Annotated in this window: 60 protein-coding genes and 1 tRNA gene (1 of these 61 running past the window's edge); 17 read left to right on the top strand and 44 right to left on the bottom strand. The window is 37.8% G+C overall.

The window, feature by feature from the left end:
* The 5 genes from HRT55_RS15940 to yejK all read right to left on the bottom strand — a co-directional run.
* Positions 1 to 2,824 carry the 5' portion of an ATP-binding protein gene (locus HRT55_RS15940; RefSeq protein WP_291622856.1) on the bottom strand. 956 nt of this gene lie to the left of the window's left edge, so the window shows 2,824 of its 3,780 coding nt (coding positions 1–2,824); it begins with the start codon at positions 2,822 to 2,824; its stop codon lies beyond the left edge, outside the window.
* 38 nt (positions 2,825 to 2,862) lie between these two features.
* Complete coding sequence (locus HRT55_RS15935; RefSeq protein ID WP_291622854.1) at positions 2,863 to 3,702, bottom strand: M23 family metallopeptidase; 840 nt, start codon at positions 3,700 to 3,702, stop codon at positions 2,863 to 2,865.
* Complete coding sequence (locus tag HRT55_RS15930) at positions 3,695 to 4,585, bottom strand: 6-carboxytetrahydropterin synthase (protein WP_291622852.1); 891 nt, start codon at positions 4,583 to 4,585, stop codon at positions 3,695 to 3,697. Before HRT55_RS15930 ends, HRT55_RS15935 begins: the two co-directional genes overlap by 8 nt.
* 104 nt (positions 4,586 to 4,689) lie before the next feature.
* Positions 4,690 to 5,721, bottom strand: a complete 1,032-nt coding sequence (gene pyrC / locus HRT55_RS15925; RefSeq protein WP_291623084.1) for a dihydroorotase — start codon at positions 5,719 to 5,721, stop codon at positions 4,690 to 4,692.
* 196 nt (positions 5,722 to 5,917) lie between these two features.
* Entirely contained in the window at positions 5,918 to 6,988 is a 1,071-nt protein-coding gene (yejK, locus tag HRT55_RS15920) for a nucleoid-associated protein YejK (protein WP_291622851.1), read from the bottom strand.
* A gap of 114 nt (positions 6,989 to 7,102) precedes the next feature.
* Here yejK and HRT55_RS15915 point away from each other — a divergent pair, with 114 nt between their 5' ends.
* From HRT55_RS15915 to HRT55_RS15905, 3 genes are all read left to right on the top strand, one after another.
* On the top strand, positions 7,103 to 7,309 hold the full coding sequence (locus tag HRT55_RS15915; RefSeq protein WP_291622850.1) for a DUF1414 domain-containing protein: 207 nt from the start codon (positions 7,103 to 7,105) through the stop codon (positions 7,307 to 7,309).
* A 62-nt stretch (positions 7,310 to 7,371) separates the two neighbouring features.
* Complete coding sequence (locus HRT55_RS15910; RefSeq protein WP_291622849.1) at positions 7,372 to 9,138, top strand: DUF3413 domain-containing protein; 1,767 nt, start codon at positions 7,372 to 7,374, stop codon at positions 9,136 to 9,138.
* A gap of 162 nt (positions 9,139 to 9,300) precedes the next feature.
* A tRNA-Pro gene (locus HRT55_RS15905) sits at positions 9,301 to 9,377 on the top strand.
* Between the two features lie 479 nt (positions 9,378 to 9,856).
* On the opposite strand, the gene HRT55_RS15900 is transcribed toward HRT55_RS15905, so the two are convergent.
* On the bottom strand, positions 9,857 to 11,932 hold the full coding sequence (locus HRT55_RS15900) for a PAS domain-containing sensor histidine kinase (RefSeq protein WP_291622848.1): 2,076 nt from the start codon (positions 11,930 to 11,932) through the stop codon (positions 9,857 to 9,859).
* Between the two features lie 21 nt (positions 11,933 to 11,953).
* Positions 11,954 to 12,607, bottom strand: coding sequence for a histidine phosphatase family protein (locus tag HRT55_RS15895; protein ID WP_291622846.1), 654 nt, complete (start codon positions 12,605 to 12,607; stop codon positions 11,954 to 11,956).
* Between the two features lie 334 nt (positions 12,608 to 12,941).
* Here HRT55_RS15895 and HRT55_RS15890 point away from each other — a divergent pair, with 334 nt between their 5' ends.
* Positions 12,942 to 13,265 carry a hypothetical protein gene (locus HRT55_RS15890; protein WP_291622844.1) on the top strand — a complete coding sequence of 108 codons (324 nt, stop codon included), beginning with the start codon at positions 12,942 to 12,944 and terminating at the stop codon, positions 13,263 to 13,265.
* Between the two features lie 132 nt (positions 13,266 to 13,397).
* Here HRT55_RS15890 and HRT55_RS15885 read toward each other — a convergent pair whose 3' ends face one another.
* Complete coding sequence (locus tag HRT55_RS15885) at positions 13,398 to 14,192, bottom strand: LysR family transcriptional regulator (protein WP_291622843.1); 795 nt, start codon at positions 14,190 to 14,192, stop codon at positions 13,398 to 13,400.
* Between the two features lie 314 nt (positions 14,193 to 14,506).
* Here HRT55_RS15885 and HRT55_RS15880 point away from each other — a divergent pair, with 314 nt between their 5' ends.
* The 3 genes from HRT55_RS15880 to HRT55_RS15870 all read left to right on the top strand — a co-directional run bounded on the left by HRT55_RS15880 (position 14,507) and on the right by HRT55_RS15870 (position 18,809).
* Positions 14,507 to 15,586: a hypothetical protein gene (locus HRT55_RS15880; RefSeq protein WP_291622841.1), complete on the top strand. Its 1,080-nt coding sequence runs from the start codon at positions 14,507 to 14,509 to the stop codon at positions 15,584 to 15,586.
* An 11-nt stretch (positions 15,587 to 15,597) separates the two neighbouring features.
* The gene (gene traF, locus HRT55_RS15875; protein ID WP_291622839.1) at positions 15,598 to 16,773 is read left to right on the top strand and encodes a conjugal transfer protein TraF; all 1,176 of its coding nucleotides are present in this window, start codon (positions 15,598 to 15,600) and stop codon (positions 16,771 to 16,773) included.
* Positions 16,774 to 17,177: 404 nt separating this feature from the next.
* A complete protein-coding gene (locus HRT55_RS15870; protein WP_291622837.1) occupies positions 17,178 to 18,809 on the top strand; it encodes an ATP-binding protein in 1,632 nt (543 codons plus the stop codon).
* Positions 18,810 to 18,880: 71 nt separating this feature from the next.
* On the opposite strand, the gene arsH is transcribed toward HRT55_RS15870, so the two are convergent.
* On the bottom strand, positions 18,881 to 19,555 hold the full coding sequence (arsH, locus tag HRT55_RS15865) for an arsenical resistance protein ArsH (protein ID WP_291622835.1): 675 nt from the start codon (positions 19,553 to 19,555) through the stop codon (positions 18,881 to 18,883).
* Between the two features lie 248 nt (positions 19,556 to 19,803).
* On the opposite strand from arsH, the gene sigZ reads away from it, so the two are divergent.
* A complete protein-coding gene (gene sigZ, locus HRT55_RS15860) occupies positions 19,804 to 20,349 on the top strand; it encodes an RNA polymerase sigma factor SigZ (RefSeq protein ID WP_291622833.1) in 546 nt (181 codons plus the stop codon).
* A 75-nt stretch (positions 20,350 to 20,424) separates the two neighbouring features.
* Here the strand turns inward: sigZ and HRT55_RS15855 are convergent, their stop codons facing one another.
* Positions 20,425 to 21,288 (bottom strand): RluA family pseudouridine synthase, encoded by an 864-nt coding sequence (locus HRT55_RS15855; protein ID WP_291622831.1) that lies wholly within the window; start codon positions 21,286 to 21,288, stop codon positions 20,425 to 20,427.
* Between the two features lie 250 nt (positions 21,289 to 21,538).
* On the opposite strand from HRT55_RS15855, the gene HRT55_RS15850 reads away from it, so the two are divergent.
* Complete coding sequence (locus HRT55_RS15850; protein ID WP_291622829.1) at positions 21,539 to 22,174, top strand: hypothetical protein; 636 nt, start codon at positions 21,539 to 21,541, stop codon at positions 22,172 to 22,174.
* A 324-nt stretch (positions 22,175 to 22,498) separates the two neighbouring features.
* Here HRT55_RS15850 and HRT55_RS15845 read toward each other — a convergent pair whose 3' ends face one another.
* From HRT55_RS15845 to HRT55_RS15830, 4 genes are all read right to left on the bottom strand, one after another.
* Positions 22,499 to 22,672 (bottom strand): hypothetical protein, encoded by a 174-nt coding sequence (locus tag HRT55_RS15845; RefSeq protein ID WP_291614256.1) that lies wholly within the window; start codon positions 22,670 to 22,672, stop codon positions 22,499 to 22,501.
* Between the two features lie 179 nt (positions 22,673 to 22,851).
* Positions 22,852 to 23,103: a hypothetical protein gene (locus tag HRT55_RS15840; RefSeq protein ID WP_291622827.1), complete on the bottom strand. Its 252-nt coding sequence runs from the start codon at positions 23,101 to 23,103 to the stop codon at positions 22,852 to 22,854.
* Positions 23,104 to 23,182: 79 nt separating this feature from the next.
* Positions 23,183 to 23,707, bottom strand: a complete 525-nt coding sequence (locus HRT55_RS15835; protein ID WP_291623082.1) for a redoxin domain-containing protein — start codon at positions 23,705 to 23,707, stop codon at positions 23,183 to 23,185.
* Between the two features lie 87 nt (positions 23,708 to 23,794).
* Positions 23,795 to 24,529: an EAL domain-containing protein gene (locus tag HRT55_RS15830; protein WP_291622825.1), complete on the bottom strand. Its 735-nt coding sequence runs from the start codon at positions 24,527 to 24,529 to the stop codon at positions 23,795 to 23,797.
* 735 nt (positions 24,530 to 25,264) lie between these two features.
* Here HRT55_RS15830 and HRT55_RS15825 point away from each other — a divergent pair.
* A complete protein-coding gene (locus HRT55_RS15825) occupies positions 25,265 to 25,687 on the top strand; it encodes a type II toxin-antitoxin system HicB family antitoxin (RefSeq protein WP_291622823.1) in 423 nt (140 codons plus the stop codon).
* A gap of 32 nt (positions 25,688 to 25,719) precedes the next feature.
* On the opposite strand, the gene bioD is transcribed toward HRT55_RS15825, so the two are convergent.
* From bioD to bioB, 4 genes are all read right to left on the bottom strand, one after another.
* Positions 25,720 to 26,628: an ATP-dependent dethiobiotin synthetase BioD gene (gene bioD, locus HRT55_RS15820; RefSeq protein WP_291622821.1), complete on the bottom strand. Its 909-nt coding sequence runs from the start codon at positions 26,626 to 26,628 to the stop codon at positions 25,720 to 25,722.
* 270 nt (positions 26,629 to 26,898) lie between these two features.
* A complete protein-coding gene (gene bioC / locus HRT55_RS15815) occupies positions 26,899 to 27,696 on the bottom strand; it encodes a malonyl-ACP O-methyltransferase BioC (protein WP_291622819.1) in 798 nt (265 codons plus the stop codon).
* Positions 27,696 to 28,856 carry an 8-amino-7-oxononanoate synthase gene (locus HRT55_RS15810; RefSeq protein WP_291622818.1) on the bottom strand — a complete coding sequence of 387 codons (1,161 nt, stop codon included), beginning with the start codon at positions 28,854 to 28,856 and terminating at the stop codon, positions 27,696 to 27,698. Before HRT55_RS15810 ends, bioC begins: the two co-directional genes overlap by 1 nt.
* 131 nt (positions 28,857 to 28,987) lie before the next feature.
* On the bottom strand, positions 28,988 to 30,100 hold the full coding sequence (gene bioB / locus HRT55_RS15805; RefSeq protein ID WP_291622817.1) for a biotin synthase BioB: 1,113 nt from the start codon (positions 30,098 to 30,100) through the stop codon (positions 28,988 to 28,990).
* A 91-nt stretch (positions 30,101 to 30,191) separates the two neighbouring features.
* Here bioB and bioA point away from each other — a divergent pair, with 91 nt between their 5' ends.
* Entirely contained in the window at positions 30,192 to 31,529 is a 1,338-nt protein-coding gene (bioA, locus tag HRT55_RS15800) for an adenosylmethionine--8-amino-7-oxononanoate transaminase (protein WP_291622816.1), read from the top strand.
* A gap of 83 nt (positions 31,530 to 31,612) precedes the next feature.
* On the opposite strand, the gene HRT55_RS15795 is transcribed toward bioA, so the two are convergent.
* Positions 31,613 to 32,020, bottom strand: coding sequence for a hypothetical protein (locus HRT55_RS15795; protein WP_291622815.1), 408 nt, complete (start codon positions 32,018 to 32,020; stop codon positions 31,613 to 31,615).
* Positions 32,021 to 32,234: 214 nt separating this feature from the next.
* Between HRT55_RS15795 and asnS the strand changes: the two genes are divergently transcribed.
* Entirely contained in the window at positions 32,235 to 33,635 is a 1,401-nt protein-coding gene (gene asnS / locus HRT55_RS15790; protein WP_291622814.1) for an asparagine--tRNA ligase, read from the top strand.
* A 119-nt stretch (positions 33,636 to 33,754) separates the two neighbouring features.
* Here the strand turns inward: asnS and HRT55_RS15785 are convergent, their stop codons facing one another.
* A complete protein-coding gene (locus HRT55_RS15785; RefSeq protein ID WP_291622813.1) occupies positions 33,755 to 34,351 on the bottom strand; it encodes a nitroreductase family protein in 597 nt (198 codons plus the stop codon).
* A gap of 601 nt (positions 34,352 to 34,952) precedes the next feature.
* Here HRT55_RS15785 and HRT55_RS15780 point away from each other — a divergent pair.
* Complete coding sequence (locus tag HRT55_RS15780) at positions 34,953 to 35,849, top strand: DMT family transporter (RefSeq protein ID WP_291622812.1); 897 nt, start codon at positions 34,953 to 34,955, stop codon at positions 35,847 to 35,849.
* A 110-nt stretch (positions 35,850 to 35,959) separates the two neighbouring features.
* On the opposite strand, the gene HRT55_RS15775 is transcribed toward HRT55_RS15780, so the two are convergent.
* Positions 35,960 to 36,658, bottom strand: a complete 699-nt coding sequence (locus tag HRT55_RS15775) for a DoxX family protein (RefSeq protein ID WP_291622811.1) — start codon at positions 36,656 to 36,658, stop codon at positions 35,960 to 35,962.
* A gap of 217 nt (positions 36,659 to 36,875) precedes the next feature.
* On the opposite strand from HRT55_RS15775, the gene sppA reads away from it, so the two are divergent.
* Together sppA and ansA are read left to right on the top strand one after the other, a co-directional pair.
* The gene (sppA, locus tag HRT55_RS15770; protein ID WP_291622810.1) at positions 36,876 to 38,786 is read left to right on the top strand and encodes a signal peptide peptidase SppA; all 1,911 of its coding nucleotides are present in this window, start codon (positions 36,876 to 36,878) and stop codon (positions 38,784 to 38,786) included.
* 228 nt (positions 38,787 to 39,014) lie between these two features.
* Positions 39,015 to 40,028 (top strand): asparaginase, encoded by a 1,014-nt coding sequence (gene ansA / locus HRT55_RS15765; protein ID WP_291622809.1) that lies wholly within the window; start codon positions 39,015 to 39,017, stop codon positions 40,026 to 40,028.
* Positions 40,029 to 40,123: 95 nt separating this feature from the next.
* Here ansA and minE read toward each other — a convergent pair whose 3' ends face one another.
* From minE to HRT55_RS15735, 6 genes are all read right to left on the bottom strand, one after another.
* Positions 40,124 to 40,402 carry a cell division topological specificity factor MinE gene (minE, locus tag HRT55_RS15760; RefSeq protein WP_291622808.1) on the bottom strand — a complete coding sequence of 93 codons (279 nt, stop codon included), beginning with the start codon at positions 40,400 to 40,402 and terminating at the stop codon, positions 40,124 to 40,126.
* Position 40,403: 1 nt separating this feature from the next.
* On the bottom strand, positions 40,404 to 41,213 hold the full coding sequence (minD, locus tag HRT55_RS15755; protein ID WP_291622807.1) for a septum site-determining protein MinD: 810 nt from the start codon (positions 41,211 to 41,213) through the stop codon (positions 40,404 to 40,406).
* Between the two features lie 28 nt (positions 41,214 to 41,241).
* Entirely contained in the window at positions 41,242 to 41,961 is a 720-nt protein-coding gene (gene minC / locus HRT55_RS15750; protein WP_291622806.1) for a septum site-determining protein MinC, read from the bottom strand.
* Positions 41,962 to 42,091: 130 nt separating this feature from the next.
* Complete coding sequence (locus tag HRT55_RS15745) at positions 42,092 to 42,373, bottom strand: cell division protein ZapA (protein WP_291622805.1); 282 nt, start codon at positions 42,371 to 42,373, stop codon at positions 42,092 to 42,094.
* 12 nt (positions 42,374 to 42,385) lie between these two features.
* Positions 42,386 to 42,604, bottom strand: a complete 219-nt coding sequence (locus tag HRT55_RS15740; RefSeq protein WP_291614295.1) for a DUF904 domain-containing protein — start codon at positions 42,602 to 42,604, stop codon at positions 42,386 to 42,388.
* A gap of 428 nt (positions 42,605 to 43,032) precedes the next feature.
* A complete protein-coding gene (locus HRT55_RS15735) occupies positions 43,033 to 43,365 on the bottom strand; it encodes a PBPRA1643 family SWIM/SEC-C metal-binding motif protein (protein WP_291622804.1) in 333 nt (110 codons plus the stop codon).
* A 281-nt stretch (positions 43,366 to 43,646) separates the two neighbouring features.
* On the opposite strand from HRT55_RS15735, the gene HRT55_RS15730 reads away from it, so the two are divergent.
* Positions 43,647 to 44,048 carry a YkgJ family cysteine cluster protein gene (locus tag HRT55_RS15730; RefSeq protein WP_291614299.1) on the top strand — a complete coding sequence of 134 codons (402 nt, stop codon included), beginning with the start codon at positions 43,647 to 43,649 and terminating at the stop codon, positions 44,046 to 44,048.
* 94 nt (positions 44,049 to 44,142) lie between these two features.
* On the opposite strand, the gene HRT55_RS15725 is transcribed toward HRT55_RS15730, so the two are convergent.
* From HRT55_RS15725 to HRT55_RS15690, 8 genes are all read right to left on the bottom strand, one after another.
* Positions 44,143 to 44,424 (bottom strand): hypothetical protein, encoded by a 282-nt coding sequence (locus HRT55_RS15725; protein WP_291622803.1) that lies wholly within the window; start codon positions 44,422 to 44,424, stop codon positions 44,143 to 44,145.
* 507 nt (positions 44,425 to 44,931) lie between these two features.
* On the bottom strand, positions 44,932 to 45,477 hold the full coding sequence (locus HRT55_RS15720) for a histidine phosphatase family protein (protein WP_291622802.1): 546 nt from the start codon (positions 45,475 to 45,477) through the stop codon (positions 44,932 to 44,934).
* Between the two features lie 39 nt (positions 45,478 to 45,516).
* Entirely contained in the window at positions 45,517 to 45,915 is a 399-nt protein-coding gene (locus HRT55_RS15715; RefSeq protein WP_291622801.1) for a hypothetical protein, read from the bottom strand.
* A gap of 171 nt (positions 45,916 to 46,086) precedes the next feature.
* On the bottom strand, positions 46,087 to 46,737 hold the full coding sequence (bluB, locus tag HRT55_RS15710; RefSeq protein WP_291622800.1) for a 5,6-dimethylbenzimidazole synthase: 651 nt from the start codon (positions 46,735 to 46,737) through the stop codon (positions 46,087 to 46,089).
* A gap of 121 nt (positions 46,738 to 46,858) precedes the next feature.
* Entirely contained in the window at positions 46,859 to 47,398 is a 540-nt protein-coding gene (locus HRT55_RS15705) for an isochorismatase family protein (protein WP_291622799.1), read from the bottom strand.
* Between the two features lie 10 nt (positions 47,399 to 47,408).
* Positions 47,409 to 47,810, bottom strand: coding sequence for a DUF4267 domain-containing protein (locus tag HRT55_RS15700; RefSeq protein ID WP_291622798.1), 402 nt, complete (start codon positions 47,808 to 47,810; stop codon positions 47,409 to 47,411).
* Between the two features lie 303 nt (positions 47,811 to 48,113).
* Positions 48,114 to 48,815 (bottom strand): DUF3313 domain-containing protein, encoded by a 702-nt coding sequence (locus HRT55_RS15695; protein WP_291622797.1) that lies wholly within the window; start codon positions 48,813 to 48,815, stop codon positions 48,114 to 48,116.
* Positions 48,816 to 48,901: 86 nt separating this feature from the next.
* A complete protein-coding gene (locus HRT55_RS15690) occupies positions 48,902 to 49,981 on the bottom strand; it encodes an AraC family transcriptional regulator (RefSeq protein ID WP_291622796.1) in 1,080 nt (359 codons plus the stop codon).
* A gap of 128 nt (positions 49,982 to 50,109) precedes the next feature.
* Here HRT55_RS15690 and HRT55_RS15685 point away from each other — a divergent pair, with 128 nt between their 5' ends.
* Complete coding sequence (locus HRT55_RS15685; protein ID WP_291622795.1) at positions 50,110 to 52,461, top strand: TonB-dependent receptor; 2,352 nt, start codon at positions 50,110 to 50,112, stop codon at positions 52,459 to 52,461.
* Between the two features lie 190 nt (positions 52,462 to 52,651).
* On the opposite strand, the gene HRT55_RS15680 is transcribed toward HRT55_RS15685, so the two are convergent.
* From HRT55_RS15680 to HRT55_RS15640, 9 genes are all read right to left on the bottom strand, one after another.
* A complete protein-coding gene (locus HRT55_RS15680) occupies positions 52,652 to 53,068 on the bottom strand; it encodes a VOC family protein (RefSeq protein WP_291622793.1) in 417 nt (138 codons plus the stop codon).
* 103 nt (positions 53,069 to 53,171) lie between these two features.
* Positions 53,172 to 53,522, bottom strand: a complete 351-nt coding sequence (locus HRT55_RS15675) for a DUF4144 family protein (RefSeq protein WP_291622791.1) — start codon at positions 53,520 to 53,522, stop codon at positions 53,172 to 53,174.
* A gap of 89 nt (positions 53,523 to 53,611) precedes the next feature.
* Positions 53,612 to 53,926, bottom strand: coding sequence for a DUF6693 family protein (locus tag HRT55_RS15670; RefSeq protein WP_291610413.1), 315 nt, complete (start codon positions 53,924 to 53,926; stop codon positions 53,612 to 53,614).
* Positions 53,927 to 53,975: 49 nt separating this feature from the next.
* Positions 53,976 to 54,392 (bottom strand): hypothetical protein, encoded by a 417-nt coding sequence (locus tag HRT55_RS15665; RefSeq protein ID WP_291622789.1) that lies wholly within the window; start codon positions 54,390 to 54,392, stop codon positions 53,976 to 53,978.
* A gap of 225 nt (positions 54,393 to 54,617) precedes the next feature.
* Positions 54,618 to 55,316, bottom strand: a complete 699-nt coding sequence (locus HRT55_RS15660) for a hypothetical protein (RefSeq protein WP_291622787.1) — start codon at positions 55,314 to 55,316, stop codon at positions 54,618 to 54,620.
* Positions 55,317 to 55,721: 405 nt separating this feature from the next.
* On the bottom strand, positions 55,722 to 56,231 hold the full coding sequence (locus tag HRT55_RS15655; RefSeq protein WP_291622784.1) for a hypothetical protein: 510 nt from the start codon (positions 56,229 to 56,231) through the stop codon (positions 55,722 to 55,724).
* A 106-nt stretch (positions 56,232 to 56,337) separates the two neighbouring features.
* Complete coding sequence (locus tag HRT55_RS15650) at positions 56,338 to 56,670, bottom strand: YggL family protein (protein ID WP_291610405.1); 333 nt, start codon at positions 56,668 to 56,670, stop codon at positions 56,338 to 56,340.
* Between the two features lie 100 nt (positions 56,671 to 56,770).
* A complete protein-coding gene (locus HRT55_RS15645) occupies positions 56,771 to 57,130 on the bottom strand; it encodes a VOC family protein (RefSeq protein WP_291622783.1) in 360 nt (119 codons plus the stop codon).
* A gap of 48 nt (positions 57,131 to 57,178) precedes the next feature.
* The coding region (locus HRT55_RS15640) for an IS3 family transposase (RefSeq protein ID WP_291622781.1) at positions 57,179 to 57,671 on the bottom strand (493 nt) is incomplete at its 5' end.

The raw sequence follows: 57,671 nt of genomic DNA, 5'->3' as shown, positions 1-57,671 counted from the left end.
CACTGCCAGAGTGGTCTTTTCTAAATCGTTCACTGAAGGTATTTAACTGACTAGCCAAACGTTTTTCAATGGCTTTGAATTGTTGGTAAAAATCATGACAAAAGCTAACGGTTAAGTCGGCTTGGTTTGTCGGCTCTTGCTCTGAAAGTTCGCACTCTATGGCAGACATTTCACACAAACGTTTATTATCATTAAGCTGTACTAATAAATCATCGGTGGCTTGTTTTTCTAGATTATTTTTCTTAATTAACAGTTTTAATTCATTAATTTCAGATGATAGCGCTATGCTAGTGTCTTCATTATTTGACTCTAGGTTACGCTTAGTAATTTTTCTGTTTTGGTTTTCTTCAGCCAAGGCATCACGATGACAATAACGTTCATTGATAAAACTGTGATAGTCGCGCGCCTTTTGGGCAAACACCGAACATTGTTGTAAGTCTTGCTCTAGTGTAATGCGCTTCGCAATGCGTTTGTCTACTTCACCTTCCGGATCGAGGTGTTCAATATCGCTGGCTTGTTGTTTTTTAAGATCTGCAGTACGTTGCTTGGCATTAATCTTTAAAGCGCTAAGTTGCTCAGCTAATTCCGTCAACTGAATGTCTCTATCACTTTCAACAATCATAGACTTTTCTAACTTGTCATTAGTCAGTTCATGCAATTGCTCGCTTTTATCTTCTTCAAAGCTAAGCTGCTTTTTTTGAAGGGCTTTAATTTGCTGATTGAAACTTTGTACTTGTGTCTCGACTGTTTGGCGGTGTGCTTTAATAGCCAGTTGTTTTTTAATCACTAGGCTTTCTTGCTGTGTTTGCAATTGACCCAAGGTTAACTTTTTCTGGCTTAAGTTTTGTGTCTGTTCGCTGACATTAATTTTAAGCTGATTAAGCTCTTTGATGATTAATTTTAAATGCTCATCAAGCTGGCTAATTTTATCTGTTTGCGCTTGTAACTTAGTCTCGATAACTTGGCGTTTTTCGCGCAGCTGAGCTTCGTCTAAAAATAATGAATCGTCACAAGGCAGTTGCTGTAAATCCAGTGATAAACCATAAAGGCTTGTGGATGAACTTTGATTTTCTTGCCACTGTGGATTTAAATCAGTACGCGATAATTGTTCGGTAGTCAGTAAACGGCCAATATCATTTTGCCAATTACCGGCTCGCGGCTCGTTAATTAGGTAATGGTGTAAAGAGCCAGCTTCTGGCAGCAGTTGTAATTCAACTTGTTGATAATCTTGGCGCAATTGTTCTAGGTAACGACTCGCGTCACTGCGCTGAACTAATTGTTTATCTTGTTGTTTTTCTAATTTATATTGTTGTTTTTGTAACTCTGACTCTTGCTGAAGTAGTTGATTATAACTTTGCTGAGCCTGAGTTAACGCTTGCATGTTATCGTCAATATTAGTAATTAATTCTGGCGATATTACTGGCTGGGCAAGTTGTTGTTTGGCACTATCTAATTGATAGTGTATTTGCTGCTGATCTTTTTGCAGCTTAAGCTCTTCTCTATGTAATTGAGCATTAAGAGCGTGTTCTTGTTGATGAAATACTTCATTAATATGAGATAGCTGTTCATTTGACGTGCGCGTAATAAGTGCAGATTTTTCGTTATTACTACTGATGGCTTTAAGCTTTTCTACTTCTATTTTTTGAATTAGCTTATCAAATTTTTGCCCTATTTTAGTGATGTTACCTTCAAAGGCATCAATAACGGCAATCACTTCATTCAGCTCAGCTTGAATTTGTGGTGCTTGCTCGGCCTTTATTTGATAACTACTGGCATCATCGTCTTCATAGTTAAGTTTGTCTTCATCAAGTAAGTCTATTTTACTTAAGTCGGCATCAATCTTAGCGTTTAAATCAAATAAAGCTTTTTGATATTGCTCTGTGGCATTGGCTAACTCGGTATCGAGTTTGTTACGTGTTTGAATACTACTTTTCTTCAGCTCTTCTCTGTCTTGCTGTTTTATTTCTAGACGCTGTTGATGCGCGATTACTTCCGCGTGCAGATGTTGTAACTTGTTTAATAAACTGGTGAAGGCACTAAAGTCATTTTGCCAAACAGATATTTTATCGGCTACTTTTTTAATAGCGCGACTGGCCTGGATATCCGCAAGCCAATTGGTAATATCGGCTTTATTTAAACTGAGTTGTTCTTTTTCATCACTGGTATCTCTGGCAAGATGATCACTGGCAATAGCCACTAACATGCGTTTGACGGCTTCAAAATCTAGGTTTTTTTCTATCGTGCCGTTAATCACTTTATCAATGTGTGGGCAGGCTTGCTCACTAAAAGAAAAACGATTTTGCAGTAATCTAATTTCTTTGTGTTTACGGCCACTGCGTAGATTTTGAATCACTTGGCGGTATTTATCTATACCGAGAAACTTTGAACATTCTGCATTAATACTACGGTAGTTTTTTTCTATTTCGTTGATGGTAAAAGACTTCGCCTTGCCACCTTGTTTATTGGCGATATAGTGCTTTGGTTCGTAAGCAGCATCAATAAATTTAAAGTGCACTCCTCGACCATCACTGGTGGCTAACACCTGGCACTTTTGTCCAAAGGGTCTTTGGTATTCGTACACTAAAATACTGGACTCACGTGGTAGGTAGAAATCGGCAAAGTTTTTTGCTTGATCTACCTTGCTAACAATATCACTCGGTCGCATGCCATAAAAAAGTGGCAACAGTCGCATTAATGAGGTTTTGCCTGCACCGTTGGTGCCTTCAAGTTGAGTGTGGCCGGTTAGATCAAGTTCGTTTACTTGACCCTGCCAAAAACTGTCGATAATAATAATGCGTAGCAGCGAATAGCCGTGTTCAGGCATAGTGTGACCTTAGGGGAATTAAATGATTTTAAGTAAAGTTAATCGAGGGGTTGCAGTTTTAATACTAACGCTGGGTCAATTTTTACACCGAACCAGTTAATGCGCCAGTCTAAATGAGGTCCGGTTGCTCTGCCGCTTTTACCCACTGCCGCTACTACCTGCCCTTGTTTAACTTGGTCGCCTTGTTTTACATAAGAATTACTTAAATGTAAAAAGGTTGAGCTGACGCCCTGGCCATGATCAATTATCATGGTACCACCAGAATAAAACATATCGGGAACCCAAAGTAATACCGTACCTGATGCCGGAGCTTTCACCGGATCGCCAGTTTTACCGGCGTAATCTAAACCAAAATGAGGGTTTTTAGGCACGCCATTATATACTCGCTGACTGCCATAAACACCGGTAATGGTACCTTTGATTGGCGCAATAAATCCTTGAGCAAAATAACCCAGTTCACTTGAAATTTTTCGAGCCGCTTTTACCTGTTTGCTGTCTTGTTGCGCTCTAGCAACAGACTTAGGGTTTGGCTGCATAATGCTTTTTTTAATGCCTTCAATACGCTGGATATTATACTCGCGTATTGAAGGTATTAAGGTTTTTGTTACCCGATCACCATTAACCGCAGTAATCACTAATTGGTATCTTTGTTTATCATCACGAGAAAACCCAAAGGTGTAATCACCGTTTCTAGAAACGGTAATTACCTTGCCATTTAAGGTGACGGTATTGTTCGGTAATGTCTTACCAACAATTAATCCGCCTTGTTTAATTTCACCGCTTAACTCGAACTTTTGGCTAGTGTTATGAAAAGCACTCGCAGAAAAGCTCGCAGCAAATGCCAAAGCAACTAAGGACTTGTTTAGAGAGCTACCCATTTACAATTGCGCCTTTAGCAACGCCTTCATAAGCAACAACTTGCACGGTATTGTTTACGAGTTCAGGATGACCAGCTTTTATTTGTCTTAAAATAAAGTCGGCCAGTAGTTCCACGGTTGAATCACAATCAACAACTTCTAATATTTTTTTATCAACGGCGATATCAAATCGACCTTGTGGCGCATGGTAACTAAAATATTGGTGATCGGGAGTCAAATTGTTCATTGCATGAGCAGATAACTCAATATCATCAACAGATATTCTATCGGCCTCGCTGGCAATATAGATATCTTTCCAACGTTGACACCACTGCGCTTCTAACTGAGCATCCCTTTTATCATCAACATAAATCTTAATTTTTGATCTATGACCATGAGCAATACGTTGGCAATTACCATCGTGTAACTTCAAGCCATGAGTATAATGATAATAATCGCTCGGAATGACTTCCGGACGTAGTACCAATGTTAATCCTTGCACATTATCCGGCAGTTGCGCCAAGATAATAGCGGTTAAGTGTTTAGTCACCGCAGCTACTGTGATGGTTAAACAGTCTATAGAAGCAAAAGCGCACGCTGGAGATTGCAAATAGTAATTTGCCACATCGCTATTGAAGTCAATGGTTTGATGACCTTCGTTATGTGGTGAATCGGCCAACGTTAATGCTGGCTCTTGTATCGCCAATACCAATTTATGATCAACGGCATCATCAATAATGGCTTTAATTTGCTTTTTAACTACGGCAAAATCCAGCACCATGCTTTGGTCGTTTAACGATCCATCGAGTAATACGTCAACAATCCAGCTCTCACCTACAATTCCGCGCTGTTTACACAGGTATGAAAAATCAATAACGGTAAGATCATCTACAAATAATTGCATTTTTTTCCTTTTTTAACTTTTGGCTCTCAACTTAAATTGGTTTAACTCTTTTGTGAGTATTATCTACTTTAAACCTTAAGATAATACTCACTTAACTTAATGAGTTAGTCTGCTACAGTCCACAAAACATCTTCACCTGCGCGAACAGGTACTACAACATCATCACCAAAAGTCATGGTTGCTGGTACTTGCCAAGTTTTTTTAACTAGGGTTATTTTATCTGTATTTACTGGTAATTGATAAAAATTTGCGCCATTAATGCTAGCAAATGCTTCTAACTTGTCTAAAGCATTTTCTTGTTCAAATACTTCCGCATACAATTCGATTGCCGCAAAAGATGAATAAACACCGGCACAACCACAAGCTGACTCTTTAGCATATTGTGCGTGTGGCGCAGAATCAGTACCTAAGAAGAATTTTTTACTACCACTTGTTGCCGCAGCTCTTAATGCTTGTTGGTGAATATTGCGTTTTAAAATAGGTAAACAGTAATAATGTGGTTTGATACCACCAACTAACATGTGGTTACGGTTATACAGCAAATGATGCGCGGTAATAGTAGCGGCAACATTATCACCAGCGGCTGTAACAAAGTCCACCGCATTTTTAGTGGTGATATGCTCTAACACTATTTTAAGATTCGGGTAGTTAGCAACTAACGGCTGTAAAATGGTATCAATGAAAACCTGCTCTCTATCGAAAATATCGATTTCAGCATCGGTCACTTCACCATGAACCAATAACGGCATTTCAACTGATTGCATGGCAGCGAAAACTTCCATTAGGTTGGCAACATCCGTGACACCTGATGAAGAGTTAGTCGTTGCACCAGCGGGATATAATTTTGCCGCATAAACTAAACCTGACTCTTTCGCTTCAATAATTTCTGCTGCTGTAGTTTTATCTGTTAAATATAACGTCATTAGTGGTTTGAAATGTGCATTTGGCACTTCTGCCATAATGCGCTCATGATAACTTTGTGCTATCGCGGCATTCGTTACTGGCGGTACTAAATTTGGCATTACAATCGCTCGGCCGATATAACGACTAATGTCTGCTACGGTATTTTTTAATACTACGCCGTCACGTAAATGCACATGCCAATCATCAGGACGGGCGATGGTTAATGTGCTAATTGCAGCATCCGTTGAGGCACTGTTTGAGCTATTGCTTTGATTTGTCATCTTCGTTTTCCAAATTTTTATGATTTTAATCAGTCACTGTATATATAAAGTAAGTAACTGTTTTATAATTGTATATTTTGTATGGTAGCGCTTAAAGCTAGGGTAACGCGTTACTTTATAGTTATGCGTTACCATGAATTATCTGTATTTACTCTTCTGGGGTTTGTTCGCCCTCAACTTTTTCACCTTCAAGCAGTGCCATTAATTGCTCTTTCAAATTAGGCGGCACTTTGAATATGGTTAACGAGTCATTATGTGGATTATACACTACGTCTTCGCCAAAATGACTACGCTCGAAACTTAAGCTTATGCCATTACCATAGCCTGAATATTTGGTGATTTTGTTAACCACTGCTTGCTCGTGTGGAAACGACTCTTCAATAGGATACGACTGTGTTTGGCAGAACTGGTAAAAGTCTTGCTCTGCACCTGCACTTTCAATAACTTTACCAATTTCTTGCAGTGATACATCTTGAGAACTGGCTTTTTGCTCTTTACAGTAGCTCAGTAAATCTTTGCGTGTTTTTTGCTTTTCTGCTGGGTCGAGTTGATTTACCGCAACATAATCTTCAACCGCTTGTACCAATGTTTGGGTTTGTTCTTTGGCGTTTAAACCTTCTTCACAGCCTAAAAAATCTAAGAAGAAGTCTGATACCTTGCGACCTGCTCTGCCCTTAATAAACGAGATATAACGATTACCTTGGTCATTTTCTTTGTAATCGAATAAATCAATACGGGCTGCCAGTTGTATTTTATTGGTATCTAGATGCTGCGCCGCTGAAATATTTAACTCACCATCAACACTGTAATGCTCAGACACCGGGATAACTGCTACTAATAAGTAACGGCCACCCATGTATTCATAATGACAGATAACAAAATAGCCGGTCTCTTCTATGTCATATTTTTCAATTTCATTTTTTAGTACATTGGCTGCTTGCGTACTAAAATCATAAAAACTTTGCTGTTCGGTTAAGTAGCTTTCCATTAAATCAACAAAGCGCGCGGCATCACCTTCACTCGGCATTGCTGAAAAACTGCCGTAAGCTTTATTACCTTTGGCATTATAAATGGTGTGTAAACCATCAACAAAGTTAGTCGTTTTGGCACTTTCTTGGGTGAAATCAGCAATCTCTGGCCCTAGGCGTAAGACAACTTCACCAGTATCTTCTTTCTTAGACAAAAAATGTAGTGCAATGTTTTGAATTATTATGCTCATATGATTTTTATGTTCTGCTTTAAATGTTGATGTTTTATATCTGCTATATATTAAATGGTGCAGGCATTTGATAAACTAGATAAATTAAATTTATCATTAACGAAAACTATTATTATGCCTATTGTATCTAAATATTCGAACGAACGTGTAGAAAAAATTATCCAAGATTTACTTGAGGTACTTATTAAAGAAGAAGCAACACCTGATTTAGGTCTAATGTGTTTAGGTAATGCGGTAACTCACGTGCTTAGCCAAGTACCTGAAAGCAAACGTAGTGCTGTTGTCGACAACTTTACCCGCGCATTAAAAAAATCTGTTTAAGCCCTTATTCAGTTTAAATACTTACTAGTTCAATTTCTCTGCAAAAAGAAGAATAATAATCAATGGTTTCTTTTGATACAAAAAGCTATAGCAAAAAACTATTACACTTGATCAGTTGGAGCCATTGGTTCACATTTTTCAATATTTTAGCAGCAATCGCACTATCCTCTTACTATTTATTTAGTGATCCCGCACCGACAACACTCTTTGGCCAAGTTTACTTAATAACAACTTGGGTGAGTCATATTGCCTTTTTGACCTTTATAAGTTTTGTTTTGGTGTTGTTTCCTTTAACGCTCGTTTTCCCTAATACAAAGTTCATTAGAACCAGTGGCTCTATCATTTTTGCCCTGGGTTTATTATTACTGATGCTCGATGCCTTTATCTATAGTCGCTTGGGTTATCACTTAAACGCCTCTTCAAGTTCACAAATCATTAGCTTGCTACAAGAAATTGCCAAAGAAAACAGCCTGTTTTTCACTATAGGTGGCGCACTGGCTATCGTTATTTTAGGTTTTGAGTTTATTGTTAGTAATTATGCTTGGAAGCACTTAAGGCAATTACAAAAAACGGTCTTTGCTCGCTTTGTTATTTTTGCTTTAGTTTTATCATTCTTCTTTAGTCATTTAAGCCATATTTGGGCTGATGCGAATCTTGATTATGATATTTTACGCCAAGACACAGTATTACCTTTATCTTATCCGGCCACCGCTAAAACGCTGTTAACTAAATATGGCTTATTTAATATTGACGATTATATCGAGCGTAAAAATAGCCCTTTATCGTTTAGTCACGCTATTCCTAGTTACCCGACTATTACTGCAGAGCTTTGCCCGAGTGAAGTAGCCAATACAACGCCGGCTAACTCGGTATTTTTAATTCTAACAGAGCAACAAGTCTCTATTAGTCAGCTAAATCAATTTAGCCATAGAGCCAATGCTATTAGCTTACATTTAACCAACAATATTGATACCGGTTTAAATGACGATGCTTGGTTTAACTTACTTTATTCTTTACCTAGTATTTATCAACAAGATATTTTAAAGCAAGGTGTTAAACCACTATTGTTTCAGCGTATTGACCAACAAGCCTTAGCAACAAGTTTAACGGTTATTTCTGATGAATTTACCGCTAATTCTGCGCTAGAAGATACAGAAGCTAGTTCCGATGAAAACACCCCCATCAACGAACCTCGTTGGTTTGAAGCGCTGTTTAGTAAAAAAACTGAACTGATCAATGTTTCAAGTTTACTCTTTGCTGAGAAGTTAAATAATAAAGCCCCTGGTTTGCATATTATCTACTTTAAAAATAGCCATATAACTAAGGCCAATAAAGCAGTAAAAAACAATAACCAATATCAATTTGAGCTATTTGTTGATGCTTTACTATTGGCACAGAAACAAAAAGCACAAAAAGATATCATTTGGATTAGCTCTATCGGCAATCAAAGTAATGAAACGCGTTTAAACACTAAACCCGCATTATTTATATATCCGCAAGAAACTAGCGTAAGCCATAAAGATGTGAGCTTTAATACCAGTAATATGGACTTACAGCCAACCTTAATGACCCAATGGTTAGGTTGTAAAATTAACTACAGTAATGGCAGTGACTTACCGTCATTGAATAAAGACAGAGTGATTGCCAATACCACCGATAAAGGCATTATTATCTTTAATAAAGATAAATCAGTGTTTGTTGACCAAAATGGCAATTTTCAAAGTTACTCAAGACAATTTGAATCACCAATAACGGTAAGCTCAGATTTCCCGTTAATGATTGATGGGGTACATTTTATTAAGAAGTTTACTCAGCAAGAACAACAGTAAACGTCATTTAGCTAAACAAAGTTGAGAGAAATCGCCCAATATCGAGTAATAGTTAGCCGGTTAAACAGTTAGGGCTAACTATTCAGTAATTTATCATTGCAATAGCTCGATAAATCATTAATATACAGGCGGTAAACTCGTTATCCCTAGAGTTTACATTGTCGGGGTATAGCGCAGCTTGGTAGCGCGCGCGTCTGGGGGACGTGAGGTCGCAAGTTCGAATCTTGCTACTCCGACCATATTACTACTATCAAGGCCCTGTTATGCAGGGCTTTTTTGTATCTACAGTTTAGCGAAAAGAGTAAAAAACAATTCACTACTTACTATGTCTAACACATGTCTAACAGTGAGCTAATTACTTTTCACTGATTAATTTATACACAGGTTAACCAATTTGTTGTTTGACCTGTTAGCTAACTTAATTAATGACACTACTTTTCTCCTAACCACTCCCTTTTCAAGTAAAGTAATCAACATTAATCACATAAAATACATAACGTTTGTTATGAAAAAAATAGTAATTAATTTAGGTTTATTGCTCAGTGATAATTGTTTTGTGGTGAAATTGAGCAAGTTAGGCATACGAAAATAGTTAGGATTTAAAAACTGCGTTTACTATGCAGCTTAAAACTCTAACTCTTGGTAGCGCATTAGGCGAAGATGATTGTGATTAAATACGCTATATCAAATTAATACTTCCAAGTGCTTAATCTAGATATCACCCGTCTGTTAGTTTTACCGGAAATTCAATGATGAATTCGGTTCCTTTTCCCACTTCACTACGGCAGGATATTTTACCTTTGAGATTGCATGTTATTAAATTGTACACTAAATACATGCCTAAACCGCTTCCGCCACACCCGCGCTTAGTTGTATAAAAAGGTTCAAAAATCATCGAGATATTAGCGATAGGGATACCCACGCCATTATCGCTATAATGTATTGTGGCTGTACTTGCTTCACTTTTAATTTCTATTCTGATTTCTCCCTGTTTATCACTATCAAATGCATGAATTATAGAGTTCATCACCAGGTTAGTGATGACTTGATAAATCGGACCTGGAAAAGCTTCAACAGTTAACGATCTATCACCTATCACATTTATTTTATGTGAATATTGCTTCGTTTCAGGTCTAAGACTAGTAATCACTTCACTTATATAGTCATGCAAGTTAAATTTTCGAGGCATTTCACTAGAGACATCAACAGCAACTAATTTAAAACTACTAATAAGATCTGAAGCTCGCATTAAGTTTACCAATAACATTCGAGTTGTTTCAGACGCTGTATCAACGAAATTTACAAAGTCCTTTTTACGGATGTTTTGACTTTCATAGGCAGTATTCAATACAGTAATTTTTTCATCTAAATAACTAGCAGCGGTAACACATATGCCTATAGGCGTGTTCAGTTCATGGGCAATACCTGCAACGAGTCGCCCAAGTAAGGCCATTTTTTCTGACTCTACCAATAAACCTTGTGCGCTTTGTAAATCTTCGATTGAAGACTGCAACTCAAATGTTCTTTTTTTAACCTTATCTTCAAGCTCTTCTTGATACTTTAATAAAACAGCTTCTGCTTCTACACGAAATGAAATGTCACTTATCGAAATTGTCTTTATCGTTTCTGTAGCAAGCTCTAATCTGGAAATTTTAGCTTCTATAGGAAACTCTTCACCGCTTTTTTTGAGCGCGGTTAATGACTCTGTATTCAGAGATAAATTACTCTCTCTTGTGCCTTCCTCGAAATAATCCACTATAATTGCATGTTGTTTTCGATAAGCTTGCGGAATTAATAGTGAAACATTTTCCCCCATTACATTTTTAGTATCAAAACCAAACATTTGTTCGGCTGCTTTATTAAATAATACTATTTTTTGTGAACTATCAATGGCAATAATAGCGGTTGCGGTTACATCTAATAAAGCAGCAATGCGTTTCTCGCTATCGGTCAAAAGAGCAACTTTATGTTTTAACTCCGCTGCCTGTCGCTTATTTTCATCTAACGCACTGGCGAAATGGCTTACTGCATTGTTTAATTCCTGCATATATTCGTCATTCTGTTCTGGTAAGCTGTTTATGTCATTTCCTTTCGAAAGACTAAGTAGCGCTTGGTTAATATTTCCTAACGAGTTTGCTAGGTTTCGGGAAAAATATAATGCAGAAATCAGCATCAGCGATATCAAGAAGATCGCCACCACGTTCAGTGCATTGTTTTGCCCTAGTGATATTTCAATTAAAGTGGAAGCGGAAGTCATTGCTTCAATGTGAGTACTTGATAAAGTTAATAACAGTCTGTTTAAATCTTGTAACACTTTGCCTGCTAATAATAATTCTTGCTCGGCGCGATTAACGTCAACACTGGATAACTCAATCGCACCAATAACTGCCGTTTTGTATAATATAAAAGCTGCTTTTATTTTCCGTAAATGCTCTATTTGATGCAATCCACCTCCAGAACTTCCGTTCCCTATACCAACTAAAAACTTTTGTTCGATTTCATGCAGGTTATTTAATATTTTCCGGCCTTCAAGGTAAACCTGCTCTTCGTCTTGATGTTTTTGCGCTGATAATAATAATAGGGTTAGTTGAGTATATTCGTCACCTAAAAGCAAAGAGCTTTGACTAACTCTTGTTATCAGTGGTAGGTTACTTTCGCTTAGGCGCTGCAGGACCGCACTATGTTCACGAATAATGGCATCGCTCGTTATATATAAGAGTATTGCTAATATTATGCCTATGATAGGTGCTATCAAAAACCGGCTGCGCAGTGAGAGGTAAGAAAATAACTTCATAAGTTAACCACTATTATTGTATTAATTAGGCCATTCATTTGGTTTGATCATGCCTAAAAATAGTAATTTACCCTGTTGTTTTTTAAAAACAACAATCACACCTTCTGGTTTAGGCCAAATGCCTAAACCGTCACGTAAATTTGATGTATGACCTACAAAAACTGCATTAGAATTTTCTGTAGAAGCTTGATACATCATTTGTTTAAGTTGTTCACCCAAGCGTTGCGATTCTTCAAGATTCTTACTAATAGAGAATTGTAACTTGGACTCAACGGTGAATTTTCCAAAGGTTATATCGGCAGTATGTTTCGCCCGACAATAAGGGCTAGATAAAACATCACCTATTGGTATTTTTAATTCACGAATAGCATTAGCAATTAGTTCCAATTGCTCACGTCCTGAATTGGATAGGTTTCTCTGCCGCGTACAGTCGCTAAAGTCCTGAGTATTATCTTTTTGTTCATGGTTGGTCATTCCATGGCGCATATAAATAATATAGCCGCCCGTTTGCAAACCATTGATAAGATCTACCGTAGATAAATTGAATTGAGTTTCTGTTGTCTTGGCTTGCTGAGCAGAGTTTAATTGTTCTGCCTGAGTAGTTGAATTAGTTAAATATGCATGAGTAATAATAACTGCGATGCTTAATATTAATGAAGATAAATTGAATCTCATACCAAGCCTCAATAAAAGCTATTGTATTCATGGTAATTATTATAGTTAAAACGATCGAAATGACAAAATTATCTTCAATGTGGATAGGGGGTTGAGCCTTTAAAATAGACCGTTTATGTATCGACTTTCTTATTATAAAAAACCAGATTAACAATCTATATCACTCAAACGGGAATTCATAAGAGTAACAGGCATATGGAATAAACGTTATTCCATATGATTTTTTCATTTAAGGCATGATGTACCTATTAACCGCGCTGGCGAAGAATGAGCAATCGCTGGCCCAAGAATTAAACCCTGATCCCGCCATCAAAATAGCAGCTTAATCAAAATAATGAAAAAATTAATAACAGCAGTATTACTAACAACAGCACTTTCTTTCAATGTATTAGCAAGTGAACAGTGTAGCGATGAAGATAAAAAAATAGTAGCCATGCAAGAGAAAAGCCTATATCACGGAGGGGGCAGAACAAGTTCAATAATGGCTTACGCTAGGATAACCATAGGCTCTACAGGTATGATTTATGGTGTTATTAATTCAGCGACAGGTATAGGTTTACTTAGTTTCGTGGTGTTTTTGGGAGGCGCTCTAGATATTTATATTAATAGTGAAAACGATGAAATAATCGAAAAATTAACTAAAAGCCTTTGTGCTTGATGTTTTTGTTGCTAAGTAAAAGGATAGTTCAACGTTTTATGTATACGTTTGATGTGATTTCAAACTCCCTTATAACATTACAGAAAGATTAGTTAGCTTAGCAATAAACGCCTACATACTTAGGTTTAACTATTACCACTGCGCTTGCTTCACTATTGGCGCACACAGCGCCATAAGCCATTGCACCTTTGCGGAGCTTCTTCTGGTGGCTTTACAAATCATAGCCACATCCGTTGGCGTATTTTTCTTTTGTGGATCATTTGCAAGGCCATAGGTGAAGTGATCATCCATTAACTGCCTCGACAGATATTGGTTATCTATGATGATACCCGGCTTTATCTCGGCATCCATCAATTGATAGATCCCGCTATATGCGTTGAAATCATCGATAATAGTTTTGACAAACTCCCCTTGGCGATTGCCAATAAATTGACCACTTACCGACATAAGCTTCGTTTGGTATAAACTCTGCGGTCTGTCTTTGAGTACGTGTACAGCTAAATCTACCTGCTCTTCGAGTAACAAGGCTTCACTGTGTAAGTTCCACTCTCGCAGTTCGATAACCGCCGGCGTTTGTTGTCTAATATTTGCTATCAATGTCTTACCAATGGGGATAATAAGTGGTGCAGCCAGGTGAATGGTTATTTTATCAAGTGTTAATGGATCAAAAGACTCCGGCTCAAGGGCACTATGCATCAACGCTAACGCCTCTTTCACCTTTGGCGCAATATTGTTTGCGTAGCTTGTTGGCTCTAATCCCGCAGACGTACGTACGAATAATGGCTCGCCAAGGTCTTCTGTTAATTTTGCTAGTACCTTAGAGACATAAGATTGTGAGCGGTTAAGTTTTAAAGCGGCTTTTTGAGTCGACCCCGCATGATAAAGCGTAATAAACACAGATAAAGAATTAAGGTCGAGTTGCTTCATAAATAAACAGGCATTCCAATAGCTAGAAAAGTGGTGGTTGGCGCCCTTTTATACCCTGTTTTTATGGGAAATTAAATAGCCCAATCAAGAAAACACACCGTGTATACAAAAGTTGCGCCAGCTCTCTTATATAACTTAACAGCCCACTTTGATTTATTAAAACTTTCATTTACTCTGATAAGACTCATTCAATCACTTTATTAATTAAGTATTTAATCAGGCTTCTTTAAAAAGAAGCCTATACTTTCAAGAGTTAATAAATACCAACAGCTTAAATTAAAAAGTATATTTTTGAATAGCATAAGGAAATTGCCATGAAAACAGCTTATCTACTCGCTATAATTCCCGTGAGTTTATTAATTACCGGTTGTGATGATACCGAAAGTGAACTGTGTCGTTATTACGTTCAAAACGATTTAGACAAAGGTAAGTTTGAGTCAGCTATTGCCCGTCTTGCTGATGAAAGTTGCCAACAAACCTATCCTACAAACGAGTATTTGGTGGATGTAAGTAGTGCTTATTTAGGCAAGTCAGGTTTGACGCTACCCGTTATTTTGCGGGCCATGATTGAAGATGAAACCGCTACCGAAGCACTTACTTTTGAAAGTTTTGTTGCTGAAATTACCGAATCAGCGACACCAACTGCACTATCAGACTTAGATATTTCGCGTACTTCACTCGATGAATATCTTGAAACTAATAGTTGTAAATCAATTGAATTCCCTACGTCGGCACAAAAAACTGTATGTTTGATCACCGGTTTTATTGATGTGTTAAAAACCACTATGGCCATTGATGCACTTACCGGTGGCAATGTTGCTGCATGGGCTGCTAATGAAAGTGGCGATAACCCTTCGATGCTTCGCTCAAGTTGCGCACTTAAATATAGCTATGAGCATAAAACTGATAACAACTTCTCAACGCCATATAACAATTGTGAAACGGGTGTAACCGTTGATAACAGCGAAGCAGTGACTTTTATTGCAAGTAACGGTAGTGAAAAAACATATAACTATTTAACCATCAGTTATCAAGGTGAACCGGAGTATTTTCTAGAGTCAACTATTCTTGGTAGTACCATATTTACTAAAAACTACTGTGAAGTTGACTATGCCATTTGTACTGATACTGACCTAAATACCTGTTATTCCTGCCCTCTAAGTCAAAGCGAAAAAGACCTTAATGTTAAAGATTATTTATTAGATGCATTAAACAGTGGCTTTGACAATATTGAAGCAGTAATTAAAAACTCTGGTCAAGATAGTGAAATAGATATTCAACAGTCCATTGATGATTTTAAATTAGAAATAAAAAGTGAAGGCTGTTCAGCAGTACCAGAGGGTGAAGATTGTTTCACTATGGATGACATTATTAATTATTTAAATAAAAAGTAAGGAATTTCATAATGAAAAAATGGATCGTGCCAGTACTAGCTGGACTTACATTAGCGCCTTTATCAAATGCAGCTGATCTCGCTTATCTATACAAGGATATGCGCATTATGGGAATGGGTGGTGCAAACATAGCATCAGGTGGTTACAGCAGTTCGGTATTTTCTAATCCGGCAGGTATTGCCAATTTACCAACCGATCATGGCTTTATTGTCGAGCTTCTTGGTATCAATGTCGCCGCCAGCTCTGATGCTAGCGATATTGTAAGCGACTTAGGTGATGCTATAGACAGTGATAATGAAGATGAAATCATTGATGTTTTGGAAAAATATTCAGGTCAACGTACCCACCTTGATGTCGCTAACTATAGTTCAGTAAGCAAAAACCATGGTAACTATGCTTGGACTGTTGGTTTATTAGCCGCTACGGATGTTAACTTAACCCCACATGCCAACAATATAGATAGCATTCTAGAAGTACAAAGCCGTGGCTATGGTGGAATAACAGCTGCATATTCATATACTTTTAAGAAAGTAGGTAATGGAAATATACACGTTGGCTTAGGTGCAAAATACCTTTTCCAGAAATCTTTTGAAGGTAAACTAACCCCTGGTGATCTATTAAATGGTGATGATATAGGTGATGAACTTCGCGATAGAATGGAAAGTGATAGCGATGGTTACTCGATTGACTTAGGAGTGATTTATCAGTTTATTTATATGAAAGATCTCAACCCTGCTATTGGTTTAAGTATTATGAATATAGGTAACCTAGAATTTGACGATAGCTATGGAGGACAACCGACAACGGTCAATATTGGAGCCTCAATTGAGCCAACTATCCCTTTCATCAAAAAAACACGTATTGCGCTAGATTATGTTGATTTGTTTAATGCTAATAAATACCGTATCTATAATTTAGATAAAAGCGGTAAAGTAAGTTATAGCGATTACAAAGATAGTGATTTTATTAAACGTCTACGTTTTGGTATCTCAGGCTTAATCTATGAGAACAGTTGGTCGTCTTTAGAAGTTGCCACAGGTGTTTATCAAGGAGGCTTAACCGCAGGTATCGACTTTACTGCTTCAGTGTTCCGACTCGGTTTCGCTACCTATGAAGAAGAAACGGGCCCTGAGTATGGTGATGAATCAGACAGACGTTATTCGATAAACCTTAGTATCGCATGGTAAAAAATTTCTACGCCTTTTACCTCTATCTAACCGCCTGACTAATAGGACCCTAGTTAAAATAAGAAAGCTCTTGATGAACAGGAGCTTTTTTATGGTTGCCATTTAACAAATGTTGTTGAAGTTTTTTTCTGTTACTGAGCAGATAATTATCCTCAATGTATTTGGTCTATACTTCCAAAGAGTTAGCGTTACCTATTTGGCCTATGTATGCATGAATTAATATCTGATAAATTACTTTATCAAGACAATAAATATGCCGCAGGCAAACGGCAGGAAAAATATTACCCTCAGTTACCCCTGGAATCAGAGATTAAAAGCCAAAGAGTTTTGCCCAAGGAGATCTACCCAGACAAAGATGTGATGGCTATCTTTAATGCGATACTTAATCTCGATCACCCCATTAGATGAAGTCCTTTAAAGAACGCGGTTTTCAATTTATATACAACAATACCTGGCTGTTGTTAATTTTACTTTTTATCAGCAGCAGCAGTATCATTGTCTGGTACATGGCAAAACAACAAAGTGCCTTAGTTGAATCCATAAGTATTAAAAATGCCGAATTATATCTTGGCGCAATTACCGAATTTCGTACCATCTATACCTCTGAAGTAGTTAATCGACTTAAAACCAGTAACATTTCCATTGTGCACGATTATCACGGACGCGCTGACGCTATTCCATTACCGGCAACGTTAAGCATGTTGCTGGCAAAACGAATTGGCCAACGCAATGTTGGTACTAAAGTCAGACTATACAGTCCGTTTCCTTTTCCTTGGCGTAAAGCCGACAGTGGCTTACAAGATGATTTTGGTCAATCGGCATGGGAATTCTTTCAAAAGTACCCTGACTCACCCTATTTCTCCTTTGATGTCATCGGAGAAAGTCGAGTACTACGTTATGCGGTTGCCGATCAAATGCGACCAGATTGTGTTGAATGTCATAACAGTCATCCAGATACACCAAAGTCAGACTGGAAAATTGGCGATGTACGCGGCATTTTGGACGTTACTCTGCCTATAGGTGAATTTGAGCAACAAGCACAAGCTAACCTCATGGGTTTTACTTGGCTGATATTAGGTGCTTCCCTAGTTGGTTTATTTACCCTGTTGCTGTTAATTGGTCGGCTCAAATTTAACTACCAGCAATCTCAAGAGAAATTAAATATTGAGATAGGACAAGGTAAACTGGCTCAAATTAAGATGTTAGAGTTTAACGAAGAGTTACAGCACACACTGTTAGAGCTTAAACATACGCAAGACTCATTAGTCGAGCAAGAAACTATGGCAGCACTCGGTAGCATGGTTGCTGGCGTAGCTCATGAAATTAATACCCCAATTGGTATTTGTGTCACTGCCGCTTCTATATTTGAAGAAGAAACTCAAGACATTATCTTGCAAGCTGAAAAAGGAAAGTTAAGTAAACTAGTGTTTGAATCTTATACTAAGAAGTCGTTAGACAGTGTTCAAATAATGGCTTATAACCTGCAAAGAGCCTGTGATTTAATTGATAACTTTAAGCAAGTTGCCGTGGACCAAACCAGTCATGAACGTCGTATATTTAATGTTAATACTTACCTTAAAGCGATTGTAAACTCCCTTACACCTCAAACCCAAGGTCAGGTTAAGCATGTATTGATTGATTGCTCTGAGGTATTAGAGCTAGATAGTTTTCCTGGTGCCTTATCGCAAGTGATCACTAATTTAATCACCAATTCAGTCAAATATGGTTTTGATGGCATTACCAATGGTGTTATCTCTATTAAAGTTGAGGTGAGCGCGGATTATATGACTATTCGTTATCAGGATGATGGCAAAGGCATTCCAGAGAAGTTGCACAAAAAAATATTTGAACCCTTCTATACCACAGGTCGAGATAGCGGTGGCAGTGGTTTGGGTCTGCACATTATTTACAATATAATTGTTCAGCTGTTTAAAGGAACAATTATTTGTCATGATTGTCAGGGTAACGGCGTGGTATTTGAAATAATGTTGCCATTCAATGAGTCATTAAAACTTACTGCGGCAAATAGTAATTAATAGCTTTTGTACTCTATCGCGATAGAATGCGCCAGTAATCTAGCCCTGGCGCAAAGTTATTTGCATGCAACTTACATAGCGATCAATTTTGGTTGACCGGCACGTCTCTCGCTATATCTGTCTAGTAAAAATTCACTTTGATCTCTGGTTAAATAAGTGAAACGCATTAACTCTTCCATCACATCAACAATACGTTCTCTATAAGAGGACGCTTTCATTATGCCCTCTTCAGTAAACTCGTTATAAGCTTTTGCTACCGATGATTGGTTCGGAATTGTTAACATTCTCATCCAACGGCCTAATATTCTCATATTGTTGATTGCATTAAAGCTTTGTGATCCCCCGGTGATTTGCATAACGGCTAAGACTTTGCCTTGCGTTGGCCTAACTGCACCCATTGACAAAGGTATCCAGTCTACTTGGGTCTTCATTACGCCGGACATATTGCCGTGTATCTCCGGTGACGACCAAACTTGTGCTTCAGACCATTGCACTAATTCTCTCAGCTCTATTACCTTAGGATGATCTGCAGAGTCATTGTTATCAAATAATGGCAGCCCTCTAGGATTAAAAAACTTAACTTCAGCGCCCATTGTTGTCAAAATACGCCCAGCTTCTTCAGCGGTTAATCGACTAAAAGAAGTTTCTCGCAAAGAGCCATATAACATTAATATTCTTGGTTTATGCATACTGACATTATTAGCGGTAGGCTTTAGGTTAAATTGTTCGTTTTGTAAGAAGTTCATAACATTCTCTAATTAGTTCATTTACCCATAAGACGGTTCACATAACTAAAAGACGAAAAACAAATGATAAAACATTAACAATAAGTATTTAACTCGGTTTCTTCGCCTTTTCAGTTTATCGTTAGACTAAGATATACTCGTTCCCCTAAGGTGCAATTGAACGAGTATCGAAGTAGAGTTACAGAAATACCTCACTGAGGTATTTAAACAATTAAAGCCTTGGGTGAGAGCCGGAGATTATCAGTAAAATGAACATAGAAGATATATGGAAAGAATACAGTACTGCTTTAAAACGGTTTTTACATGCGAAGATTTCTAATGAAGCCGATGTAGACGATTTATTACAAGATATTTTGATAAAAACCTATAACAATTTAGCTGCAGTAAAAACACAAAAGAGTGTGAAGTCTTGGTTATTTCAGATAGCTAATAACACCATTATTGACTATTACCGCAAGAAAGGTCGTGTTCAAGATGCCAATGTTGAGAGAAACTGGGCAGAGGACGATGTTCAGGAGATCACCATTGACTTATCAAACTGTATCTCACCCTTTATTAATGCACTACCAGAAGAAAATGCGAACTTACTAACCGCTATTGATGTTAATAATCAATCACAAAAAGAATATGCTGAGCAGTTAGGGATAAGCTACTCAACGCTAAAATCGCGGGTGCAAAAGAGTCGCGGTTTACTTAAAAAGGTATTTGATGATTGTTGCCATTTTAAAATTGATAAAATCGGTAATGTATATGATTATGAAGTTAAAACAAAGAAATATGATAGTTGCGACTAACTGTTCTGTACTTTTTTTTTGACGGTGTCATATAAAGCTACACCGCCAAAAAACCATCTCAATAAACAGCTGAGCCTATCTCAACAACGTGACTAAATCATTGGGCATAGGTGCTTCAATGGTTAGTCGATCACCTTTTGGCCGAGTAATTGATAGACGCTGTGCATGTAGCCCCATACGAGGACCATCAGTACCATAACGTGGGTCACCGACAACGGGATAACCTAACCAAGATAAATGGGCTCGTATCTGATGTTGACGGCCGGTATCGAGTCTAACTTCGAGTAAAGAGCGTTTATTAACGCTGCGCAAAGTACTGAAATGGGTAATGGCAGTTTTAGCGTCATCATGGGTACCAACATGCATCTTGTATTGCTTGTCATCTAACCTAAGCGGTTGATTGATAGTGCCACTGTTAGGCTGTGGAATGCCTTCAACCACAGCCAGATAAACCTTATCGGCCTCTGCCCACTTGGCGTTAATCGCCTCACGCATTTCTCGTGAAGTCGCAAACATTAAAACCCCTGAGGTATCTCGGTCGAGTCGGTGTACTGGCCACAACTTAACTCCCTTATTGGCCTTTGACAGCTGATTACGTAACATCGCCAGCGCAGTCAGTTTATTCTCTTTGGCCGTGGCTACAGACAACAAGCCCGCTGGTTTATTAATGACAATTAGGTCGCGGTCACTAAACAATATTTCCAATTTTGCACTAGCCGGCTTACCTTTACTGGCGTCAAAACGTTTCCCCTGTGCCATTACCTCAACATCATCACCAGCATGTAGTGGATGATCATGTTTAACAACAGACTCACCGTTTACTATTACGTAACCAAGTTGTAGTCGCTGTTTAATCTTCTTTTTAGACCAGCCTTGTAACTTGGCATTTAGAAAAATTAACAGGCTACCGGCCTCTTTCACTCGTAATTTGTCTGACATTATTGGTATTTCCTCATAACAATGGTGTTATTAACCGCTAATAAGCGTGGCGGCTAGCACTATTTTAGATATTGCCACGCAGTTTACCTATGAATAGACTGACTAGCTAGATTAGCAGCCGCTTTAGCGTTTTTTATTTATCTTATTACTGTTAATATGTCGCTTTGATAAAAGTTCGCCCAAGCACTGCCTCTCTCGCAAGTCTGCATATTCAGTGTTTCGGTCTACATCAGCATTTAAGGGTTAAATAGTGGACGCTTTTACAGCCAAGCAAACCGAACATACCGAAGGACGATCTCACCCTTGGACTTCGATGATTACGGACGAAAGCAGTATTTATATGGACTTCAAGAAAAATCCAAAATTGATACGTACTGCACTAGAAGACTTTCAGCCCTTTAATAAATGGCCCTTTGCCGATACTTTTTATTCTCTGGTCGAATGGCTGAACAGCCCGGCGTCATTACTTGAAAGCAATGACTGTACTTTTAATGCCTTAGAAGATAACCCTGATGAGCAATATCCCTATGCTAAGAAGTGTAGTGCCCGCTTAATGATATTGTTCCGTGATATTGAAGAGAATTGTCAGCAGCGCAGTATCGACTGGCTAATGCAAAATATACTGCAAAACGTTGCCAGTACCAAACTAGGTTTTCGAGCGGGCGCTATTTGTTTATCTCAATCGGCTACTTGTTACCTCGCACTAGGTGATAAAGAAGATACCGGCGGCATGGGTCAGCAAGTAGTACTAACATTCTTTGCTTACGGAAAAAATGAGCGTCGTTGTTATGAACACATGCAACAAGTTATAAGCCATGCACACCAGTGTTTAAAAGCCGTCAATAAAAAGCTTAAAAATGGTGAGCTGGAGGCAATATATAGTTAAGGAACAAAGGCCGCATTAAAGTGAATGGTAAGACAAAATGATTGCTATCATTAGGTGTGCTTGTTTAGCGCTTTAGCAATATAAACAGTGAATACCAATGAATAAATAGTTACGCGTTACACTGTGACTTATTAACACTTTACTGTTACTTAAAGTAAAGTGTTAATAAATGTATTTTTGGAGCCTGAAATCGCTTGTTTTAGCTGTTGGTAACAAACCCTTAGTTGCTAAAGACACTTAACGACAAAACAATGCCAATAAAAAAGCCCATAGTAATTAACTACGGGCTTTTTTATTCGCACTCATTAATAAAAATGTTTGCGACTAATCTTCATTAACTAAAGTGATTTTACTCGCATACATCTGTAAAAAATAATGAATACGGTTAGATCGCCTTTTCGATAACATCACTCTAATATTGCCAGCAAGCAATGCCTCACTGCGCTTTATCTTAATTAATGGCACAAAAGGTTTGTTATCAATGCTGATGGTAGTCATATGATTGCATACAGCTTTTATTCTTGCTTGTTCAATATCCAATGATCAAATCCTGGTAGGAGTTATTTAGGCATATGATAGCGGGCAAAAAAATCAGAACTGCTATAAGTTGTTCTATAAATGTGTTTAATTGTTTTTAGTTACTAAATAAAGCGCAATAGCAACAATGGGTTAACGCTCTATTTACACCAGATTTTGCCACCAATGATTTTAAATGCGGGTGTGCCTCGAATTAAGCAGTCTCGGGCAAAAACTTTGTCACATTTAGGGCAAGTGCAAGGCGTTTCAGTATAATCTTGACTGATCCGCTCTTTAAAACATTTCAGTAAAGCGCCCTTACCTCCTTTTCGATATTTGAACAGCAAGAAGTTACAGCCCTTGCAATAGATATCAACAGTTTTGCTCGGGCCTTTTTTATTGGGTTTTGCCATAAAGTGCTCTTATCAGCTTATGCCTTGACTGATAAACCATGCTTGCGTTAAGGAATATTTTATCAGTCGTATTGATTCACTATTTTTTAGCAATACCTAGAGCGCCTAAAGTCTTCGCCATATCTTCAGCGGCTGTTTTAGGACTAATATCGTCATCTATTTTCAATATTTTACCTTCTTTAGATATATAAAAAGTCACGCGACTAGCAACTCTAAACATATTTAGTACTTGATACGCCTTTGCTGCTGCTTTAGTCGGATCACTTAACATAGGGAAATCGGCACCGGTTTTCTCAGCAAAGGCGCGATTATCATCAATTGGGTCAACACTTGCCATGACATAGCTAACATCATACTCGCGAATAAGGTGGCCTTGCTCGGTTAACGATTTACATTCAATAGTACAGCCACGTGTGTTAGCCATAGGATACCAAGCTAAGACTACCGCTTGTTTACCTTGGTAGTCGCTTAGCTGATAAATGTCGCCTGTGGTTGCCTGTAAGCTAAAATTTGGCGCGGTATCACCGACCTTTAGCTCAGTAGCAAAAGCAGAAAAACCAACGACGCTGACTAGACTACAAAGAATTCGAAGAGATTTTTTCATATTAATTTTCATGTTAGTACTCTTTATTGAATGGGGAAAATAAGAATTAATGACAGTGTATTGTGTTCATAACTTGATTAACAGTAATTAGCTGACGTTCTTAAAAAGATGACGATAATGGAAGCCTTGGACAAAATCACATTTAAGCTGCTGCGCAAGGCGCAAGTCATCCGCAGTTTCAACCCCTTCAAGTATTATTTTTTTATTGGTACTGTGCGCGTAATCGATAATAGATTTAACCAGTAACATGAAATTGCGATTGTGTTTATTTTTTATGACAAACTTATCAAGCTTAATGTAGTTAACAAGTTGGATAACAGAGGTCGATATCATGGATTGTGGATTACACACATCATCTATAGCGGTAGGGATATTGTTTTTAGCTAGGTTATCAATCATAGCCAAACTCATGATGGCATCATTAATTTCTGAGTTTTCTATTAACTCAACCACCACATTCGATTTTTGAAATTCTTTAAACAATTTTAAAAAGGGATTGCTTTGACCAATAACTCCACAGGAGAAATAAGAGTCCTGATCTAAATTAACAAAAATATCATGACCATTAACGGCATAAGATAATTGTAATTTTTTTTGTTGGTATTCAATTTGGAACAAACTTAATGGGCTGGTATGTAGAGACTCATAAACGAGGTCGGGCCGAATAGACTTGTTATCAGCGGTATAGAATCTTGCCAGAGATTCATAAGCAAAAACTTCTTGGCTTTTGCAACTTATTATTGGCTGGTATTCAACACCAAAACGTTTATTTTCGAGCAGATCAATTAAACACTCAGCGTTGAGTAATTTCTTATCTTTCATTAATTACAGCTGATAATTACTTAGTCAGCTATTCCTACAACATATATGGAAAGTACATTGTAAATAAGAATCATTATCACGTAAAGGAGTGTTTAACGAATTACGTTTGTTTGCCATTTATTTGCGCGTTATCACCTAAATATGAGTAACATTTGACCTTAAATAATAAAGATTCAAGCTTTCTCTATCTATGCTGACTGTCTTACTGCAATCTTTATTGTTGAAGGTGATGATGCTTGTGGCAATGCTTGCCAGTTAACTTCAATGATTTTCCTTTGCTCAAGAATGAATATTCACCTATGAATGATTTACCATGAAAAATCACGGTGAATATTCAGCCACTATTGTTCATGCAATGCTAGCTGTATATCAGCAGTTTTCTATTAATATATCATTTTTGGCTGTAAAATTTATAACCCTAGCCACATACAATTAATCGTTATTCAAGTCCTCAGTAGTTAACCACTAGTGCAGGAAAATTATTGTTAAAAATATCAACAAAACTTTCATTTAATATTTAATATTTCTCATTATCAAATCGCTGTAATCATAGTAAACATTTACCTACAGAAAGACTCTAGGGTTATCAGAGTTATCATTAACGGAGTTGATTAGAGTTACCAGGGTTATAGTTAGCTATAGCAAAGAGTTATAGGGGTTATCACACTGTTGCTATTTTGGGTTATCAGAGTTATGGTTATTAATTGAGCTTTTTAGTGGTGTAGGGAGTTAACAATGAAGTATGCGGTGGTGTTTACCCAGGTCGATAAAAGTACAGCTTATCAAGTGTCTGTACCTGATCTTCCGGGCTGTCAAATTACTGAAAAAACAATTGATTTAGGCATGGACGAAGTGACTAAAGCAATACAGTCACATCTTGCTATTTTGGCGGAATACGGTGAAAAGGTTCCGAATGCTCAAGGTTTAGAGCACCATAGAAAAATCTATATATTGGAAAACCCACATACCTTTGCACAAGCTTTTTGGGCAATAGTCAGTATTGATATTATCCCCTACCTTGGTAAGAGCCATAAAATAAACGTTACCCTGCCGGAATTATTGATTGCACAAATTGATAACAAGGTAAGTAAGTCTTCGGAATATAAAACCCGTTCAGGATTTATTGCCAGTGCTTGCGTGGCAGAATTAGAAAAATAGTTAAATTAATAGTTAGATAAACTGAGCTCAGCTTATTTAAGTAACGGTGCTAAATTTATTTTCCGGGCAGCAAGATTAATTTTTTCATCGAAGCTTATCTCATTACCCTGGCTATCGACATCATTAAAATAATCGAACTGGGCAATTTTCGGCATAGGTAAAAGCTGCTCTAACTCAGTGACATTTTCTGCCAAATTATCCATTGGCTCACTTGCTGCACAATTGGCAATCCATGCAATACAATGTAGACCATCAGCTTTAATCGTTTCATAGGTTAACAAAGCATGATTCAAACAACCCAACTTCATATTAACAATGAGAATAACTTCTAGCTCAGCTGCTTTAACAAAGTCCGATAAAAATTGGTAAGCTGGTTTTTGACCATCAGCAGTAAGTGTATTGTTAGGACTATTACTTTTATTATTACTAGTACTAATAGCAGTATTAATATTTAACGACATTGATTCAGCTGACAAAGGAGCAAGCGATGATGGACCAAGCGGCAAGCGCCAACCACCAGCGCCCTCCACCAAAGTGACATCAGCATTCAATGATTTTACTGCTAGGTAATGATGATTAATATCAGCAACATTGATTTTTTGATTTTGTTTTTTAGCTGCTATGTGCGGCGCGATCGGCTCGGCAAAGGCAATCGGATTAATATCAATAATGCTTTGTCCGCAGTTTGCAAATTCACTGAGTAACTTAGCATCTTCATTAATAAGTTGACCCTCGACTAATTCACAACCGGCGGCAACGGGTTTGAAGGCCGCGACTTTGCTTGGCTTATTCACACAAACATTAGTATCGCCAGCCACAAACTGAGTTGAAACTTGACAGTTAGTTTTTGTAGGAGCTTGAGTTAACGCCTTAATTAATGCGCAGCTGACAAAAGTTTTACCGGCATCGGTATCTGTCGCGGTGATAAAAAATTGTTTCATACTGTTTTTGTTATACCTTAACTCACTATTTAATCGCACTGTGCATTAAATTGGTAAGTTGTTTTTTAAAATTGAGGAGTTGCTTGGTCTGTCTTTTAACAATAACGTTTAGCAATTTGTTTAGTCATGATTTAGCAATAATTTTTAACAATGAGTTTAAGTACCGACTTAGGCGATGACCTTATAAAACTAACGCCTTAGTGTTAGTTTTATAAGAACTAAGGCGAGTAAACATAGAATACACTTGCTAACTTTTTAGCTGTTTATCATTTAGTTATTTAACTTAACAACCAAGCCGGAAAATAAACGATAAGTTGCTGGGTATATACCACTTGGCTCAAGAAAGTCTTGGTAATGCTCGGTCATTTTAAACCACTTATCTTTACCCGACAGGCCTCTGTTTTTTTTCTGAGCCAGATGATTAGCCCCTAAGCCTTTTAACTCTCGCGCTAAATGAATAACGTTTTGATATTCCAAAATGATGTCTTGGCATTTTTGTTCGACTAATTTACCGTTTTCATTATTAAATAAAGTATTTAGCTCAGTGACGGTTTTAAAATCAATAACATGTTGATCATCATCAACCTGTTTCCACGAAGATTTCAACTCATGTAATGTGCCATCAACTAAAGTGGTAAAAATAAGTAAACCACCCGGTTTCAATACCCTTAACATTTCAGTAATCGCTTCATCGAGTGGCTCAAACCATTGGATGACTAAATTTGAGTAAATAAAGTCAATACTGTTATCTTGTAGCGGAATATTATGAGCATCGGCTTCGAGCCAGAGGATTTTTTCATTACGATGTTCTTTGGCAAATTTAAGCATCTCAGTTGAGATATCTAAACCGATAACTTGCTCATAAGTACCAGCTAATAAATCAGTAAAAAAACCTGTTCCTGAGCCAAGATCTAATACCGTTAGATCATTGCGATTAGGTAACCAAGGCATTAAATGTTTACCAGAAAATCGTTGTAATCTTGCTGATACATCATAGGATTTACTGGCAGAGCCAAAACTTTTAGCGATTTTAACTCTGTTTTCGTTATCTTGTTCTGTTTGAACCATTAAGCTATAGCCTTATTAATACATTCCGCTAAATACTTGATATCTTGGCTGTTATGGTACGCACAAATGGTAACGCGTAACCTCGAGCTATTAACTGCCACTGTCGGTGGTCTTATTGCTGTTAACCAAACACCATCTTTTTTAAGTTGTTCACTTATCTTAAGAGCTTTTTTCTCATCGCCAATTATTATTGCATGAATTGAAGATTGTGTACTGACTAAATCAACTTCTGGCGCCAACAAATCACTAAACAGTTTGCTTAATTCTACTATTTTTTCACGGCGCCAATGCTCGCTTTGAATAAGCTCTATGCTTTTTCTGGTTGCCCAAGCCATAGCGGGTGAAATTGCGGTAGAGTAAATATAGTGCCGAGAAAAGTTAACTAAATACTCATGTAAGTCTTCATCACAAGCTAAAAATGCGCCACTGGTTGCTATCGCCTTACCAAAAGTTGCCATGGTAATATCAATATTAGCAATACTGTTACTACCCTGACCTTTATTACCAATAACACCAATACTGTGAGCGTCATCTAAATAAAGCCAAGCATCTTGTGATTTTGCTAGCTGAGCAAGTTGCAACACTTTTGCTTGGCAACCATCCATACTAAACACACCTTCCGAGGCAATCAATTTATTGTTAGCGGTGTCTGCACTTTGCTCGGTACTGCTGAGTAATTTAGTTAGTTGCTCAATATTATTATGGTTAAAGCGTTTTACTTTTGCTTTGCTTTGATAAGCACCATCTATCATTGACGCATGACTTAGCTTATCAAGATAAAAGTGACTTTGCTCATTTTTTCCTAACGCGTGAAATAATGCTAAGTTAGCAGTAAAACCACTGGAAAAAAGCATACATTTGGGTTTGTTTAACCACTGGCAAATATCATCTTCTAGAGCTTGATGGGCATAATGATAACCCGTAACTAAACTAGAACTGCTAGAACAAGTACCAAACTTATCTACACCATCTTGTAGTGCTTTATTGATTTGAGAATGATTATTTAGACCTAAATAATCATTCGAGGAAAAATTTAAGTATGACTTACCCTTAATAACAATTTCATTGCCTTGGCTTGCCGTACTAGTACAAACCAATTGTCGGTAGCGAGACTTAGCTTTTTGCTCATCAATGTCAGTGCGAATAAAATCAAAGCTCATCTAATTATTTCTACCTAGACAGTGAATTTTTACTATTGAGATCACATAGTGGGAGTAATATTATATCGCTAGCAAGATTAATGCCTAGCGATATCAATATTTTTTTTACCGATTTGTTTAAAGCGGTTTGTTTAAACCGATGCGTTATAGAATAAGTCGCTATTTTGCTGATCAACAATCGCGGTGTTAAGAATTTTATCTGACGCAGCACTATCGTCAACAATAGTTTCGGTATTGATACCTAACTTTTCAAACAAAGCAATATCTTGATTTGTTTCAGGGTTTTCTGCGGTCAGTAACTTACAACCATAAAATATTGAGTTAGCGCCAGCAAGGAAACACATGGCTTGCATCTGTTCATTCATAGCAGTACGGCCGGCTGATAATCTTACATGGCTTTTAGGCATCATAATTCTAGCCACGGCAATACAACGGATAAAATCAAAACTGTCTAAATCATCAACATTTTCTAACGGTGTACCTTCAACTTTTACTAACATATTAATAGGCACACTTTCTGGTTGTGGGCTTAAGTTAGCAAGTTGTATTAATAAAGAGGCACGGTCGTTAGCTTTTTCACCTAATCCAACAATGCCACCACTACAAACTTTCATACCAGCACTGCGGACATTGCCTAAAGTATCGAGTCTATCTTGAAAAGTACGGGTAGTGATTATCTGATTATAATGCTCAGGTGAAGTATCTAGATTATGGTTATAGTAATCTAAACCGGCATCATTTAGTCGGTCGGCTTGCTCGACAGATAACATACCTAAAGTCATGCAAGTTTCCATACCAAGTGCTTTAACACTTTTAACCATTTCAAGCACATAAGGCATGTCACGTTCTTTCGGATTACGCCATGCAGCGCCCATACAAAAACGGGTTGAGCCCATTTCTTTAGCTTTTTGTGCCGCTTCTAATACCTTTTCAACGGCTAATAAGCTTTCTTTTTCTAAGTCGGTTTTATTACGTGCGCTTTGTGAGCAGTATTTACAATCTTCTGGACAAGCACCGGTTTTAATCGATAATAAAGTACTTACTTGTACTTCATTAGGATTAAAGTTTTCTCTGTGTATTGTTTGTGCTTTAAACATTAAGTCACTAAAAGGCATAGCAAATAATGCATTTACTTCTTTTAAATTCCAATTATGTCGAACAATAGAATTTAGTGACTGTGTTTGTGGTGATAACTGTGGTGTTACTTGCGGTGCTACCTTCAGTGTGGATACTGCTTCGGACATATTTAAAACTCAATTGCATCTAGTTAACTTAACGGGTAGTCTAGCCAGCCTAAGCCTGATGTCAACGATTAAGAAGATCTTTAGTTAACAAATGAACAATAAATCAACACCTCTGACTCCGTCCGAACAAAAATCACTCCTTCGCCTTGATAAAGAAAACGTTTGGCATCCATACACTTCAATGTCTGAGCCACTACCAAGCTATTTAGTTGATAGTGCTGAAGGGGTAAGCATCAATTTAGCTAGCGGTGAACATCTCATTGATGGCATGTCTTCATGGTGGTCTGTTTTACATGGTTATAATCACCCTAAGTTAAATGCCGCATTGCAGCAGCAGGCAGCAAAAATGTCTCATGTGATGTTTGGCGGTTTAACTCATATAAGTGCCATTACCTTATGTGAAAAGTTGATTCATTTAACGCCCGAAGGATTAGACAAGGTGTTTTTGTCTGATTCTGGCTCGGTAAGTGTTGAAGTCGCCATGAAAATGGCGTTGCAATATCAACATGCCAAAGCTGAAAAAGGCCAACACAATTTAACTAAGACTAAGCTATTAACAGTTAGAAATGGTTATCACGGTGATACCTTCGCCGCGATGTCTGTGTGCGACCCTATTACGGGTATGCATCAGATATTTGAGCAGGTATTAATGCAGCATTACTTTGCGCCAGCGCCAAAAGTTAAATTTGGTGAGGCATGGGACAGCAATGATGTCATTGAACTCTCCGCTTTATTTGCCAAGCATCATAATGAGTTAGCCGCCTTTATTATTGAACCCATAGTTCAAGGTACAGGAGGCATGCGTTTTTATCATCCTGAGTATTTAAAAGCCTGTCGTGACTTATGTGATCAGTATGATGTTTTACTGATTGTTGATGAAATAGCGACTGGTTTTGGCCGTACCGGTAAGTTATTTGCCTGTGAATGGGCTGGTATTAGTCCGGATATCATGTGTTTAGGCAAAACCTTAACCGGTGGTTATATCACCTTAGCAGCAACCCTATGTACCACACATATTGCCCAGACCATTAGCGAAGGCGCTGCTGGTTGTTTTATGCATGGTCCGACGTTTATGGGTAATGCCCTCGCCTGCGCCGTTGCCAATGCGAGTATTGATTTATTATTAGAAAATGATTGGCAAGCACAAGTACAAGGGATTGAAAACACTCTCGTTAACCAGCTTAAACCTTTGAATAATCACTCAAGGGTGAAAGATGTGCGAGTGCTGGGCAGTATTGGCGCCATTGAATGTCGGCAAAGTGTTAATGTCGCGCAGATTCAAAAACGCTTTGTTGAATTAGGAGTATGGATCAGACCATTTGGCACCTTAATCTATATCATTCCTCCTCTTATCATTACTACTGAGCAGTTAACAACATTAGTGCATGCCATAACAACTGTGTTAGATGAAGACGAATGCTTTAGTTAGGTTTTACTTAGCTTTTTGTTAAGCTTGAATTAGGGAACTCTAGTTCAAGCTTAACTGAAATAGCTTAAGTCTTAACCGCATATTCAATGTGTCTTAACTAATATATACACTAACCAAGTTAAGTTAACGGTTAGTAAGAAAATCAAGCTGTAGTTGGTGTTGTCACTTCGGCGTCGTCGCCGATATTTATCTGTCATAAGCGCTAAATAACTGCCCAGAGCACTTAGCCATAACAACATATATAGATAACCCGTTAAAGGCGTTAACCAAAACTGGCGGATTTCAACACCGTAGTAACGTAACACGCCGTAATCATGATCAGGCGCAGCATAATAAGACAGTATTAACGCGATTAAAAAAAGTAACCAACTTATCAGCGCCAAAGCAATTTGTGTATAACGCCATAAATCCGGAGATTTTCTCCTGTCAATACGAGGCTCACTGTTACTTTTACCATCACCTGCTGTTGTCATAATTTGATTTTCGTCCATTTAAGTGCTTTTTATTGTTAATTAGCATTATTTGTTATTATTCTGTGCAATTAAGCATTGCATTTATACCTTGTCACGGTAACATATCACCCCATTTTCAGCATAATACCAATTAGTTAAAATTTTCCCCTCACTAAGCGTGAATGGTTAATAACTCAAGCAACTTGGTATAAAGCAATTATCAATCAATTTCATAAGAATAAGAGGTCATTAAATGTCGGTTATAGCAATTACTGATGTATTAGCAGGGAAATTCCCTGTTAATGAAAGCATTACCGTCCACGGCTGGATTCGAACACGTCGTGATTCGAAAGCTGGTATTTCATTTTTAGCCATACATGACGGTTCATGTTTTGATGCTATTCAAGCCATTGTGCCTAGTGAACTCGACAATTATGACAGCGAAGTGCTTAAACTTACCACTGGCTGCTCAGTTAAAGTAACCGGTATTTTGGTTGAATCTCCTGGTAAAGGACAAGCTTTTGAAATTCAAGCAACATCGGTAGAAGTATTGGGCTTTGTTGAAGACCCTGATACCTACCCAATGGCTGCTAAGCGTCACAGTATTGAGTTTTTACGTGAACAAGCACATTTACGTCCCCGCACTAACATTGGCGGCGCGGTAACTCGTGTCCGTAACTGTTTAGCTCAAGCTATCCATAGATTCTTGCACAGCAAAGGTTATTTCTGGATCAGCACACCACTTATCACCGGTAGTGATTGTGAAGGCGCTGGCGAGATGTTCCGTGTAAGTACTTTAGACATGGAAAACTTACCACGTAACGATGAAGGCAAAGTAGATTACAACCAAGACTTCTTTGGTAAAGAGACCTTTTTAACGGTATCTGGCCAGTTAAACGTAGAGACTTATTGTAACGCGTTATCTAAGGTATATACTTTTGGCCCGACGTTTAGAGCAGAAAACTCTAATACTACCCGTCACTTAGCTGAATTTTGGATGATTGAGCCTGAAATCGCTTTTGCAGATTTATCAGACGCAGCTGATTTAGCTGAAGAAATGCTTAAGTATGTCTTTAAAGCGGTACTTGAAGAACGCGCTGATGATATGGCCTTCTTCCAACAACGTGTAGATAAGACAGTACTTGATCGTTTAAATTCTGTCATCAAGACTGACTTTGTTCGTTTAGATTACACTGACGCTATCACTATTTTAGAGAACTGCGGTAAGAAATTTGAAAACCCTGTTGCCTGGGGCGTAGATTTAAACTCTGAACATGAACGTTATTTAGCTGAAGAGCACTTTAACGGTCCAGTCATTTTACAAAACTACCCGAAAGATATTAAGTCTTTCTACATGCGTTTAAATGATGATGGCAAAACTGTTGCTGCAATGGATATTCTTGCACCAGGTATTGGTGAAATCATTGGTGGCAGCCAACGTGAAGAACGTCTTGACGTATTAGATAGCCGTTTAGAAGAAATGGGCTTAGATATATCTGATTACGGTTGGTATAGAGACTTACGTCGTTACGGCACTGTACCTCACGCTGGTTTTGGTTTAGGTTTTGAGCGTTTAGTTGCGTATGCTACCGGTATGCAAAACGTACGTGACGTAATTCCATTCCCAAGAACACCAAATAACGCTGCGTTCTAACGTTACTTTTCGTATTGAACTATAGAAAAAGGCGACTTAATGTCGCCTTTTTTATTGCTTGGTTTTAAGTGTATCAGTCTAATATTAATCAGGCACTTTACCCATTATACGTTAACTTTTTAAGTCCAATAGGTTACGTTGTTTTGGAAGTCTTTAGCTGGTTTACTATGTGGCACTTTAGTTGGTGTGCCTATATATAAGAAGCCTGCTATATCATTGCCCTCAGCAATTCCCAATCCTGCTTTCACTGTTTCATTGTAAGCTAAGTCACCAGTACGCCACATAGCGCCATAGCCTAATGAAAATGCAGCCATTTGTATTGCTTGTGCACAACAACCTGCGGCAACTAGCTGCTCTTGTTGAGGCACTTTATTATGCTCTACATATTGCGTAGAGATAACAATCATCATTGGTGCTCTAAAAGGCATTTTCGCTACTTTCGCTATTTTTTCATTGAAGGCATGTTCATCTATACGAGTACCTTCAATTAACCCAGCCATACTAGATAAGTCTTCGGTTGTTGCTTCAACATAAAGATCACTCAAGCGCTGTAAGCCTTGGCCTGTAATAACATGAAAATGCCAAGGTTTTAAACCCGCATGATCGGGTACTCGCATGCCGGCAGATAGTAATGTCGTCAAGTCAGCTTCACTAGGAGCGGGATCTGTTAACAACGGTGTTGATTGTCGTTGTAATAATAATTCAATAGCGTCCATAAAATCCTTTAACCATATTAATAACAAGAGGTATCATCGAAGTTTATCTACAACTTTGCTCTTATGCACGCTTATCTTTGATTAAATGGCGGAAATAGCATTCATTAAACCGAATTAAGTATAAATACCGCTAAGCCATTATTTATGCTTGACTTAATTTAACTCTGCCGCCACTATAAAAAGTAACTTAACTGTACATTAATAACGTACGTTAACACGCTAGATTAGCAACAAGATAACTTCAGTTTTCTTAATAACTTACTATAAAGAAAAGCAATGCCAAGCAACTTACTCGCCATGATCAGTATTCGAAACCCTAAAACAATAGCAATTAGCTATCTGTTTATGGTCAATCGACTGTGGCTCGTTAAGCGCCAGTTAAATTGGCCAGTCCCTGCGGAGCATTGAAAAGATTATTAAGAAAATAATTAATTAGTTCACTTTTAAAGCCGCAGAAATCATCTCTTGCGGCTTTTTTGTTTCTACACCCCTACCGACAAAAAACCGCAATTTTCTGCCTAAGCTTTAGCCCTACTTCATTTAAAAGAAGCATTAACCAAAATATTTAAAAAAGCATTTATAACAAGCAAAGGAGAGAGAAATGTCAGTGTCAATTGCCTACTTGGCGGTACTATTAATATGGTCTACCACCCCATTGGGTATAGTGTGGAGTTCAGAGAGCATTAATCCTAGTCTAGCGGTATTACTTAGAATGCTTATTGCCCTAGTACTTGGCGCCTTAGTAATTAAAGTTCGTAAAATAAATCTCCCTTGGCATAAACAGGCATTAACTTTATACAGCTATTCGGCGTTAGGAATTTTTGGCGGCATGCTTTGCACGTACCTAGCAGCGCCCTACCTATCGTCAGGCATTATTTCTTTGGTCTTTGGCTTGTCTCCCGTTATTTCTGCGTTATTAGCGAAGAAAATTTTAGCCGAGCCTAATATCAGTGGTGTACGTAAATTTTCTATGATTATTTCATTGTGTGGTTTAGCCGTAGTTTGCTCTGATAATTTCACTTTGGCTGACGATGGTATTTATGGCGTAGTGTTTATTTTATTGGCGGTGTTTTTCTTTAGTTTAAGTGGTGTATTGGTTAAAAGTGTTTCAATAGCTATTCACCCACTAGCTACCACAGTAGGCGCGCTAACGGTTGCCACACCTATGTTTTTAGTGAGCTGGTTGTTACTCGATGGCACAGTCCCTGTTGAAACATGGCAAGTGAAGTCTATATGGGCAACGCTATATTTAGGTGTATTTGGTTCATTGATTGGTTTCTATGCGTACTTTACTGTATTACAAAAATTATCGGCCAGTAGTGTTACCTTGATAACCCTAGTTACACCGGTAATTGCCTTGAGTCTGGGCGCAGTGTTAAACGGTGAGGTAATTAATGATAAATTGATATTAGGTGCTTTTATGGTGTTATTTGGCTTAGCTATTTATCATTTTGGTCATTTAGTTCCTAGCATCAAAAAGAAGAGTGTCAGTCGTTAACTATCAAGCACTGTACTAAAATACAGTACCCCGAAGGAATATAAAGCTGAACAGTGTTTTATACTGTTCAGCTTTTTTGTTTTGAGTAAAGTTCTAAGGCATAAATACAGTTATCTAAAGCGCTGTTCCTCAATTAAAAATCGTTGCGCTATATAGTGATCTACACTGGTATAACGCCCTGCACCAATAAAAAATAGCGCTAGCAACATAATAAAGTAGGTTGTTGAAAACTCGATACCATTATTTAGCACAACAATATTACCCTTCTCAAAAAGCCAATCAGTATTGCCATTTTCGGCCAACAGCTCGCGCATTTTTTCAAGTCGCGTTGCTGTTTGTTCACTATTCTCCAAACTCGCTTGTGCACTTTCAACACCAAGCCAAGTGAGAACTTTCGCTGGGCTAATATCACTATTAGTTGGTGTGATAGCAAACCAACCATTATCGGCATGAACTGACGTAGCCGCGATTATCATGGTAAACATTAGCGGAATACTAATTAAGCGTGTTAACGCGCCAATTAATAACAACCAACCACCAAAAAACTCAACCAGAATCACTAAATTGGCTAGCAAAGCTGGGAACGGCAATCCTAAACCCCAATCACTGTTTCCAAACCAAGCAATAATATTGGGATCCGCCAAAAAGGCACTGAAACCGGTTACCTCTTCATTGAGTAATTGTGTTTTGCTAAAACCCGCCATGATAAAGACTGGCGCAAGGTAGAGCCTTATTAATAATGCAGGAATGCCATCAAAATGTTTAAGTCCGCTTAAAAAGCTTTGGTAGTAATGTTGTAATAGTTGCATGCTGGCTGTCTTATATAAAGAAATAATACGATTAATAATAAGAACGCTTTAATCACTAAAGACTTTCATCTTTACCATTATTTAGCAATAAACAGCCGCACTCACCTGAGATGCCATAAATAGTTACAATCTAGCGAAGGCCATATGTTAAGTTTTGGTAAACATTAAGGTAGTATAGAGTTGAGAACTTTTAATTTAATCAATTTAAGATATATATATGAATAATAATCCAAGCATTATAAAACGGATCTTTTCTTCGCTATGGCGTGTGTTAACCCTTACGCGCTCAGTGGTGGTAAACCTAGTATTCTTTATACTGTTATTCGGCTTCATTGCCGTTATATCAAGTGGCGATGAACAAATACAAGTACCAGAGAAAACAGCTTTAGTGCTTAACCTAGTAGGTGACGTAGTCGAGCAAAAGCGTGAAGTTGATCCTATGGAAGCTTTCTTATCGGAAGCCATGGAGCAAAAAGATGATAACCCAGAAGTTTTACTGAGCGATATCCTTGACGTTATCGGTAAAGCGAAAAACGATGATCGGGTAGAAATATTAGTTTTACAACTACAAGGCTTAAACCGCACTGGTTTAACTAAGTTGCAAGATATTGCTTATGCGCTAGAAGATTTTAAAAGCACAGGCAAACAAATTATTGCTTTTGGCGATCAATTCTCGCAAGACCAATATTACCTAGCAAGTACCGCCAACAATATTTGGTTAAACCCACAAGGCTTTATGTTACTTGAGGGTTACGGTCGCTATAAAATGTACTTTAAGTCGGCATTAGAAAAACTTGCCATTAACCAACACATTTTCCGTGTCGGTACCTTTAAATCTGCAGTTGAACCCTTTATCCGTGATGACATGTCTGATGCGGCCAAAGAAGCTAATAAACTTTGGTTGACTGATTTATGGCAGCAATATAAAGAAGATGTTGCTAAGCGACGTGATTTTGGCGTAGAAAACTTTGATGAAAATATCGACACGCTAGTGGCTAAGTTTAGCGCAGCTGACAGTAGTTTTGCCCAATATGCTCTTAAAAATAACTGGGTTGACCAACTTAAAACACGCCAGGAAATGCGCGCTGAGCTTATTGATTTAGTGGGTAAAAATAAAAAAGGTAATAGCTACAGCCATATCGGTTACCAAGATTATATCGCAGCAACCAGTTCTTCGTTAGATGAAAGCGTAGAGCTTGCTGACAGCGCTAATGATAAAGTAGCCATTATTGTTGCCAAAGGTACTATTTTAGATGGTTCACAAAAACCAGGTACTATTGGCGGCGACAGTACTGCTGAATTACTGCGTAAAGCGCGTAATAATGATGATGTTAAAGCGGTAGTGCTACGCGTCGATAGCCCAGGTGGCAGCGCCTATGCTTCAGAAATTATCCGCCAAGAAGTTGAATTATTGAAAAAGGCTGGTAAGCCAGTAGTTGCTTCAATGGGCACTTATGCTGCCTCGGGTGGTTATTGGATTTCAGCGCCTGCAGATAAAATTTATGCAGCGCCGTCAACCATTACCGGCTCCATTGGTATTTTTGGCATGATGATGACATTTGAAGATTCATTAAGCAAAATGGGTATCCATACTGATGGTGTTGGCACTACCGATATTGCAGGTTTTGGTCCTACTCAAGCGCTATCTCCAGGTATGGCTAACTTATTCCAATTATCGATAAATAAAGGCTACCAAGAGTTTATTCAATTAGTTGCTGACAATCGAGATATGACAGTTGAAGAAGTGGATGCCATTGCTCAAGGTCGTGTATGGTCGGGTAAAAAAGCTAAAGAACTTGGTTTAGTTGATGAACTAGGTAACTTAACTGACGCTGTTGTTGCCGCTGCAAACCTTGCTAATCTTGAGAAATATGACACCCTGTTAATTGAAAAACAGCCATCTTCGCGTAATAAAATGATGCAGCTGTTAATAGGTAAATCATCGTCATTGATTAGTATGTTTACGGCTAGCCAAGAACATAGCGCTATTGATTTAGCCACCAATGCGGTAAGTAATAAGCCGTTATCACAGTTCATTTCATTAATGAAAGCTGAGTTAACGCAAATGAACCAGTTTAATGACCCACAAGGTCGCTATACTTTATGTGTCGCCTGTAGTGCAAACTAAGCAATAGAGTTAAAAGCTTTTGATTTGAAGAGGTAGTTATGCAAATAACTACCTCTTTTTTTATGTCTGAGCTAACAAGAATAACCAATATATAGCGGAAACATTATCCCTGCCCCCAACCTATTCCGTAATGATTTGTCATTGTTTAGCCCGTGCTATAGCAAGTATCCTGCTTGCTAAGATATAATATAATTAGTTTCTAAAATCTAAAACATAGCATTAAGAATTATGATGAAAAAAAGAATTTATGTTGCCTACACAGGCGGTACTATCGGTATGATGCAAAGCACCCAAGGTTTTGTGCCAGCTAAGGGCCATCTTACTGAATCAATCAATGCACTGCCTGAATTTCATCGCAGTGAAATGCCTGATTTTACCATCAGTGAATATCAGCCGTTAATTGACTCTTCAAATATGACACCCAGTGATTGGCAACGTATTGCCGATGATATTAAAGCCAATTATGATGATTACGATGGTTTTGTTGTATTACATGGCACCGATACCATGGCTTATACCAGTTCAGCATTATCGTTTATGTTCGAAAATTTAAGCAAGCCCGTTATAGTTACTGGTTCACAAATACCCTTTAGCCAGCTACGTTCTGATGGCCAAGTTAATGTACTAAATTCACTATATATTGCCGCCAATTACCCCATCAGCGAAGTGGGTCTATTTTTTAATAATAAACTCTACCGTGGTAATCGCTGTATAAAAGCTTATGCCGACGGCTTTAACGCCTTTGACTCGCCTAATATGCCGGTACTACTTGAAGCAGGTATTAATATTCAACTAGTCGCAGGAAAAATAGCTGAGCCGGTAGCAAACGTTGAGCCACTACAACTGTCAAAAATCACCCCTCAGCCCGTCGGTGTCGTGCATTTATACCCAGGTATTAGTAGTGCTGTGATTGAAAATGCTATTCAGCAACCAGTGAAAGCGCTTATTTTACGTAGTTATGGCGTCGGTAATGCCCCGCAGGATAAAGCCTTATTGTCTTGTTTAAGAAAAGCGAAAGAGCAAGGTATAGTCGTGGTGAACTGTAGCCAATGTATTAAAGGCACGGTTAATATGTCGGGTTATGCTACAGGTAATGCCCTGAGTGAAGTCGGCGTGATCAGTGGTCATGACATGACCCTAGAGGCAACGTTAACTAAGCTGCATTATTTATTAAGCAAAAACTTAAGTTACCAAGAGATGTGTGAAAAAATGCAGCAAAGTTTACGTGGTGAGCTTAGTTAAGCATTGATGATATAAAGATCAAAAAAAACACCAGTTTTCAGTAGTCAGAGCTTACTGAAAATTGGTGTTTCTCTACTTTTATATCTTAATCGAGCTTAGCTGTTGCTCTGCTCATCATGCAATTCAATATTTAACTCTAATACGTTTAAATCACCATCTTTATTATCAAGTTTTATCGAAAAACTTTCATCCGATACTTGAATGTATTTACGCAATACCACCAGAATATCTTCGGTTAGTTGCGGTAAATAATCTGGCTGCTTATTGCGACTATTACGTTCATGAGCCACGATAATTTGCAGACGTTCTTTCGCCCTAGAAGCCGTGGTGACCTGCTTTTCTTTTTTGCGTAAAAAGTAATCCAGTAATGCCATGTTACCCTCCAAACATACGACTAAATATGCCCTTTTTCTCGGCAACTAAGAACCTAAAATCAATGGTTTCACCTAAAAGGCGATCAATCACATCTTGGTAGGCTTGACCGGCATCACTTTCGGTATCTAAAATAACTGGTTCGCCAGCATTTGATGCCTTAAGCACAGCTTGCGACTCAGGAATAACACCTAATAGCGGTATGGAAAGAATATCTTCAACATCTTCGACACTCAGCATTTCACCTTCAGCGACACGTTTAGGTGAATAACGGGTCAATAGTAAATGCTCTTTTATTGGCTCTAAGCCAAGTTCTGCTCTACGTGAGCGACTTGCTAACATGCCGATAATACGGTCAGAATCACGTACTGAGGATACTTCGGGGTTGGTGGTGATAATAGCTTCATCAGCATAATAAAGAGCCATCATAGCGCCAGCTTCAATACCCGCTGGTGAATCACAAATGATAAAGTCATAGATCTTGCCGAGGTCTTCGAGCACCTTGCCGACATTTTCTTTATTTAACGCATCTTTATCGCGTGTTTGTGAGGCAGGTAAAATAGATAAGCTACTAACGCGTTTATCTTTAATTAATGCCTGATTCAGAGTAGCTTCACCATTAATCACATTGACAAAATCGTATACCACACGGCGTTCACAGCCCATAATAAGGTCAAGATTTCTCAGGCCAATATCAAAATCAATTAAGACTACTTTATGTCCCTTTAACGCTAAACCAAGACCAATTGCAGCGCTTGAGGTCGTTTTACCAACACCGCCCTTTCCTGATGTAACCACTATTATTCGTGCCATAGACCGAATATCCTTTATAAGTTAAAAATTAAATGAGTTTTGATGAGGTAAGTTCGTTATCAGTCAACTGAATATATACCGGCGAGGCCCAATGCTCTTCCATTGACTCACTAAGCCAATAATTACCATTAATAGAGACCAATTCAGCCTCAAGTTTTTGACAATATATTTGTGCTTTATGATGGCCGGTTGCACCGGCAATGGCTCGACCACGTAATGAGCCATAGACATGAATATTGCCATCGGCAATAACTTCAGCGCCCGCAGACACTGAACCAATCACCACTAGGTTTTGATCTTTAGCATAAACTTGCTGACCAGAGCGAATTTGACCTCGGTGTATCTTATCTGTATATAAATCACGTTGCGGTGTAGCAACAACTTCTTTAGATTTTGCTGCTACCGCCCCTTCAACAAGCACTGCTTTTTTAGCGCTATTAGCTTTCGCCATATTGATAAATGAAAAACCACATTCACGAATAAGCTGACGTTGCTCCTTAGAGATAGCGCCAGTAAAGCCGACAAAGGTAAAATTGAATTCTTCAATTAATGTTTTTATTCCCTGATAATCAATGTCGTCATTGAGCTTATCAATACTCACGACTATAGGTACAAGGTAAAAAAAGTCCGGTGCTTGTGCTACTTTTTTGGCTAAATCAGCACGAACATCCGCTAATATTGCAGTTTTTAAATGTAAAACTGACAGGGTAAAGCTTGACCCTTTAAATTCAATGCTGGCAGCAGCCATAAAGTATGGTTTCCTAAATAAGACAACTCTTGGTACTTAGAAATAATGCATATAGAGATCAGTATTTCCGCTCTCTTAACTCTCAAGTAGCCAGAGCAACGAAAGCAGTAATACTTAAAAGTGACTCTAGTTATAACGCGTTTTTTAACGTTGAAATTAAAGCATCTTGTCCAAGTTGATAACTTTCTATTTTATTATTCGCCATTAATAGTGAATGACTTAAATTAATGGCTGCAACCAATAAAGCGCGTTCGCTGTTAGCGTTACCCGCTTGCTTCTTGATATCTTTACACATAGCAGCAAGGTTACTAGCAGCTTGATTTAAATCCTCTGTTTGTTCAGCTGAGCAAGTGAACTGATGTTGCTTGCCCATAATTTCAATGCTGATGCTTTTAGAGTCTTCCTTAATCATTAATCAACCTCTTTATGCGCTTTGCAATTTACCTAACAAGTTTGATAAAACATCGTTGGTTTGCTTTTGCTTTTCTTCACCGTCAAGTGCTTCAAGTTGCAAGGTTTCATTTTCATCAGTAAGCAAAGTATTTGTCTGCTCAAGTTCAGCTATTTGGGTTTTTAGCTGGATATTTTTTGCAATGATGTCTTCAATCAGTTGTTCGAGTTGAGGGAGAGTATTTTCTAACATAAGGCGCTCTTGATAACTGTAGTTAATATAAGGCAGCAAATTTAATCTAAAGTGAGGCAGAATGCTACCTTTAAGCACGATTATCGGCTTAATTTATGTAACAAATTTGAACATTAACGGGGATTAGTTAATTACGTTCAAAAAACGTACCTTTATGATAAAAATTATACAGTTAAACTTTGCTTAAAGTGAATGGTTTTCAACGAGGGATTTTATTGATATTACCACTTTGCCAGCAGTGACTACCGTAAAAGAGATATAACTAAAGAGAAGCGTATACATTTGACATGACAAAATACAGAGAGATTGCACTTAAGACAGGCATTTATTTAAGCAACTGCTACGGACAAATTTCGCAGTAAAATGAGCTGCAGCGGCTTAAATAAACTGATTGATTGACTGAAAAACAGTCGATCAATGAAGTGTTGTTAGCCACAACACTTTTTGTATTTTTTGCCACTGCCACATAAACAAGGATCATTACGGTTCGGGGTTTTGTCGAATCGAGTAGTAGTCGGCTTGTTTAGTGTCGAGTTAAGTTCATTGATATTTTCTTCAACAGCGCTATGCACGCTAATATCAGCAAACAGTCCATTTTCGGCAACTAACGCTGCTACTTCTAGTTTTCTTTCCTCACTGTTAACCACTAGCGTTAATGGTTTTTTTTCACTACCAAGCTTAACAGCACGTTTAGTGTTATAACCTGTGGTTACATGGTTATGTCTAGTGTGAATGCGTCCTTTGTAATAAAGATCGTGCATGATGGTCTCCGCTAATTTAAATACTTGGTTTTAGCGCGGCAGTATAACGTAAAGTGGTAAATAGTCGACTGTTGAATTGACTGTCTGGCTTTTATTTTGTTTTTTAATAAAATATGGCATGTTTTTAATACGTAATGTCTAATGTCTAGTGGTGGAGGAAGGCAAATTCCCCCTGTAAACGGTTAGCTATAGAAGATCAAGCCATCATCGTTTTAACTTTAACTACTAAAATTAGCAACAATGATACAATAACAGTGTCTATATCTACTCACTAGTGAACTATGAAAGATTGTAATCAATGCGGGAAATGTTGTATCAAATATGGCGGTGGCGATCTTGCTGCCACTCAAGAAGAAATAGACCTATGGGAAATATTTAACCCCGACATCTTCGAATTCGTTAAAAACAACGAGATATGGTTCGACCCTAAATCCGGCTTAAGACTACAAAGCTGTCCTTTTCTCGATATTGCTCCGAAAAAAAAACCAACTGATGCCAACTTATATACCTGCAGTATCTACTTAGATAGACCTGAGGATTGCCGTCATTACCCAAGTCTGATTGCTGAAATGATTCGAGACGAATGTGAAATGATTGAAGTCATAGACCTAGAAAACCACAAGAAAGCGCAAATTAAGTTAGATGTATTGATGCAAGATAGTCGACCGCCAAGTGGCTCTTAGTGAATAGACTATACCTACTCAGGCTGAAGCCAAAAACTCAGCTAAGGGTAGCTGTTATTCTAAGTAACAGCAGCTTAGCTTGTCGCTAGTATTATTAGATAATTGCTACACCAGCCACTTCTACTACAGTTTTGGCGTCAGCTCGTTCAATAACTTTTAATAATGTGGTTTGAATAGTCTCATCTTTTCGTGCATCAGCCTTACTAGTAAACTTCTGCTCTTGCACTGTAGCACCTTCTTCAGCGGTGTAACCAACAACGACTTCGGTCGCACAATTAGCAGAGGCACCAAAATAAGCCAGTGATATTTGTGGATAACCTTGAAAGCCCTTTTTAACTCTTTTTGCTATACGTTTTGTTGATTTATCTAAATTCATAATAGGTATCCAGAAGAAGTTTAACGAATGATATGAACTTCACACTCGGCATATATTGGCCATAGTGAAGTTGATAATAAGCTGCAAATAAAGTGACTTTACATGCCCTTAATTAAAACTGTTTTAGTATTCACGCAATTGTTGCTTATGACAAGTAAAATTAGCTTAAATGTTTAGTGAAACAGGCTGTTAGCTGTCTGTTATTCATTCTTATACTAATTACTTACTTATGCCTTAACTAAGTTTAATTAAAACATAGGTAAGCATTAACGATGCATTAGTGATTGCTTAACTAAAACTTAGTTATGGTTTAATTTATGCATCTCATTTAATACTAGGTTTGCTAATCCCTAAGGGGCTTACCATTAGGAGGCTGATATGCGTAATCAATTCACTTTATCAATTAAAACAGTGGTCATGACTTTAGCTCTTTTAAGTATTTCAATAATAGCGAATGGCAGCTTTTATTATTTTATATTACTTTAATGTCGATGAAATATGAGTTTGTTAGCTTTCGAGGCTGGTAATCCCCCAATAAGCATTATTTTTTTCATTTAACAGCCAACCTTTATTGATTAGCGATTTTCTAATATAACGGTTCATAAAGCCATGACCGAACAATACAATCTTGTCTTGGCTTTGGGCAATTTCAATTAATTTGTCGGCAGCAATCTCGGCTCTTTCCTTCGCTTCTTTAAAAGATTCAAATGGCCCTTTATAGCCAAGCATCCAAAGAAATCTTGAGAGGTAAACCCAATGCCAAGCTTTCAATTGTAATGGCAATTTATATCTAGGTATTGCCATTTCACGATAAATTTTATCAATCTGCTCAGGTGATTTGCTAAGGTAAATATTTGCTGAGTGTATAGCTCTATTCAAATCACTTGATACGACATAATAAGATTGATAGCTATCATTGATATTATCAGGGCGGCTATGCTGAGCAACATCGGAAGAGTTATACCGCCTGATCCATTTAATATACTCAAAAGCACCAAATTTCGGGTTATCTGCAGATGTTGGTTTTCCATGCCGAATTAAGATTATCTTCATTGAATACCTACCTGATTCCCGTTAAGGGGTTTTGTATCTTTAATTACTTGAATATATGCTCAATATGGGGAATTTGTATTCTCCAAACGAAACAGTGATGGACTGTGTTTCTTTGCCTTTGAAGTTTAATTTATACTGTAGCGGGCTTTTTCGGCTACCGTCAGCAAAGAGCGCCATTAAATGATCTTGCTCTAAATCGCGGTTGCCCGAGGATAAATTTGTTAGGGTTATAACGCTCCAGCGTTCACCCATTTCATTGCTCATTAGCACATAGTTAACTATTTCAAAGTCACCCGATTTCGGTTTAATATTATTATCATTAGGAAAAGACAAATTAATATTATTTGCTACTGAGCGGTCGACGTTTAATACTTCCGTATCTTCGGCTTGAATAGCTGACGAAAATACCATTAACGCTAAAACTATATATTTTTTCACTCTAACTTCTCCTGAAATAAAGCGCCCAGTTTAACGGACAAAAATTGTTAATTCACCTGTTAAGAAACGAAAACGGCCAATTTAGCTGACTCAGTATTACTTTAGATAAAGTATTAAATGTGCATACTAGCAAAGGATAACTGTCCGACATATAACCCGCTTGTTCCTGTATTACGCCTTATTTGACCATTTTTCTTTATGGATAAGTCGATTTATATCTTCTCTAGGCAACCAACCAAACTCTTCCAACTCAGGCTTTTCATTAAATTTTGAAACATAACCTAAACATAAATAGCCGATTATTTCTATGTTACTAGGTATATTCAAGGTGTCTCGTAATACATCATCATGGATGATACTGACCCAGCCTAAACCAATATTTTCAGCTCTTGCCGCTAACCACATATTTTGAATGGCACACACTGTACTGTAAAGGTCCATTTCATGCTTGATAGTACGGCCTATAACGACCGGACCATTTCTTTCTCTATCACAAGTAACACATATACCTAAGGGTGCTTCGAGAATACCTTCTAACTTGAAGCTTTTATATTCTTCCCTTTTATCTTCAGAAAATTGCTGAGCTGATTCAATACTGGCTGACTCATAACCTCTTTTAAGCGCCTTTTTAGTGTTTTCTTCAGTAACCAAGACAAAATCCCAAGGCTGCATAAAGCCAACACTTGGCGCATGATGGCCAGCTTGAAGAATTCGTGCCAATACATCATCCGGTATTGGTGTAGGTAAAAAGTCTTTTCGTACATCTCTACGTGAAAAAATCACTTTATAGAGCGCATCTCTTTCTGCATTATTAATATTCATATTCGCCTCAAAATTATTGGCGTCATTGTAATATTAATGATGTAGTTATTACCAACCTTTTGATAAGCCCATAATACGACTCAAGCAATGTTCCCCCCGCAAGGTAGCAAGTAGAGCAATACTATTTAATTAAACCCAAGATTTCTTTAAACTCTGTCGCTCGACAATCTTTAACTAACTCGAATAAACACATTTCCAAGCTTGTAGTATCGATGCCATGATTGAGTAGTTTATTGATGGCGAGGGTTTTATTATCGAGGGAGCGTGACGAAATGCAATCGCCAACCAACTGAACATCGTAGCCTAATTCTTTTAGATTCAGTGCGCTCTGGTATACACAAATATGCGCTTCGATGCCACAAACAAGCCAGCTATCAACATTTTCTGCCTGCACAGCTCCAATAAACTTAGGCTCTAGACAAGCATCAAAGGTAAATTTAGCGATAGGTTGGTAGTTAGCAAGTATCGCCGCCAAGTTCTCAACAGTAGGGCCAAGTTTTTCTGGATTTTGTTCAAGCCATATTATCGGCAAGCTAAGTGCTTGAACACCTTTAATCAATTTTTCACAATTGGCAATCAACACATCACTATCATGGACTAAGCGAGCCAGCTTTCCTTGTATATCTATAACAATAAGACCGGTATTTTGTTTATCTAACATAAGCGCTCTCCTAAGTCTTTTTAGCAACTACTTTTTTTAAAACCAAAAATATCACTAATAAATATACGCCTGTAGCAACATGCTTCAAGACAACTTTAATAGGCGCTTGCGCCTCAAAGGCAAGAAAACCATCGGTAATTGGCATCACCAAACCAAACAGAGCACTCCACATTAGAATTAAATAATTGCGCGTATATAAAAGGTAACCGAGAATTAACGTGATGAATAACGTACGAGAGCCATATATTTTCACCCAGTCAGCATCCATATTTGAAAAGAGCTCTGTTCCTCTTAAACTAGCAAAGATTGTCGGATCAAAATAAGCAAAAAGGCCATAAACCCCCTGTAACAACACCATAAGTAAAACTAAGATAAAGCCTGTTTTTTCTACACCAGTCATTTTATTGAGCATAAACTATCCATTTGGTCATAATAAAGGGCATAAATAGGCCTATTAAATAATGAGATACAAAAACAGTATTTTGTTCGTAATGTAACTTTCAGTTATATTGATTTTCAATATAACTGAAAGTCATCGTATGGGTTTGTTTTTAAAGATTCAAGCAGATTGCTTAAGTTTTACACCGGTTTATTAAAGACTTAACCGTAGAAAAGATGGTATTCGTTGAGACTCGCACGTTTTTCCCTGCCCTTGATTGCTAACAATAGACAGTAATTAATACGGTTATTATTCTTTTAGTCTTGCTAGTTAACTCTACAAACGCTCTATCAAGCTAGTTCTATTTTTGTCATTAAACTGCTTAAGTTTCTCAAAAACACCCTTAGCATCTTTAATCCAAATGTCTAAAAGAGGTTTGATATGGTCAAACGTCACTACTTCATTAAAACCTGATATTTCTCCCGCTTTACCTTGTTTAACGCTACCACCAATAAAATCACCGTCCATGCTGTCGGTTGCTTTAAATTCCATATAAATATCAACATTCTCATATCTATATCCTGCAGCCGCTTTACCTAGCGCGATCAACGAGCCAACAGGAATAAGCTCTCTAATCTTAACGTCGCCCGGACTGATTTTGATAGCGGAAATTCGAGGGGTCAATCTCAAGGCGCCTGCTTGGGGTTTTTCAACAACTTCTAAAGATAAGGCAGCCACTTCAGCAAGATTTTCGTTGATATAGGCTTTTGTCTTGGCAAATAATTCTGCAGATATCTGCTCAGAATGAACTTCAGCGGGGTAAAACTCAACCGGGTCGATAATAATTTTACTGTAAAATCCAGACAGCACTCGGTCACTGGCGTAACGAAATGACTTTAGACCATCATCAGTTTCAATTCTTTCAAACTTTGAATAGTCTCCGATAAATCCAATATACAAGGGCTCAAGCTTTTCATGATTGGTAAATGAACAAGCACTCAACAGAATACACAATGTAATTAATAGTCTTATTTTCATATGGTTAACCAAACTTTTAAACATAAATTTAGTATAGTAGCTATCAAATAAAGTATTGTTAACACTGCCTTAATAAATAGATTTATTTACATGCCTGAACTTGTATTAACTTGCCTGAGGTTTGAAGGCGTTCTCCCGGTCCATTTCTTAAAGGCAGCTCTAAAATTTGAGACATCATTAAAACCAATAGCACAGCCAATATCTTCAATGGTTAATTGTGTCTCAGTGATTAATTTTTTAGCCGCGCTACAACGTAATTCTTTCACTATGCCGGTAAAACTGGTGCCCTGCTCCGATAGTTTTCTACGCAGCGTTCTTGGCGTTAGATATAATTCACTCGCTAGATTTTCAGCACACAGTTCCTTGTGCATATTCTCGGCTATCCATTGATTTATGGTGATTAGAAAGTCATTTTTTAACGCCACTGACTTTAATACCAGATCACATTGGCTAAGTAATAGCGGCATAGCAAAAGGATTACTACTTGGTGTATCCAATGACCATTTGTCATTATTAAAAACAAATTCACTATGGCGATTACCGTAACTTATTGGACAGCGAAAAAAGTCTTCATAGTCTTGATGATGTTTAGGTTTGTCAAAACTAAACCTTAAAGCATCAAACGAAAAGTTGTCATTATTTAAACAATCCCTCACCAAAGACAACACAATTACACACTGTAGCTCTATATTGAATTCTTCTAGATCACTGGCAAACAACAGATCTTCAAATCGAAAACACGATTGCCCTGACTTTTCATCATCGTGCAGCGACATATCGACGGTTTTAGTGACCAAATTATGATAACGAATAGCAAACTCTAACGTTGAACGTATGCCCTTACAGCATAATAACGTGCAACCATATAAACCGTAATCCTGAGGTTTTATCGAGGCACCCAATAATAAACTAATACTGGGTAATTGCAGTGCTAAAACATTGCGATAAAAGGTGATTATTTGTTCTTTATGGATTTTGTATTCACGGTCTTTTAAGCCATGCGGTTCAATACCTGTGTCTTTATACAAACTTGATACATCAATACCGTCTTTAGCTAAGGTGGTCGAAATAAAGTTAAGTTTATGTGCAAATACTTGACCAGAAAAGTTAGCAGGTAAACTGTCTTTTAAAAACATATCGTTATTCAACTTGTTGCTAGTTGTCACCAGTTAACCATCAAATAGACCGTTTTACACCCCAAATTGACCGCATTTAACCTTATTTTCACTATAACTCCTCTTTATATTATTAATAGAAACAGTAAATAATAATTATAATAAAAAAGTGAGATAACATGAAAAACATGGCATTAAAAAGCATATTCACCCTGAGTGCATGTGCTTTAGCAATTAACGCTGCGAGCGCACAAGAGCAAGTTGTATTAGAAGTTATTGAAGTAACAGCACAAAAAAGATCGGAAAATGCACAAGATACACCAATATCAATGAACGTACTTAGTGCCGATGAAATAAAAGAAAAAAGCATCGAAAAAATTGATGACTTACAATATTCCGTACCCAATTTACATATGACAGAAACAGGTATCAGTACACAAATGTTCATCCGTGGTATTGGCACGGGTAATAACCAAGGCTTTGAACAATCTGTAGGTCAGTATATCGATGGTATTCATTATGGCCGACAACAACTACTGCGCATGCCCTTTCTCGATTTAGAAAGGATTGAAGTGTTAAAAGGCCCGCAATCAATCATGTTTGGTAAAAACTCTGTTGCCGGTGCCCTTAATTTATCTTCTGCTAAACCAACACAAGACACCGAGATTCACCTTGGCTTGCAGTATCAACCGACCATTGGTGCTACAGAAGTCACCGGCATGATATCTGGAGCATTAACGGAAACCTTGTCAGCAAGGCTAGCCGTTAGAGACTATTCAGAAGATGGCTATATTGAAAATACCTATAAAGACCGAAATGAGACAATTCGTGACGAAAGCGCCGTACGTTTAAGTTTATTGTGGGAGCCAAGCGACACCATGAACTTCCTTTTTAAAGTCGAGCGAGATGACTTTGATGGTACCGGAAGACAGATAGAAGTAATTCAAGATGAACCAGCGCTTGCCGGGTATCCTATTCCTGGTGCAACATTCAGCGAAATATTAGCTATTTTAGGTCACCCTGAGGCAATAACTGAAAGTGAGTTGAATTATCAGCGCCAAGCCGACGCAGAAGAAAGTAATAGCAACAGCTTAAATAATGCCACCTTAACTGCTAACTTCGCATTAGGTGATTACACCCTCACCTCGGTTTCTGGCTTCGTTTCATACGATTTTGTTGAAAGCTGTGATTGTGACTATACCGCGGCGCCTATCTTCTCAGTATTTATTGATGAAGAGTATCAGCAGTTCAGTCAAGAAATTAGATTAGTTTCGCCGGTTGGAGAAAAATTTGATTGGCTAGGTGGGCTATTTTATCAAACCAGTGAACTCGCCTTTGATGACAATATCATCATACCGACCAACAGTGTTTTAGGTTTAGTATCGGGTGGTGCTCTCGCGCCTATGACCGGACAAGCTGCGGGTCGAAACTACCAGTTAGATACCGATATGTGGTCTGCCTTTTTTCAAGGTCGTTATCATTTCACTGAAGACTTAACCCTTACTTTGGGCGCACGCTTTACCAGCGAAGAGAAAACATCTTCTCGAGTAATGAATATTACCGATATTAGCACCGGCGATATTACCCAAGATCCCATGGCGCCGGCTTTATTTGATGCAGTGTTTGGTATTCAAAGTGAACAAAGCCCTTTATCACCGCAAGGCCATAACTTAACAGGTACACGTGATGAAAACTCTTTTACTCCGCTCATTAATATAAGCTATAAAATTGATGATAAAATTATGGCTTACGCTTCTGCCACCACTGGCTTTAAAGCGGGTGGTTTTGACGCCAGAGCCAATAACGTTAATTCATGGGAGTTTGAAGAAGAAGAAGCAACGGCTTACGAACTGGGGTTAAAGTCATTAATACTCGATGATACTTTAGAAATCAACCTAGCTTTTTACCGCACCGAATATGACAACTTACAAGTCAGTCAATTTGACGGCGTGCTTGGTTTTAATGTTGGTAATGCCAAAGAAACCGTGGTGCAAGGTGTTGAAATTGACGGTCGCTGGATATTGCTCGATGGTTTATCTATGCAATATGGTATCGCTTATTTAGACCATGAATATATCGACTTCACTAATGGTAACTGTCATAGCCGACAAGTGCCTGACGGCGATATGGGTGCAGATGGTAACCAACTTTGTGATTACACCGGCAAGTCTGGACAATTTACCCCGAAAATTACCGCCAGCATTGGCTTTGACTATTTCACTGATATTTCATTCTTAGGCTTCGAATATTTCAGAACCACACTCGGTCTGTACCACTCAGCAAAACAGAATGTTGATGTAAACTTAAATCCACTTTATGAAGTTGACAGTTACAACAAGGTAGATATGCGTATTGCCCTGGAGAGTGAAAAGTGGAACATTGCGCTGTTTGGTAAAAACATGACCAATGCAGAAGTATTGACCTATGTCGGTAATAACCCTTTGTCGGGTAGTACCTTTGGCACTGATACTTTTTATGGCTTTGTTGACCGTCCAGCGGTATATGGCATACAACTAGATTATAACTTTTAGTTGTTGTAGTTGTATTTGTTGATGCTATTAACTGCTGGTAATCGCGGCAGATAGTTACTGATCGGCTGCTTAGCTTTTTGTACAGAAAGCTTTTACAGCTACAGCATGATCAAGCAGCATAACCTGACCTTACGTGGACCCTCATTATGATGATGAGGATCCTCTATAAATTTTACGTTTTAGGTTATAGCTATCTCAATGCCATTGGATGATTGCTGTTTAATTGCAGTAAATCCCATAAATTACCGTAAAGATCTTCAAATACTGCCACAGTGCCGTAGTCTTGCTCTTTCGGCTCTCTGATAAATTTAATACCATCAGCTATCATACGATTATAATCACGCCAAAAATCGTCGGTATTTAAGAAAAGGAATACCCGGCCGCCAGCTTGATTGCCAACAAAGTCATTTTGCTCAGGCTTAGATGCACGCGCTAATAATAGAGTGACACCATTAGAGCCTGGTGGTGAAACTACAACCCAACGTTTATCTTGTTCTGCTTGGTAGGTGTCTTCAATAAGCTCAAACTTGAGTTTATTGACATAAAAATCAATAGCCTCATCATATTCTTTAACGACTATAGCTATGTGCACTATCGATTGTTTCAATTTTAAGTCCCTTTTTTTTAAGCTGAATTAATTCAGCGTTATAACGCCTCTTAACAGGCGGTAAAATGTTGGCTAAAGTGTGAGCTATAAAACGCAGTAAAAGTCAGCAACACTGAGACTTAATAGCAGCTGATACCGTTATAAAATAAATTTTAGTCAGGCAAAGTTCCGCCTTGGTAAACTCGCTAGCACGAACCAAATCAGTTACCTCACCTACAGCTAATATCCTTTTAGATTTAATTAACGCGAGTTCCTCTGATATTAAATAGCTAAAACCAGCAGAGTCTATGACGTAATCATCATCACTAAAAATTAATTCATCACACTGCGAGATGAGCTCCTGCTCAGAGGCTAAATATATAAGCTCATCATCACCTTCCAGTTTTAAAATACATGGCCAAGATATAATAATAACTACTCCAACAAACATAATATTAAATAAAAAAGCGCCCAATAATTGGCTGGTAATCGTTGCTAAAATGTTGAGGTACGAGCGCAAGGCAACTGTAATTATCCAGTTTGAGTACCAGGTAAGCTAAGATGTTAGCCAATAGAGGTATTGTTTAATGAATAATTCCATACTTTATAAAAGTAGAAAGCATAGCCTAGACCAAAGGTTATTATTGAAATAATAATCCAGAGTATTACATGGCCAATATTTCCAAACATATCTGTATTACAGCTCATTCGTCTAGAGACACCTTGATCGTCAATTAAGACTGACCGATTAATTATAAATTTAGAAAATGAGTACGCGAAAAAAAATGCTCCAATGCCAAAAGTAATTAAAATGATAATAAACCAAAATATTAAATGACCTAAAATATCTAATGTACCTACATCTGCTTGAATTCTCATTTATGCTCCTTGCATAGTGTTGTTGTTTTACTGATTTATTTCTCTTGGCTTATTTGTCTTGGTTTATTTGCATGTCCGGTGAACATTGCTCAACAACGGCCAACCCTAAGTCTATATGAGCAACTAGATAGCCATATTCTCTTTTAGATAATTGACCATCTTGGTATTCATTTTTGGCAAGTTCATGATCCCAGAACTTACCACAAGGAGCAGCAGGAATAGAAGTATCAATTTTTAACAAATACTTTTGCTCATTTCCTAACTTGTGCCCTTTTCTTACCACACTTTTTGCGCAAAGACTTAAGGCATACTCAACGGCAAACTTATCTACGCTTGGTAAGCCGACAAACTCTACATCACAAGCTAAAACAAGATGGCCTGAGTCGTCTGTGTAGTACAACTTTCCAGCTGTACATGCAGATAACAAACAAACGGTTGCAAGAGAGGCTAAAAATTGAAGATTCAAAGACTATTCCTTGTTCAGCAAACTAGCCATACACGGCTAAGTAACCTTGGTTAAATTAGGATGAATTTTAAGTAGTTTTATCAAAGATATTAGCACTTTATCAGGCACAGAATAATCAGACTGTTTAATACTATACGTGAACTATAACCATTCTGAATTTAGAAAATGATTATTCAAAAGGTATTGAAAACTCGACCATACCTCTACCACTAGCAGGTAGTATATTTAATGCATGTCACTGAAGACCTGTTTAATAGATGTCATGTAATAAGTGGCTATGAGCATAATGCGCTGTAGGTCGTCATTAGTTAATTGAGCCTGACTTCGACATAATTCACTCACTTCTTGAATGACAAAGGAGTAGTTAGCCTTATCTACTTCTTGTTGCTTACGTTCAATTTCTATTAGTGCCAAAAAAGCAGTAAGTTCATGATTAGCTAAAGGTGTTAAGTTTTTATTCGTAAATAAATAAGCTTCAATAGGGGTTAAATTTTGTTGATTACGTTGGCATAGACCATCGCGCAATGCTTCATTACTTCCAAATAACATCATAGATCGTACATAGTTAAATGGCGGATGGATGCTACTGACTGATTGATTGTTGGTAAATAAATAATGTAAAACATTACACTTCTGGTGATCTATTTTACTGAAGTTCCCTTCTATTTGTAATGCGGGGGTGAAAAAACTTAAGGTATTGTTAGTTTTTATTTTTGGGATAAGCCCAATGGAAAAGCCTTTATTTTCTATAAAACTAGTTGCTAGCTGTTGATAAAAATCGAATGATTTTATTTGTCCTTGTTGAAACATAAAACCTAACTGAACGATGTTCTCAGATCCATTTGAATCTAAGTAATGTTGAAGCAAAGCTTTAAGGTCATTTTTAGTCAATAAATTGATCAGTGTCTGTAAATGTTTCTGCATTGTTTAGTCTAGTTATATGTTTGTCATTATTGAGCTATAAAAGTATTTCAAATGAATTATTAATGCACCAAGCCACTTTACAAAAAACTATCTCTTTTACCTGTTATTGGTAAATAAAACTAAGGTAAACATTGTTGCTATTACCCTACATTTTTGGTTGCAATGAAGGGACAACTAATGCCACCAAGTAGTTTTTAACGATGACCTGTTTTTAGTTGGTCATGATTACGAGCTAAGACTCACTTTTACCACAAAGAATACATTAGCACTAACGGGCTAAAACTGATTTCGGATTAGTTTTTATATCGATAACGCCCCATTAAGAGGCTAAATTTAGTTGCCTAAAATGTTGAGGAACGAAACAGCAAACTATTTTTTGTCCTGCTTTAATGGTTTGTTAAGTTACTAATACTCCAAACAATAAACACCTGATTCACTAGCCCATTGTTTGATTTTCGGTATGATTTTATCATCTTGAATGTAAAATATATTCGTATAATCCCAGCTTTCAAAATATACAGCAGAAAATTCGGGTAAAACTAACCTGCAAAATTTATCTGAGGAGTCATTATCACCAGCAGGATGTAAATAGTTATCCATAGATTCTTGACAGCTGAACTTTCTAAAAGACGGGCAACAACGATCCCATTTACCTTTAAACTTAAAATTCAAGATTTCAGTATTTTTAGACATAATCTTTGCAAAATCATGCAATAACCTGTTTCGGCGCAACTGCTCATTTTTATCAGGGCGATCATTTTGAAACTCTTCAAGAGTTAACCAGTGGTCAAAAACAGTTATTTCCACTTTCTTATAGTGAGGAGTCTCATCTAAACAATAAATTTTGAATAGATCAGGAAATTTAGCATTTAGCTCTATTTGCTTGTTTTTACTTAAATTTATAAAATTACGCACATATTTCCCTAGTAACTTAACGCCCTGTTAAGGGGCGAAATCTAGTTGGCTAAAATGTTGAGGAACGAAAACAGCCAAATGTATTTTGTCCGGCTTGAACAGCTCGTTATATACCGTAGTTTGCATCAACCAGTTTACCTACCGTGATATTATTTATGGCTTCCTGTTTATCAAGCCAAGCTGTAATAGAGTCACGATCGTCTTCAGTTGCAGAAGTATAACGATGATCTGAACAGATAAAAGCACTAAATAATTTAGTGTCTCCGCCACCTCCCATAGAAAGTTCACGGCTTTCAACAAAATCTACCAACTGGCTTAATAATGAATCAAACTCATCTGATTTTTTTGCATTTAATGTACATGAGAACTCAAAACCTAAAATAGCAAATTCATCTAAATATAGTTTTTTCCGTAATCTACGACTCTTGATACTGTGCATGATTTTCCTTAGGTATATAACACCCGCTTAAACGGGTAAAAATTGTGGTGACCTTTTTGCGTGTCTTTGCAAAAAATGTGACATAGTTTTGAAGCGCTTGTTAGGTGCAAAGCTCGAATAGCTCATGAACAATACCTGATGGATCTTTAAAGGCTGAATAACGCCCCCACCGGTTTTGGTTTGGTGTTTCATGAACAAAAATTACACCTTGCGATTTTAGTTGATTAATTTTGCTATCTAAATCATCAACCGTGAACAATAACGTAGAATTAGCATTATAACCATGTGAATATTGAATTGAATCCATTGTCCCTTGAAACATAATTACTTCATGGTCGCCAGCTTTTAGCTTTATGCAATCAGAATGCTCTTCAACTAAATCTAGGCCTAAAGATTTTGTATAAAACTGAAGTGATTCTTGAAGGTTGTTAACAACTAATAAAGTTGATGGGTTTTTCATGCGTGACTTCCTTTTGCACTGGTGTTACCCATAAAAAGTAGACACTGGTTATGCGCCAATGCGCTCATATTCAGCCGGACTGACATAGCCCAACGCTGAATGCCTACGTAATCGGTTATAAAAAACCTCAATATATTCAAATATACCCGATCTAGCTTCATCAATCGAGCGGTATTGTTCAGCGTAAATTAGCTCTACTTTCAAGCGACTATAGAAAGATTCCATCACCGCATTATCCCAACAGTTACCACGTCGACTCATGCTCACCACACCACCCTTACTGCGTATTAAGTCTTGATATTTAATTGCGCGATACTGAACTCCACGGTCTGAGTGAATGAGCAAGCCAGGCGCTATATTCCGACGGTTAAACGCCATGTTGAGCGCATCAGTGTTTAATTGCTCAGTCATCGTTAAATCTAACGACCAGCCAATAATGCTACGAGAGAACAAGTCCATGACCGTGGCCAAATACAGCCATTTGTCTTTCACCCAAATATACGTGATGTCCGTTACCCACTTTTGGTTAGGATTATCCACA

Source organism: Colwellia sp., from assembly GCF_013214175.1.
In the GTDB taxonomy this organism is placed as follows: domain Bacteria; phylum Pseudomonadota; class Gammaproteobacteria; order Enterobacterales; family Alteromonadaceae; genus Colwellia.
Note: the sequence above shows the minus strand (reverse complement) of the source record. Positions and strands in the feature narration are given on the sequence as shown.

Excerpts from the sequence above, each read along its gene's own strand:
- HRT55_RS15745 (WP_291622805.1), bottom strand. The coding sequence starts at position 42,373 with ATGATTAAGGAAGACTCTAAAAGCATCAGCATTGAAATTATGGGCAAG.
- HRT55_RS15930 (WP_291622852.1), bottom strand. The coding sequence starts at position 4,585 with ATGCAATTATTTGTAGATGATCTTACCGTTATTGATTTTTCATACCTG.
- HRT55_RS15890 (WP_291622844.1), top strand. The coding sequence starts at position 12,942 with ATGAAAAAATTAATAACAGCAGTATTACTAACAACAGCACTTTCTTTC.
- HRT55_RS15845 (WP_291614256.1), bottom strand. The coding sequence starts at position 22,672 with ATGACTACCATCAGCATTGATAACAAACCTTTTGTGCCATTAATTAAG.
- HRT55_RS15730 (WP_291614299.1), top strand. The coding sequence starts at position 43,647 with ATGAAAGATTGTAATCAATGCGGGAAATGTTGTATCAAATATGGCGGT.
- HRT55_RS15835 (WP_291623082.1), bottom strand. The coding sequence starts at position 23,707 with ATGAAAAAATCTCTTCGAATTCTTTGTAGTCTAGTCAGCGTCGTTGGT.
- HRT55_RS15915 (WP_291622850.1), top strand. The coding sequence starts at position 7,103 with ATGCCTATTGTATCTAAATATTCGAACGAACGTGTAGAAAAAATTATC.
- HRT55_RS15685 (WP_291622795.1), top strand. The coding sequence starts at position 50,110 with ATGAAAAACATGGCATTAAAAAGCATATTCACCCTGAGTGCATGTGCT.
- sppA (WP_291622810.1), top strand. The coding sequence starts at position 36,876 with ATGAATAATAATCCAAGCATTATAAAACGGATCTTTTCTTCGCTATGG.
- traF (WP_291622839.1), top strand. The coding sequence starts at position 15,598 with ATGAAAAAATGGATCGTGCCAGTACTAGCTGGACTTACATTAGCGCCT.
- HRT55_RS15775 (WP_291622811.1), bottom strand. The coding sequence starts at position 36,658 with ATGCAACTATTACAACATTACTACCAAAGCTTTTTAAGCGGACTTAAA.
- HRT55_RS15645 (WP_291622783.1), bottom strand. The coding sequence starts at position 57,130 with ATGAAAAACCCATCAACTTTATTAGTTGTTAACAACCTTCAAGAATCA.
- arsH (WP_291622835.1), bottom strand. The coding sequence starts at position 19,555 with ATGAACTTCTTACAAAACGAACAATTTAACCTAAAGCCTACCGCTAAT.
- HRT55_RS15855 (WP_291622831.1), bottom strand. The coding sequence starts at position 21,288 with ATGTCAGACAAATTACGAGTGAAAGAGGCCGGTAGCCTGTTAATTTTT.
- HRT55_RS15650 (WP_291610405.1), bottom strand. The coding sequence starts at position 56,670 with ATGCACAGTATCAAGAGTCGTAGATTACGGAAAAAACTATATTTAGAT.
- ansA (WP_291622809.1), top strand. The coding sequence starts at position 39,015 with ATGATGAAAAAAAGAATTTATGTTGCCTACACAGGCGGTACTATCGGT.
- bioB (WP_291622817.1), bottom strand. The coding sequence starts at position 30,100 with ATGTCCGAAGCAGTATCCACACTGAAGGTAGCACCGCAAGTAACACCA.
- HRT55_RS15885 (WP_291622843.1), bottom strand. The coding sequence starts at position 14,192 with ATGAAGCAACTCGACCTTAATTCTTTATCTGTGTTTATTACGCTTTAT.
- HRT55_RS15870 (WP_291622837.1), top strand. The coding sequence starts at position 17,178 with ATGAAGTCCTTTAAAGAACGCGGTTTTCAATTTATATACAACAATACC.
- HRT55_RS15910 (WP_291622849.1), top strand. The coding sequence starts at position 7,372 with ATGGTTTCTTTTGATACAAAAAGCTATAGCAAAAAACTATTACACTTG.
- HRT55_RS15695 (WP_291622797.1), bottom strand. The coding sequence starts at position 48,815 with ATGAAAATAAGACTATTAATTACATTGTGTATTCTGTTGAGTGCTTGT.
- HRT55_RS15895 (WP_291622846.1), bottom strand. The coding sequence starts at position 12,607 with ATGAGATTCAATTTATCTTCATTAATATTAAGCATCGCAGTTATTATT.
- HRT55_RS15725 (WP_291622803.1), bottom strand. The coding sequence starts at position 44,424 with ATGAATTTAGATAAATCAACAAAACGTATAGCAAAAAGAGTTAAAAAG.
- sigZ (WP_291622833.1), top strand. The coding sequence starts at position 19,804 with ATGAACATAGAAGATATATGGAAAGAATACAGTACTGCTTTAAAACGG.
- minE (WP_291622808.1), bottom strand. The coding sequence starts at position 40,402 with ATGGCATTACTGGATTACTTTTTACGCAAAAAAGAAAAGCAGGTCACC.
- HRT55_RS15900 (WP_291622848.1), bottom strand. The coding sequence starts at position 11,932 with ATGAAGTTATTTTCTTACCTCTCACTGCGCAGCCGGTTTTTGATAGCA.
- yejK (WP_291622851.1), bottom strand. The coding sequence starts at position 6,988 with ATGAGCATAATAATTCAAAACATTGCACTACATTTTTTGTCTAAGAAA.
- HRT55_RS15795 (WP_291622815.1), bottom strand. The coding sequence starts at position 32,020 with ATGGACGAAAATCAAATTATGACAACAGCAGGTGATGGTAAAAGTAAC.
- HRT55_RS15785 (WP_291622813.1), bottom strand. The coding sequence starts at position 34,351 with ATGGACGCTATTGAATTATTATTACAACGACAATCAACACCGTTGTTA.
- HRT55_RS15830 (WP_291622825.1), bottom strand. The coding sequence starts at position 24,529 with ATGAAAGATAAGAAATTACTCAACGCTGAGTGTTTAATTGATCTGCTC.
- HRT55_RS15735 (WP_291622804.1), bottom strand. The coding sequence starts at position 43,365 with ATGCACGATCTTTATTACAAAGGACGCATTCACACTAGACATAACCAT.
- minC (WP_291622806.1), bottom strand. The coding sequence starts at position 41,961 with ATGGCTGCTGCCAGCATTGAATTTAAAGGGTCAAGCTTTACCCTGTCA.
- HRT55_RS15660 (WP_291622787.1), bottom strand. The coding sequence starts at position 55,316 with ATGCAGAAACATTTACAGACACTGATCAATTTATTGACTAAAAATGAC.
- HRT55_RS15840 (WP_291622827.1), bottom strand. The coding sequence starts at position 23,103 with ATGGCAAAACCCAATAAAAAAGGCCCGAGCAAAACTGTTGATATCTAT.
- HRT55_RS15740 (WP_291614295.1), bottom strand. The coding sequence starts at position 42,604 with ATGTTAGAAAATACTCTCCCTCAACTCGAACAACTGATTGAAGACATC.
- minD (WP_291622807.1), bottom strand. The coding sequence starts at position 41,213 with ATGGCACGAATAATAGTGGTTACATCAGGAAAGGGCGGTGTTGGTAAA.
- HRT55_RS15825 (WP_291622823.1), top strand. The coding sequence starts at position 25,265 with ATGAAGTATGCGGTGGTGTTTACCCAGGTCGATAAAAGTACAGCTTAT.
- bioA (WP_291622816.1), top strand. The coding sequence starts at position 30,192 with ATGAACAATAAATCAACACCTCTGACTCCGTCCGAACAAAAATCACTC.
- bioD (WP_291622821.1), bottom strand. The coding sequence starts at position 26,628 with ATGAAACAATTTTTTATCACCGCGACAGATACCGATGCCGGTAAAACT.
- HRT55_RS15670 (WP_291610413.1), bottom strand. The coding sequence starts at position 53,926 with ATGAGAATTCAAGCAGATGTAGGTACATTAGATATTTTAGGTCATTTA.
- HRT55_RS15780 (WP_291622812.1), top strand. The coding sequence starts at position 34,953 with ATGTCAGTGTCAATTGCCTACTTGGCGGTACTATTAATATGGTCTACC.
- HRT55_RS15700 (WP_291622798.1), bottom strand. The coding sequence starts at position 47,810 with ATGCTCAATAAAATGACTGGTGTAGAAAAAACAGGCTTTATCTTAGTT.
- HRT55_RS15880 (WP_291622841.1), top strand. The coding sequence starts at position 14,507 with ATGAAAACAGCTTATCTACTCGCTATAATTCCCGTGAGTTTATTAATT.
- HRT55_RS15705 (WP_291622799.1), bottom strand. The coding sequence starts at position 47,398 with ATGTTAGATAAACAAAATACCGGTCTTATTGTTATAGATATACAAGGA.
- bioC (WP_291622819.1), bottom strand. The coding sequence starts at position 27,696 with ATGGTTCAAACAGAACAAGATAACGAAAACAGAGTTAAAATCGCTAAA.
- HRT55_RS15810 (WP_291622818.1), bottom strand. The coding sequence starts at position 28,856 with ATGAGCTTTGATTTTATTCGCACTGACATTGATGAGCAAAAAGCTAAG.
- bluB (WP_291622800.1), bottom strand. The coding sequence starts at position 46,737 with ATGAATATTAATAATGCAGAAAGAGATGCGCTCTATAAAGTGATTTTT.
- HRT55_RS15935 (WP_291622854.1), bottom strand. The coding sequence starts at position 3,702 with ATGGGTAGCTCTCTAAACAAGTCCTTAGTTGCTTTGGCATTTGCTGCG.
- HRT55_RS15720 (WP_291622802.1), bottom strand. The coding sequence starts at position 45,477 with ATGAAGATAATCTTAATTCGGCATGGAAAACCAACATCTGCAGATAAC.
- asnS (WP_291622814.1), top strand. The coding sequence starts at position 32,235 with ATGTCGGTTATAGCAATTACTGATGTATTAGCAGGGAAATTCCCTGTT.